At 36.2% G+C, this 57,671-nt stretch carries 67 protein-coding genes and 1 other RNA gene (1 of these 68 only partly in view); 51 read left to right on the forward strand and 17 right to left on the reverse strand.

Annotated features, from left to right (window positions below; all coding sequences use genetic code 11):
* Positions 1-157: 157 nt before the first annotated feature.
* The 10 genes from M948_RS35585 (at position 158) to M948_RS43660 (ending at position 6,941) form a co-directional block, all read left to right on the forward strand.
* Entirely contained in the window at positions 158-1,429 is a 1,272-nt protein-coding gene (locus M948_RS35585; RefSeq protein WP_021291271.1) for a tetratricopeptide repeat protein, read from the forward strand.
* A 37-nt stretch (positions 1,430-1,466) separates the two neighbouring features.
* Positions 1,467-2,042, forward strand: a complete 576-nt coding sequence (locus M948_RS35590) for a ReoY family proteolytic degradation factor (protein WP_021291272.1) — start codon at positions 1,467-1,469, stop codon at positions 2,040-2,042.
* Between the two features lie 93 nt (positions 2,043-2,135).
* Positions 2,136-2,594, forward strand: coding sequence for a DUF2487 family protein (locus M948_RS35595; RefSeq protein ID WP_031335530.1), 459 nt, complete (start codon positions 2,136-2,138; stop codon positions 2,592-2,594).
* Between the two features lie 138 nt (positions 2,595-2,732).
* Entirely contained in the window at positions 2,733-3,245 is a 513-nt protein-coding gene (locus M948_RS35600) for a QcrA and Rieske domain-containing protein (protein ID WP_021291274.1), read from the forward strand.
* A 6-nt stretch (positions 3,246-3,251) separates the two neighbouring features.
* The gene (gene qcrB, locus M948_RS35605) at positions 3,252-3,926 is read left to right on the forward strand and encodes a menaquinol-cytochrome c reductase cytochrome b subunit (RefSeq protein ID WP_021291275.1); all 675 of its coding nucleotides are present in this window, start codon (positions 3,252-3,254) and stop codon (positions 3,924-3,926) included.
* 16 nt (positions 3,927-3,942) lie between these two features.
* On the forward strand, positions 3,943-4,725 hold the full coding sequence (locus M948_RS35610; protein ID WP_021291276.1) for a menaquinol-cytochrome c reductase cytochrome b/c subunit: 783 nt from the start codon (positions 3,943-3,945) through the stop codon (positions 4,723-4,725).
* Positions 4,726-4,814: 89 nt separating this feature from the next.
* Entirely contained in the window at positions 4,815-5,390 is a 576-nt protein-coding gene (locus M948_RS35615) for a DUF1405 domain-containing protein (RefSeq protein WP_021291277.1), read from the forward strand.
* Positions 5,391-5,477: 87 nt separating this feature from the next.
* Positions 5,478-5,759 carry a sporulation protein YpjB gene (locus tag M948_RS35620; RefSeq protein WP_021291278.1) on the forward strand — a complete coding sequence of 94 codons (282 nt, stop codon included), beginning with the start codon at positions 5,478-5,480 and terminating at the stop codon, positions 5,757-5,759.
* A 46-nt stretch (positions 5,760-5,805) separates the two neighbouring features.
* Positions 5,806-6,495: a zinc metallopeptidase gene (locus M948_RS35625; RefSeq protein ID WP_021291279.1), complete on the forward strand. Its 690-nt coding sequence runs from the start codon at positions 5,806-5,808 to the stop codon at positions 6,493-6,495.
* Positions 6,496-6,701: 206 nt separating this feature from the next.
* Positions 6,702-6,941, forward strand: a complete 240-nt coding sequence (locus M948_RS43660) for a hypothetical protein (RefSeq protein ID WP_155974806.1) — start codon at positions 6,702-6,704, stop codon at positions 6,939-6,941.
* Positions 6,942-7,051: 110 nt separating this feature from the next.
* Here the strand turns inward: M948_RS43660 and M948_RS35630 are convergent, their stop codons facing one another.
* The gene (locus M948_RS35630) at positions 7,052-7,924 is read right to left on the reverse strand and encodes a YitT family protein (RefSeq protein WP_021291280.1); all 873 of its coding nucleotides are present in this window, start codon (positions 7,922-7,924) and stop codon (positions 7,052-7,054) included.
* A gap of 163 nt (positions 7,925-8,087) precedes the next feature.
* Here M948_RS35630 and M948_RS35635 point away from each other — a divergent pair, with 163 nt between their 5' ends.
* From M948_RS35635 to nth, 13 genes are all read left to right on the forward strand, one after another.
* On the forward strand, positions 8,088-8,420 hold the full coding sequence (locus M948_RS35635; RefSeq protein ID WP_021291281.1) for a nucleotide pyrophosphohydrolase: 333 nt from the start codon (positions 8,088-8,090) through the stop codon (positions 8,418-8,420).
* Positions 8,421-8,446: 26 nt separating this feature from the next.
* Positions 8,447-9,244, forward strand: coding sequence for a 4-hydroxy-tetrahydrodipicolinate reductase (dapB, locus tag M948_RS35640; RefSeq protein WP_021291282.1), 798 nt, complete (start codon positions 8,447-8,449; stop codon positions 9,242-9,244).
* Between the two features lie 11 nt (positions 9,245-9,255).
* Positions 9,256-9,675: a methylglyoxal synthase gene (gene mgsA / locus M948_RS35645; protein WP_021291283.1), complete on the forward strand. Its 420-nt coding sequence runs from the start codon at positions 9,256-9,258 to the stop codon at positions 9,673-9,675.
* The gene (gene bshA, locus M948_RS35650; protein ID WP_021291284.1) at positions 9,672-10,799 is read left to right on the forward strand and encodes an N-acetyl-alpha-D-glucosaminyl L-malate synthase BshA; all 1,128 of its coding nucleotides are present in this window, start codon (positions 9,672-9,674) and stop codon (positions 10,797-10,799) included. The genes mgsA and bshA overlap by 4 nt, the downstream gene beginning before the upstream one ends.
* A 14-nt stretch (positions 10,800-10,813) precedes the next feature.
* Complete coding sequence (locus M948_RS35655; protein ID WP_021291285.1) at positions 10,814-12,016, forward strand: CCA tRNA nucleotidyltransferase; 1,203 nt, start codon at positions 10,814-10,816, stop codon at positions 12,014-12,016.
* Positions 11,992-12,987, forward strand: coding sequence for a biotin--[acetyl-CoA-carboxylase] ligase (locus tag M948_RS35660; protein WP_021291286.1), 996 nt, complete (start codon positions 11,992-11,994; stop codon positions 12,985-12,987). The genes M948_RS35655 and M948_RS35660 overlap by 25 nt, the downstream gene beginning before the upstream one ends.
* A 97-nt stretch (positions 12,988-13,084) precedes the next feature.
* Positions 13,085-15,886: an ATP-dependent DNA helicase DinG gene (gene dinG, locus M948_RS35665; protein ID WP_021291287.1), complete on the forward strand. Its 2,802-nt coding sequence runs from the start codon at positions 13,085-13,087 to the stop codon at positions 15,884-15,886.
* Positions 15,887-16,106: 220 nt separating this feature from the next.
* The gene (locus M948_RS42870; RefSeq protein ID WP_021291288.1) at positions 16,107-16,277 is read left to right on the forward strand and encodes a YpmA family protein; all 171 of its coding nucleotides are present in this window, start codon (positions 16,107-16,109) and stop codon (positions 16,275-16,277) included.
* Complete coding sequence (locus M948_RS35670; protein WP_031335532.1) at positions 16,240-16,770, forward strand: cell wall elongation regulator TseB-like domain-containing protein; 531 nt, start codon at positions 16,240-16,242, stop codon at positions 16,768-16,770. Before M948_RS42870 ends, M948_RS35670 begins: the two co-directional genes overlap by 38 nt.
* Positions 16,771-16,783: 13 nt before the next feature.
* The gene (locus M948_RS35675) at positions 16,784-17,968 is read left to right on the forward strand and encodes a pyridoxal phosphate-dependent aminotransferase (RefSeq protein ID WP_021291290.1); all 1,185 of its coding nucleotides are present in this window, start codon (positions 16,784-16,786) and stop codon (positions 17,966-17,968) included.
* Positions 17,969-17,990: 22 nt separating this feature from the next.
* Positions 17,991-19,283, forward strand: coding sequence for an asparagine--tRNA ligase (gene asnS / locus M948_RS35680; RefSeq protein ID WP_021291291.1), 1,293 nt, complete (start codon positions 17,991-17,993; stop codon positions 19,281-19,283).
* 79 nt (positions 19,284-19,362) lie between these two features.
* Complete coding sequence (locus M948_RS35685; RefSeq protein ID WP_021291292.1) at positions 19,363-20,061, forward strand: DnaD domain-containing protein; 699 nt, start codon at positions 19,363-19,365, stop codon at positions 20,059-20,061.
* 4 nt (positions 20,062-20,065) lie between these two features.
* On the forward strand, positions 20,066-20,731 hold the full coding sequence (gene nth, locus M948_RS35690) for an endonuclease III (RefSeq protein ID WP_021291293.1): 666 nt from the start codon (positions 20,066-20,068) through the stop codon (positions 20,729-20,731).
* Between the two features lie 37 nt (positions 20,732-20,768).
* On the opposite strand, the gene M948_RS35695 is transcribed toward nth, so the two are convergent.
* On the reverse strand, positions 20,769-23,534 hold the full coding sequence (locus tag M948_RS35695; RefSeq protein ID WP_021291294.1) for a PBP1A family penicillin-binding protein: 2,766 nt from the start codon (positions 23,532-23,534) through the stop codon (positions 20,769-20,771).
* 18 nt (positions 23,535-23,552) lie between these two features.
* Positions 23,553-24,143, reverse strand: a complete 591-nt coding sequence (gene recU / locus M948_RS35700) for a Holliday junction resolvase RecU (RefSeq protein WP_021291295.1) — start codon at positions 24,141-24,143, stop codon at positions 23,553-23,555.
* A gap of 121 nt (positions 24,144-24,264) precedes the next feature.
* Between recU and M948_RS35705 the strand changes: the two genes are divergently transcribed.
* Positions 24,265-25,221 carry a DUF2515 family protein gene (locus M948_RS35705; protein WP_021291296.1) on the forward strand — a complete coding sequence of 319 codons (957 nt, stop codon included), beginning with the start codon at positions 24,265-24,267 and terminating at the stop codon, positions 25,219-25,221.
* 28 nt (positions 25,222-25,249) lie between these two features.
* Here the strand turns inward: M948_RS35705 and M948_RS43240 are convergent, their stop codons facing one another.
* Entirely contained in the window at positions 25,250-25,354 is a 105-nt protein-coding gene (locus M948_RS43240) for a hypothetical protein (protein WP_021291297.1), read from the reverse strand.
* A gap of 164 nt (positions 25,355-25,518) precedes the next feature.
* Here M948_RS43240 and M948_RS35710 point away from each other — a divergent pair, with 164 nt between their 5' ends.
* The 3 genes from M948_RS35710 (at position 25,519) to M948_RS35720 (ending at position 26,628) form a co-directional block, all read left to right on the forward strand.
* Positions 25,519-25,728, forward strand: a complete 210-nt coding sequence (locus M948_RS35710) for a hypothetical protein (protein WP_021291298.1) — start codon at positions 25,519-25,521, stop codon at positions 25,726-25,728.
* 68 nt (positions 25,729-25,796) lie between these two features.
* On the forward strand, positions 25,797-26,159 hold the full coding sequence (locus M948_RS35715) for a DUF1798 family protein (protein ID WP_021291299.1): 363 nt from the start codon (positions 25,797-25,799) through the stop codon (positions 26,157-26,159).
* A gap of 67 nt (positions 26,160-26,226) precedes the next feature.
* Entirely contained in the window at positions 26,227-26,628 is a 402-nt protein-coding gene (locus tag M948_RS35720) for a cytidine deaminase (protein WP_031335534.1), read from the forward strand.
* Positions 26,629-26,739: 111 nt separating this feature from the next.
* Here the strand turns inward: M948_RS35720 and M948_RS35725 are convergent, their stop codons facing one another.
* Together M948_RS35725 and M948_RS35730 are read right to left on the reverse strand one after the other, a co-directional pair.
* Positions 26,740-28,194 (reverse strand): sodium/proline symporter, encoded by a 1,455-nt coding sequence (locus tag M948_RS35725; RefSeq protein ID WP_021291301.1) that lies wholly within the window; start codon positions 28,192-28,194, stop codon positions 26,740-26,742.
* A 60-nt stretch (positions 28,195-28,254) separates the two neighbouring features.
* Positions 28,255-29,418, reverse strand: a complete 1,164-nt coding sequence (locus M948_RS35730; RefSeq protein WP_021291302.1) for an NAD(P)/FAD-dependent oxidoreductase — start codon at positions 29,416-29,418, stop codon at positions 28,255-28,257.
* 171 nt (positions 29,419-29,589) lie between these two features.
* Here M948_RS35730 and M948_RS35735 point away from each other — a divergent pair, with 171 nt between their 5' ends.
* The 7 genes from M948_RS35735 (at position 29,590) to M948_RS35760 (ending at position 36,125) form a co-directional block, all read left to right on the forward strand.
* A complete protein-coding gene (locus tag M948_RS35735) occupies positions 29,590-30,771 on the forward strand; it encodes a CdaR family transcriptional regulator (RefSeq protein ID WP_021291303.1) in 1,182 nt (393 codons plus the stop codon).
* Between the two features lie 162 nt (positions 30,772-30,933).
* On the forward strand, positions 30,934-31,248 hold the full coding sequence (gpsB, locus tag M948_RS35740) for a cell division regulator GpsB (RefSeq protein ID WP_021291304.1): 315 nt from the start codon (positions 30,934-30,936) through the stop codon (positions 31,246-31,248).
* Between the two features lie 70 nt (positions 31,249-31,318).
* Positions 31,319-31,693, forward strand: an RNA gene (gene rnpB / locus M948_RS42875) — RNase P RNA component class B.
* A gap of 160 nt (positions 31,694-31,853) precedes the next feature.
* Positions 31,854-32,993 carry a THUMP domain-containing class I SAM-dependent RNA methyltransferase gene (locus tag M948_RS35745; RefSeq protein ID WP_021291305.1) on the forward strand — a complete coding sequence of 380 codons (1,140 nt, stop codon included), beginning with the start codon at positions 31,854-31,856 and terminating at the stop codon, positions 32,991-32,993.
* Positions 32,993-34,492, forward strand: coding sequence for a carboxypeptidase M32 (locus tag M948_RS35750; protein ID WP_021291306.1), 1,500 nt, complete (start codon positions 32,993-32,995; stop codon positions 34,490-34,492). Before M948_RS35745 ends, M948_RS35750 begins: the two co-directional genes overlap by 1 nt.
* A 32-nt stretch (positions 34,493-34,524) precedes the next feature.
* Positions 34,525-35,613, forward strand: a complete 1,089-nt coding sequence (locus M948_RS35755; RefSeq protein WP_021291307.1) for a type III polyketide synthase — start codon at positions 34,525-34,527, stop codon at positions 35,611-35,613.
* Positions 35,613-36,125, forward strand: a complete 513-nt coding sequence (locus tag M948_RS35760; RefSeq protein ID WP_021291308.1) for an isoprenylcysteine carboxyl methyltransferase family protein — start codon at positions 35,613-35,615, stop codon at positions 36,123-36,125. Before M948_RS35755 ends, M948_RS35760 begins: the two co-directional genes overlap by 1 nt.
* Before the next feature lie 24 nt (positions 36,126-36,149).
* Here M948_RS35760 and M948_RS35765 read toward each other — a convergent pair whose 3' ends face one another.
* Together M948_RS35765 and M948_RS35770 are read right to left on the reverse strand one after the other, a co-directional pair.
* Positions 36,150-36,833 (reverse strand): queuosine precursor transporter, encoded by a 684-nt coding sequence (locus M948_RS35765; RefSeq protein ID WP_021291309.1) that lies wholly within the window; start codon positions 36,831-36,833, stop codon positions 36,150-36,152.
* Between the two features lie 164 nt (positions 36,834-36,997).
* On the reverse strand, positions 36,998-37,198 hold the full coding sequence (locus tag M948_RS35770; RefSeq protein ID WP_021291310.1) for a cold-shock protein: 201 nt from the start codon (positions 37,196-37,198) through the stop codon (positions 36,998-37,000).
* A 334-nt stretch (positions 37,199-37,532) separates the two neighbouring features.
* On the opposite strand from M948_RS35770, the gene M948_RS35775 reads away from it, so the two are divergent.
* Positions 37,533-39,203, forward strand: a complete 1,671-nt coding sequence (locus M948_RS35775) for a formate--tetrahydrofolate ligase (protein WP_021291311.1) — start codon at positions 37,533-37,535, stop codon at positions 39,201-39,203.
* Positions 39,203-39,808 (forward strand): HD domain-containing protein, encoded by a 606-nt coding sequence (locus M948_RS35780; RefSeq protein ID WP_021291312.1) that lies wholly within the window; start codon positions 39,203-39,205, stop codon positions 39,806-39,808. Before M948_RS35775 ends, M948_RS35780 begins: the two co-directional genes overlap by 1 nt.
* 42 nt (positions 39,809-39,850) lie before the next feature.
* Here M948_RS35780 and M948_RS35785 read toward each other — a convergent pair whose 3' ends face one another.
* A complete protein-coding gene (locus M948_RS35785; RefSeq protein WP_021291313.1) occupies positions 39,851-40,888 on the reverse strand; it encodes a C40 family peptidase in 1,038 nt (345 codons plus the stop codon).
* A gap of 148 nt (positions 40,889-41,036) precedes the next feature.
* On the opposite strand from M948_RS35785, the gene M948_RS35790 reads away from it, so the two are divergent.
* The 12 genes from M948_RS35790 to M948_RS35845 all read left to right on the forward strand — a co-directional run bounded on the left by M948_RS35790 (position 41,037) and on the right by M948_RS35845 (position 51,343).
* On the forward strand, positions 41,037-41,993 hold the full coding sequence (locus M948_RS35790; RefSeq protein WP_021291314.1) for a thymidylate synthase: 957 nt from the start codon (positions 41,037-41,039) through the stop codon (positions 41,991-41,993).
* Positions 41,994-42,013: 20 nt separating this feature from the next.
* Positions 42,014-42,502, forward strand: coding sequence for a dihydrofolate reductase (locus M948_RS35795; protein WP_021291315.1), 489 nt, complete (start codon positions 42,014-42,016; stop codon positions 42,500-42,502).
* A 188-nt stretch (positions 42,503-42,690) separates the two neighbouring features.
* Entirely contained in the window at positions 42,691-42,900 is a 210-nt protein-coding gene (gene tatA / locus M948_RS35800; protein ID WP_021291316.1) for a twin-arginine translocase TatA/TatE family subunit, read from the forward strand.
* A 19-nt stretch (positions 42,901-42,919) separates the two neighbouring features.
* A complete protein-coding gene (locus tag M948_RS35805; RefSeq protein ID WP_021291317.1) occupies positions 42,920-43,117 on the forward strand; it encodes a twin-arginine translocase TatA/TatE family subunit in 198 nt (65 codons plus the stop codon).
* A 102-nt stretch (positions 43,118-43,219) separates the two neighbouring features.
* Positions 43,220-43,978, forward strand: a complete 759-nt coding sequence (tatC, locus tag M948_RS35810; protein ID WP_021291318.1) for a twin-arginine translocase subunit TatC — start codon at positions 43,220-43,222, stop codon at positions 43,976-43,978.
* Between the two features lie 17 nt (positions 43,979-43,995).
* Entirely contained in the window at positions 43,996-44,214 is a 219-nt protein-coding gene (locus tag M948_RS35815) for a YozE family protein (RefSeq protein ID WP_021291319.1), read from the forward strand.
* A 140-nt stretch (positions 44,215-44,354) separates the two neighbouring features.
* Complete coding sequence (locus tag M948_RS35820; RefSeq protein WP_021291320.1) at positions 44,355-45,506, forward strand: exonuclease SbcCD subunit D; 1,152 nt, start codon at positions 44,355-44,357, stop codon at positions 45,504-45,506.
* Position 45,507: 1 nt separating this feature from the next.
* Entirely contained in the window at positions 45,508-48,630 is a 3,123-nt protein-coding gene (locus M948_RS35825; protein ID WP_021291321.1) for an AAA family ATPase, read from the forward strand.
* Between the two features lie 159 nt (positions 48,631-48,789).
* Positions 48,790-49,326, forward strand: a complete 537-nt coding sequence (vrrA, locus tag M948_RS42570; protein WP_021291322.1) for a VrrA/YqfQ family protein — start codon at positions 48,790-48,792, stop codon at positions 49,324-49,326.
* Positions 49,327-49,402: 76 nt separating this feature from the next.
* Positions 49,403-50,374: a peptide-methionine (R)-S-oxide reductase MsrB gene (gene msrB / locus M948_RS35835; RefSeq protein WP_021291323.1), complete on the forward strand. Its 972-nt coding sequence runs from the start codon at positions 49,403-49,405 to the stop codon at positions 50,372-50,374.
* A gap of 39 nt (positions 50,375-50,413) precedes the next feature.
* Positions 50,414-50,617 carry a DUF6501 family protein gene (locus tag M948_RS35840; protein ID WP_021291324.1) on the forward strand — a complete coding sequence of 68 codons (204 nt, stop codon included), beginning with the start codon at positions 50,414-50,416 and terminating at the stop codon, positions 50,615-50,617.
* 141 nt (positions 50,618-50,758) lie between these two features.
* A complete protein-coding gene (locus M948_RS35845; RefSeq protein WP_021291325.1) occupies positions 50,759-51,343 on the forward strand; it encodes a histidine phosphatase family protein in 585 nt (194 codons plus the stop codon).
* On the opposite strand, the gene M948_RS35850 is transcribed toward M948_RS35845, so the two are convergent.
* A complete protein-coding gene (locus M948_RS35850) occupies positions 51,334-52,515 on the reverse strand; it encodes a M14 family metallopeptidase (RefSeq protein ID WP_021291326.1) in 1,182 nt (393 codons plus the stop codon). The two genes, M948_RS35845 and M948_RS35850, sit on opposite strands and share 10 nt — an antisense overlap.
* A 194-nt stretch (positions 52,516-52,709) precedes the next feature.
* On the opposite strand from M948_RS35850, the gene M948_RS35855 reads away from it, so the two are divergent.
* A complete protein-coding gene (locus tag M948_RS35855) occupies positions 52,710-52,949 on the forward strand; it encodes an indolepyruvate ferredoxin oxidoreductase subunit alpha (protein ID WP_021291327.1) in 240 nt (79 codons plus the stop codon).
* 51 nt (positions 52,950-53,000) lie between these two features.
* Here the strand turns inward: M948_RS35855 and M948_RS35860 are convergent, their stop codons facing one another.
* Positions 53,001-53,270, reverse strand: a complete 270-nt coding sequence (locus M948_RS35860) for an acylphosphatase (protein WP_021291328.1) — start codon at positions 53,268-53,270, stop codon at positions 53,001-53,003.
* Positions 53,271-53,397: 127 nt separating this feature from the next.
* Here M948_RS35860 and M948_RS35865 point away from each other — a divergent pair, with 127 nt between their 5' ends.
* A complete protein-coding gene (locus M948_RS35865; protein ID WP_021291329.1) occupies positions 53,398-54,936 on the forward strand; it encodes an FAD-dependent oxidoreductase in 1,539 nt (512 codons plus the stop codon).
* Positions 54,937-55,127: 191 nt separating this feature from the next.
* On the opposite strand, the gene M948_RS35870 is transcribed toward M948_RS35865, so the two are convergent.
* From M948_RS35870 to M948_RS43670, 6 genes are all read right to left on the reverse strand, one after another.
* Positions 55,128-55,493 carry a DUF1801 domain-containing protein gene (locus M948_RS35870; RefSeq protein ID WP_021291330.1) on the reverse strand — a complete coding sequence of 122 codons (366 nt, stop codon included), beginning with the start codon at positions 55,491-55,493 and terminating at the stop codon, positions 55,128-55,130.
* A gap of 189 nt (positions 55,494-55,682) precedes the next feature.
* The gene (locus M948_RS35875; RefSeq protein ID WP_021291331.1) at positions 55,683-55,877 is read right to left on the reverse strand and encodes a hypothetical protein; all 195 of its coding nucleotides are present in this window, start codon (positions 55,875-55,877) and stop codon (positions 55,683-55,685) included.
* A 38-nt stretch (positions 55,878-55,915) separates the two neighbouring features.
* Positions 55,916-56,116: a Lar family restriction alleviation protein gene (locus tag M948_RS35880; RefSeq protein WP_021291332.1), complete on the reverse strand. Its 201-nt coding sequence runs from the start codon at positions 56,114-56,116 to the stop codon at positions 55,916-55,918.
* A 200-nt stretch (positions 56,117-56,316) separates the two neighbouring features.
* Complete coding sequence (locus M948_RS42880; RefSeq protein WP_021291333.1) at positions 56,317-56,457, reverse strand: YpzI family protein; 141 nt, start codon at positions 56,455-56,457, stop codon at positions 56,317-56,319.
* A gap of 43 nt (positions 56,458-56,500) precedes the next feature.
* The gene (locus M948_RS43665) at positions 56,501-56,911 is read right to left on the reverse strand and encodes a DMT family transporter (protein WP_231378683.1); all 411 of its coding nucleotides are present in this window, start codon (positions 56,909-56,911) and stop codon (positions 56,501-56,503) included.
* 8 nt (positions 56,912-56,919) lie between these two features.
* Positions 56,920-57,429 carry a DMT family transporter gene (locus tag M948_RS43670; RefSeq protein WP_231378684.1) on the reverse strand — a complete coding sequence of 170 codons (510 nt, stop codon included), beginning with the start codon at positions 57,427-57,429 and terminating at the stop codon, positions 56,920-56,922.
* Positions 57,430-57,582: 153 nt separating this feature from the next.
* Here M948_RS43670 and nagZ point away from each other — a divergent pair, with 153 nt between their 5' ends.
* Positions 57,583-57,671 carry the 5' end (the start) of a beta-N-acetylhexosaminidase gene (gene nagZ, locus M948_RS35890; protein ID WP_021291334.1) on the forward strand. The gene runs 1,153 nt beyond the window's last position, so 89 of the gene's 1,242 nt are visible here — the first part of the coding sequence; it begins with the start codon at positions 57,583-57,585; its stop codon lies beyond the right edge, outside the window.

Raw genomic sequence — 57,671 nt, forward strand, 5'->3', positions numbered from 1 at the left:
AAATGAATAAATGGTTATGAATTGTGGGTATAGTGGTAAGGAGCTGTTTTTAATACAGCTCCTTTATTTGCTATGCCCATGCTTTTATTTTGAACATCATCTTTTTTTTCGTTATGATTAGGTTCATGATGATGTATGTGTAGAAAGGAAGTCAAATGTGGAAACAATAATGGAAGCTGTTCGACTAATGGAAGCAAAGCAAAGTGAGAAGGCGATCGAGCTATTAGAAGATTACCTACCTATGGCAGATGAAGAAGAAAGGTACACCATTGCTGAATTATTTATACAATGGGGATATCTTCATGAAGCCAAAGCGTTAATGGAAGAATTAGTACAACAGTACCCAAATGAAGGAGAATTAAAAGTAACACTGGCAGATATTTATACTGAACTTGAAGAGGATGAAGCTGCCATTCAATTGTTAAATGAAATAAATGATGAAGAGGACCCAGCTTACGTACAGACGCTTATCCAATTAGCCGACCTTTATCAAGCTCAAGGTTTATTTGAAGTCTCTGAACAAAAACTGCTAGCTGCGAAACAAGCGGAACCAAATGAACCAATTATTGATTTTGCATTAGGTGAATTATATTTTTCAACAGGAGATTATTTAAAAGCAACCACCTATTATGAAAAGATTCTCTCAAGAACAAAGGAAATTGCTAATATTTCCATTAACGATCGATTAGCGGAAGCTTATGCCGAATCAGGAGAATTTGAATTAGCCCTTACGTACTATCAAGATGAAGATAGCGAAAACCCTGACTCATTATTTAAATATGGGTTTACTGCTTATCAAGCAGGGCGCAGCGATATTGCAAGAAAAGCATGGGAACATGTAATTGAAATAGACACCTATTATCACACTGTATACTATCAGCTTGCGAGAGTTTATGAAGAAGAAGGGTTATTAGAAAAAGCCTATGATACAGCATTAAAAGGAATAAAAGTCGATGAATTTAATAAAGAGCTCTTTTTCATGGTTGGAACTTTAGCCCATCAATTGGATAAGGATGAAGAAAGTGAGAAATATATTAGGGAAGCAGTAGCAATCGACCCAGATTTTAAAGAAGCAATCTTATTCTTAATTGAATTACTAAAAAATAAATCCGATTTTAAAGGAATTATTGACTTGATTATCGAAATAAAACATACAGGAGCAGATGATCCCCTTTATGAATGGGAACTTGCTCGAGCGTATAATGAAACAGAATCATTCAAAGATGCATTAAAACACTATCATGCTGCATATAATAACCTTAAAGATGATAGCGACTTTTTAAAGGAATATGGTTACTTTTTAACAGAAGAAGGGAGGATACAGGAAGCAATTCCCGTCTTTGAAAAATATCTTGAACAGCAACCAACTGATGATGACATCAGCGAATTTGTACATCGGTTAAAGCAGTCAGATAGAGAAGATTTATAGATAGACTTTACTTGGATTATGAAGGGGGCTAATAAACATGCATACTCCAGTATCCGTAGAAGATAAAAAAAGCTTCATCCAGTGGTTTTTGAATCATTACCAGTTAAAAAAACGTGAGAGTGTATGGATCTTAAATTACTTGGTTAATCATGATGAGTTACTTGCAAATGTTCACTTTGTAAGGGAAGCAAAGTTTTGCCCAAGAGGTATAATTATGACAAGCCATTGTTCAGAAGAAACAGCATTTCGTTTTTATAAAAATCAATTGGTGACGACAGACGCTGAAAAATCATTTCATGATATTCGATTAAATAAGAATGAAGCTTTGTATTTACAATTGAATTTTAGTAAATCGTATCAAAATGAATTATATATCTCTGTACTGGAAGAGAACCCCTTTATCCCAGATGAATATTTTATAACGCAAAAGGATCAAGAATTAGCAAAGCAATTATTAGATATGTCATTGTTTGAATTTAAAAAGAAGAAATTGAATGAACAGATAGACCGTGCACTCGATGATATGGATCAAGTAGAATTCCTAAAACTTTCAGAACAACTGAAGATGCTTGAAGAGAATAACGATAATCAACCGAATTTGCTTCGGCAATAGGTTGATTTTTTTTGCATCTTTAAGATAAGATTTACTCAAGGTGTAATATTTTTGAAAAAGATGTCAAACATTAAGAGAAAGGCTGATTCGTACATGAAATGGAAGAAGGCAGATGTAGCACAATATTTAGAAGCGAAAGAATATATCGACACCATTCTCATTCCATTAATACCTTATCAAATGACTGGGGATACAGAACTTGAAAAAAACGCTTTTCAAAATGAGTTAACCTCGGTGCTAGCAAACGAACTGGAGAAAGAACTAACAGGTCGTATCATGTTAACCCCTACCTACAACTATGTGAAAGCTGCGGATAGGGAAGAGGAAGTAAATCGAATTCATTCGTGGATCGAGGAAATCCAGCAGCAGCCGTTTCCGCATATTTTCTTGTTAACACTTGATTCATCATGGAAAAAACATGAACAAGCTTTGGATGGCACACTGTTATGGTTACCCGGAATGAAGTCAGGTGATTTGCATTCAGCAGAGATGCATCGATTCATCCGAGATCAAGTAGAACAGGTAAGTGAATTAATCCGTTCATATTGGTAAAAATAATTAAAAATCTTTTGTTAACAAATGGCAATATTTATTGACCGGACAAACAGTTTGCGCTATCATGGTTAATGTCCTAGTAATCTGATTAAACTATTATTGTCCGTGATTATTGTAAAAAGAGGGGGGAAAATCATGAGTGAAAAGAAGCAGCAAGTATCCCGTAGACAGTTTTTAAATTATACGCTTACAGGGGTTGGTGGATTCATGGCAGCAGGCATGCTGGCACCAATGTTGCGTATGGCGGTTGACCCAGTTTTGCAGGAATCTGGTCATGGAGACTTGACAAACGTCAGTTTAGCTGTCGAAGATATTACCACGGATCCACAGCGTATTGATTGGAAAGTAAAACAAGTGGATGGTTGGTATGAATCTGAAGTAAATCGATCAGCTTGGGTATTTAAAGATGAAAATGACGAAATTCAAGCCTTTTCCCCAATTTGTAAACACTTAGGTTGTGTCGTATCCTGGGAAGGAAGTGATGAATATCCAGATCAGTTTTACTGCCCATGTCATGATGGACGATATTACAAGGATGGAACAAATGTGCCTGGAACTCCACCCTTACAACCTTTGGATGTTTATGAACAAGAAGTACGAGATGGAATGCTATTCCTAGGCGACGCAGTACCAAGAGAGGGGGCGTAATCAGTTATGCTGCAAAAAATTTATGATTGGATTGACGATCGCATAGACATTACGCCAATCTGGCGCGATATTGCAGACCACGAGGTACCAGAGCATGTTAACCCAGCACATCATTTTTCTGCATTTGTATATTGCTTTGGAGGGTTGACATTCTTTGTAGTAGTCATTCAAATCCTATCTGGAATGTTTTTAACGATGTACTATGTACCTGATATTGAAAATGCATGGAAATCTGTTTACTACTTACAGACAGAAGTAGCACATGCACAAATCGTACGTGGGATGCACCATTGGGGTGCCAGTGTGGTTATCGTAATGCTGTTATTACATACACTGCGAGTGTTTTTCCAAGGAGCTTATAAAAAACCACGTGAACTTAACTGGATGGTTGGAGTTCTAATCTTCTTTATCATGCTTGGTCTTGGATTCACTGGATACTTATTACCATGGGACAACAAAGCATATTTTGCAACCCAAGTCGGACTTGAAATTGCTGAACAAGTTCCTTTTATTGGGGAACAATTGAAAACGCTATTAGCTGGTGATGCAAATATTGTAGGGGCACAAACGTTGACACGTTTCTTTGCCATTCATGTATTCTTCTTGCCAGGAGCATTATTTGCGCTATTGGCAGTACACTTTATCTTAATACGTAGACAAGGAATATCTGGACCGCTATAAAAAGGAGGGGAAAGCATTGCATAAGGGTAAAGGTATGAAGTTTGTCGGAGATTCTCGGATCTCTGCTGAAAGAAAACCAAATGTACCAAAAGATTATTCTGAATATCCTGGTAGAACAGAAGCTTTCTGGCCCAACTTTTTATTAAAAGAATGGTTAGTAGGTGCTGTGTTTCTAGTTGGATTTTTATGTTTAACATTAGCACATCCCTCACCATTAGAAGGAATGGCTGACCCAACAAATTCATCTTACATTCCATTGCCGGACTGGTACTTCTTGTTCCTATATGAATTACTCAAATATGAATTTGCAAGTGGCGATTTCATTATTATGGGAATTCTAGTATTGCCAGGTATTGCTTTTGGTGCGTTATTAATTGCACCATTCTTAGATAATGGGCCTGGAAGAAGACCACATCAGCGTCCTGTCGCTGTTGGTATGATGTTACTTGCACTAGCTTCTGTTATTTGGCTTACGTATGAATCTGCTTCTCACGTGGATTGGGAGTCACGCGCAGAAGCCAATAAACCTATTCCGCCTGGCGAACAGGTGGAAATTGACACGGAAGATCCAGGATATGCAGTTTATGAAAATAGCTGTATGTCCTGTCACGGAGATGACCTGCAGGGTGGTGCAGCAGCTCCATCATTAATCGGAATCGATAAATCTGCTGAAGAGATTGCTCAAATTGCACAAGAAGGGATCGGATCAATGCCTCCTGGACAATTCAGTGGATCAGATGAAGAACTTCAACAGTTAACTGATTTTATTGTATCTGTTAATGAAGAGCAATCAGAATAATTAAAATGAAGAACACCTTTGCCACACTAGTTGGTGAAGGTGTTTTTTAAGCCAATGAACAATTTATGATGTAAGAAAAGAGGGATTTCTTGATCAAGTACATCTTATTAGGTCGCCGTTTTTTAATTCTTTTATTTGTTATTAATTTACTAGGGACGATCTATGGATATATGTGGTACGAAAGTCAATTAAGTGAGACATTACCGATATTTTTCATTTTTGTTCCTGATAGTCCAACAGCGAGTTTATTTTTTACCATATTCCTTTTATTTTTCATTTTTCGCAAGAATGTGCCATACATAGAAGCATTAGCTATGATTACACTATTTAAATATGGTGTATGGGCTGTAATCATGAATCTGCTTACTTTAATAATAGACGGTTCTTTGAGCTGGCAAGGGTATATGTTGATGGCCTCACACGGTGCAATGGCGATACAAGGGTTATTATATGCTCCTTATTATAAGCTAAAATTACGTCATATTGTCGTAGCTGCAATTTGGACATTGCATAATGACGTGATTGATTATGTCTTTGAACAGATGCCCGTGTATGCTTCGTTAACAAACTATATAAATGAAATTGGCTATTTCACATTTTGGCTAAGTATACTTTCCATTGCACTTGCTTATTTTCTAACAAGTGCATCACGGCAGAAAGGATAAAAGTATCAGAACTCCATTATCTCGCTGTTATATAATATAACTCCAGATCATACATTAGTGTTATAAGAAAAATATGAGGTGATCTCTATGAAAAATAATAAACAGCGTTTGGTAATGACATGCCTAATTACGGTCATAGGGATGATTGGTAGTTTTTACATACACCCTGCCTCCACGGAGGCCGGAGTGTTCTTGCAAGCAAGTACATCATCAGAACAAAATAATGATTTGCTTCCGCTAATTTGGACAGTAGTGATTGTCGGGGGTTGTATTGGTGTTACATTAACTTATGTTAGTTGGAGAAAATATAGAGGGGAATCAAAAAAGGAAACAAAAACAAAAACGAAACAAGACAAAACAGTTGACTAATATTCATTTTTTGACTAAAATTGACCTTAAATAAGGAGGAATGCACATGCTAGGTGGCTTTGGTGGTTACCTTATCTATATTGCCTTGTTAATGATTATCCCAATTTGGGCACAGTCCAAGGTTAAAAACACGTATAAAAAATATTCTAAAAAAGCGACATCTTCTTATATGACAGGTGCTCAAGTGGCTCGAAGAATACTTGATGAAAACGGGCTTTACGATGTAAGTATTGAAGAAACGAAAGGGACCCTTTCTGATCACTATGACCCAAGAAAAAAAGTTGTACGACTTTCCACAGGAAACTTTCATGGACAATCAATGGCAGCTTCTGCTGTTGCCGCCCATGAAGTAGGACATGCTATTCAAGATGCTCAAGACTATGCCTTTCTAAGATTTAGAAGTGCCTTAGTACCTGTAGCTAACTTCGGCTCAAATATCTCCTTCTTTCTAATTATAGGCGGCATACTGCTTAACCTATCTGGTTTATTCCTTTTCGGAATTATCTTCATGTCAGCAGCTGTGTTATTCCAGCTTGTAACATTGCCTGTTGAATTTGATGCATCCAATCGAGCGATGGCCCAACTTGTTTCGTCAGGTGTCATACGAAATAACGAAGAAAGAGAAACAAAGAAAGTACTCAATGCAGCAGCGTTAACCTATGTTGCAGCTGCACTTGTAGCTGTTGCTGAATTGGTTCGATTCATTTTGATGTATGTTGCAGCAAACAACGAATAATAAGTAAAATGGGTTAGTCATCCCATCTAGGCTGTCGAGAAAGTAATCCGACAGTCTTTTTTTTCTGAAATTCCACCTTTCTTTTGTTATTCTTAAGATAGAATTTCTAAAGGCGCTGATGTTCCAATCAAGAAAAGATCAACAAATTGAATTGGAGATGTGACGATTGAAGAAACTTGTTCCTGAAGACCACTTACTCCGGAAGATTGACCACAACATCGATTTCTCCTTTATCCATGAAAAACTATGTCCCTTCGGAAAATAAGCCAGAGGGGTTCTTTTATCTTGATCACCGTACCACGGATTTGAAGTACAACAGTATTACGGATGTTCATGTTACACCTGCAAACGTCCATAGAGGTGTTTGTGGCTGCCAGAAATCATCTGGTAACTATAATAATAAGCGATTGGTATTTGTCCGCACTGGCGCACAAAAAAGCTTGTAGAAAAACACGGGTTTTCTCTACAAGCAAAAATGGGGTGGACCTTTAGTCCTGTTTTATGAAGAAGATGGTTGCCTGCTAGTGTTCGGAGTGAAAGGAGCGAATGCAGAAACTTATTCTTCAATCGGATTCTTATTTTCATCTAAAGTAAAACCTTCTCCTAATACATCATGAACGGTACTTACAGCAACAAACGCATGCGGATCTATACTGTGGATAATAGTTTTTAAACGGACAATTTCGTTTCTTGCTACTACACAATACAGTACATCACGTTTGTCGCCAGAAAAACTACCTCTTCCTTCTAATACAGTTACACCACGGTCCATTTCCTTAAGTATCTTGGCAGCTATAGCATCGCTATGACTGGAAATAATAGTGGTACCCTTAGCTGAGTAAGCTCCTTCTTGAATGAAATCAATCACTCGCGCCCCGATGTAAACTGCTACTAACGTATACATTCCTTGTTTCAAATCTAATATAGCAAATACGGATGTCATAATGACGACAAAGTCGAAGAGAAACATGGTTCTTCCCATACTCCATCCCACGTATTTATTAACTAATCGGGCAATGATATCAACGCCACCTGTTGTTCCACCAAATCGAAAGATAATACCTAAACCAATTCCGATAAACACACCTGCAAACAGCGCGACAAGTGTCATATCTGATTCAAGGTGAATAGCAAAAGGTTTCACTTGAAATATACTAAGAAATAATGATACCGCACCAGTGCCAATGATACTGTATATAAATGTATTTCGCCCTAGAAATTTCCATCCAATTAAAAACAATGGGATATTTAATATAATATTCGTTATAGCGGGATCCCACTCCCATAAAAAGTATAGTAATAATGTAATACCGGTAAAACCGCCTTCTCCTAAATTATGTTGCATGTTAAAATGAACGATTCCAAAGGAGAAAATGGCTGATCCAAATAGGATAAATGCTATATTTTTAATTTTTAAGCCAAAAATCAATTAATTACCTCCTATGTTTTTAATGCTATGTCTAGTATTAGTATAGTCAATCTATTTAAAAAGAACAATTTCATTTCATCCTTCAAATAAATGATTTGTCAAAACGGCAGGGATTAGCTAACATTATATTAGCAACTAATATAGATTAAGGGGGGGATGAAGCATGGAAAGTAACATATATACAACGAAGGAGATACAAGAACGGGTAGATACGTATATCTCACAATTTAAAGAGGGCTATTTTTCCCCATTAAGTCTAATGGCTCGACTAACAGAAGAAGTTGGTGAATTAGCTAGAGAGGTAAATCATTACCATGGAGAAAAACCAAAAAAGTCAACCGAGCAAGAAAAGACAGTGGAAGATGAGTTAGGTGATATTATCTTTGTGTTAACTTGTTTTGCGAATTCACTAGAAATAGATCTTTCAGAAGCATTTCATACATCCATATCGAAAATTGAAACACGTGATAAAGATCGTTGGACGAAAAAAGACTAGTTTTACATACAAAGGAGAATGACAAATTGGCAATAAATGTAGTAATTGCTGGACCTAGAGGGAAAATGGGTTCAGAAGCTGTTAAAATGGTTTTAAATGAGGAAGATTTTCGGTTAGTTGCATGTATCGATCGAAAAAATGATGGGAAAACACTGAACTCAATAATATCATCTGTAGATGCAACGGTACCAATTTACGATGATATTGAAACCTGTTTAGATCAACAAAAAGAAGTTGATGTTCTTGTTGAATTATCTGTCCCAGAAGCAGGGTATAAACATACGAAATGTGCGATTAATCATGGAATACGCCCAGTGGTAGGTACAACCGGCTTTACTGAGAATCAACTCGCTGAATTGGACGAGCTTGCTAAGAAGCAAAATATTGGATGTATTATCGCCCCAAACTTTGCTATTGGGGCTGTACTAATGATGAAATTTGCAAAAATGGCCGCTTCTTATTTTCCTGATGTTGATATCATTGAAAAACATCATGATAACAAGTTAGATGCACCATCCGGAACAGCAATTAAAACGGCGGAACTCATTAGTGAAAACAGAACTGTTAAACAACAAGGTCATCCAGAGGAAAAAGAAACGCTTACAGGAGCAAGGGGAGCTGATGTAGATGGAATGAAAGTTCATAGCATCAGATTACCAGGATTAGTTGCACATCAAGAAGTTATTTTTGGTAGTGCGGGCCAAACACTAACAATTAAACATGATTCAATTGACCGCGCATCCTTTATGGATGGAGTTAAATTTTGTATAGAACGCGTCTTAGAATCCAAAGGACTTACGTATGGTTTAGAAAATATATTATAAGGTGGGATACTATGAATATCGCATTAATTGCGCATGACAAAAAGAAACAAGACATTATAAATTTTAGTACGGCTTATCAATATATTTTAACACAACATACGTTATACGCTACTGGAACTACAGGAAGAATGATCTCAGATGCGACAGGACTTCATGTCCATTTATTTCAATCAGGTCCATTAGGCGGTGATCAACAGATTGGGGCAATGATTGCTAATAATGAAATGGATATGGTGATATTCTTTCGTGATCCACTAACGGCACAGCCTCATGAACCAGATGTAAGTGCATTAATGCGACTATGCGATGTATATCAAATCCCACTTGCTACAAACATTGCTGCTTCAGAAATATTTATCAGAGGATTACACAATGGTGATTTTCAATGGAGAGAGATTGTAAAACAGAAAGAGAAGGAAAACAAAGAATGAAGAAGATAGGAATTACGTGCTATCCTAGCGTTGGTGGCTCGGGTATTATCGCTACCGAACTAGGGATGCTTCTAGCGGAAAAAGGAAATGAGGTACATTTTATTACATCCAGCTTACCTTTTCGATTAAATCAAATTAATCCGCGAATTTATTATCATGAGGTGGAGTTAAACCATTACCCTGTATTTCAGTATCCACCATATGATTTAGCGTTAGCAGCTAAGATGGCTGAAGTGATTAATCGTGAAAAGTTAGACATATTACATGTACATTATGCCATGCCTCATGCAATTAGTGCTCTTTTAGCAAGGGATATCGCGGATCATGAAGTTAAGATTGTAACGACATTACATGGTACAGATATTACGGTGTTAGCTATTGATGATATTTTTAAAAACATGATTAAGCATGGAATCGAGCAATCCGATGCAGTTACTGCAGTATCCGAACACTTAGCCGAGCATACATCAAACCTACTGGACGTAAACCGGAATATCCATGTCATTTATAACTTTGTTAATGAACAGGTATATTATCCAAAGTCAATGCCCGCTATTAAACAAGAGTATGGAATTCATCCAGATGAGAAAGTCATTGTTCATATTTCAAACTTTAGAAAGGTGAAACGCCTTAAAGATGTTATCCGGACTTTCTATGAAATACACAAGCAGGTTCAAAGTAAACTACTGTTAATTGGCGATGGGCCTGAATATAGCTCTGCATTTCAATATGTGAAACAGTTAGGAATAGAAGATCGCGTATTATTTTTAGGGAAACAAAAAAATATCAATGATTTATTAAGTATCAGTGATTTAAAATTACTGATGTCAGAAAAAGAAAGCTTCGGCCTCGTATTATTAGAAGCAATGGCTTGTGGTGTACCTTGTATTGGTACAAACATTGGCGGCATCCCTGAAGTAATTGAACATGGAAAAACAGGATACATTGTTGAATTGGGAGAAACGGATCAGGCAGCTAATTACGCGATTGATTTACTATCCAACCAGAAAAAATTGCATGCTTTTTCTGAACATGCAATAAAACATGCAAATAACCATTTTCACTCAGAAAAAATTGTCGCACAGTATGAAAAGTTATACAATGATATTCTAAGTAGTCCATAAAGTTGGTGAATATAATGTTTTCTACACCGTTTAATAAAGCAATTAAAATTCTAGAAACAATTGAAAATCATCAACATCAAGCCTATTTTGTAGGTGGTTGTGTTCGAGATTATTTATTACAGCGACCGATTGGAGACATCGACATTGCTACTTCTGCTAAGCCAGAAGCTTTACAAGAAATGTTCCATTCCATTATTCCTGTTGGAATTGAACATGGAACAGTAATTGTTCGCTATGATAAGGAATCCTATGAGGTTACTACCTTTCGAGTTGATGGAACTTATACGGATCAACGTCATCCAGACGGGGTAACGTATATAAATAATATTGATAAAGACTTAGAGCGGCGTGACTTCACAATTAATGCGTTAGCTATGGACATAAATGGAAATATTATTGACTTATTTAATGGGCAGCAAGACTTAACAAATGGAATTATTCGAACCGTCGGTAATGGAAAAGAACGGTTTAAAGAAGACCCATTGCGAATTATTCGGGCACTACGTTTTAGTAGTCAGCTCGGTTTCACGATTGATCAAGTAACAATTGATCATATGGTACAAGTAAAAAAAGATATAGAGAGTCTTGCGATTGAGCGGATCACGAATGAATTCACCAAATTTTTTGCTAGTAAATACGTTGGCCATGGTTTACATTATTTATTTGAAACGAAAATCTACAAGCACTTACCTGTGTTTAAAGATCATGAGCAATTAATTTACAAATTACCAACAACTATAGAACCGCTATCTTCGTTTGGTGAAGTAATTGCTGTATTTCACCTTTTAGACCCTTCGATATCGGTGGTAAACTGGGTGAAATCTTGGAAGTGTTCGAATAAGTTGAAGAATGAAGCACAGTTGATTGTTCATAACATCGACAGATTTAAAAGCGAAGGACTAAGCCGATGGCTAATTTACCAATTACCTACTTCGTTATTTACTAGCTTTCAAAGAATCATTCATTTATTCTATCCCGAGGAAAATATAACAGTAGAAAAAATGAAAAGGATCAAGCAATTGCTCCCTATTCAATCACGTAAGGAATTAGCGATAAATGGTAATGACATTATACGGTTCTATCCGGATTATTCAAAAGGGCCATGGATGAAGCTATTATTAAATGAAATTGAAAAGCAAGTTGTTACAGGTGGAGTACCTAATAACTATCAAGCGATAAAGGAGTGGATAAAATGGAATCCACCCGAAATAAATTAATTCAACTTTTAGCAGAGAATAAAGAAACTTACATTTCCGGCCAAATGCTTTCTGATCAATTACATATATCGAGAAGTGCGATTTGGAAACATATGAAGGAACTTGAACGAGACGGTTATGAAATTGAAGCAAAATCAAAAAGAGGCTATCGAATCATTAAGTCCCCAGAAAAAATAACAGAAAACACTATTCTATGGGGGCTTAAAACGAATTGGCTAGGGAAAAAAGTAATTCATCGTGAAATGACCAGTTCCACACAAATTTTAGCGCATCAAGCTGCAAAACAGAACGAAGGACATGGTACGATTGTAGTAGCTGATGAACAAACAACTGGCAGAGGACGCATGAGCAGAACGTGGCATTCAAAAAAAGGAAGCGGCATGTGGCTTAGTATGATATTGAAACCTGAATTACCTCCTTACCTTGCGCCACAGTTGACCTTGTTAACAGCTGTAGCTTTGGCAGATACAATTAGTGAGATATCAAATACGAAACCGTTGATTAAATGGCCAAACGATATATTATTTTCAAATCAAAAGAAGTGTGCTGGAATTCTTACAGAACTACAAGCTGAACAAGATAAAATTCAGTATGTTGTTATAGGAATTGGGTTAAATGTAAATCAGGAGTTGTCAGATTGGCCAGATGAGATTCAAGAGCGAGCAACTTCTCTGTCTATTGAAACAAATAAACAATGGGAAATTCAATCAATCATGCAGCATTTTCTTTCTGAATTTGAACAGACATATGATAATTACATGGTGAAAGGTTTCTCAGAAATTAAAAAAAGATGGGAAGCTTATGGTTTTAAATTAGGTGAATTAATTACGATTCAAAACCTACACGAGACAAGAAGAGCCATTTTTAGCGGCATTGCTGAAGATGGGGCTTTACTAATAAAAAATGAAGATGGCAGTTTAGAAAAGTTGTATTCTGGAGAAATAGATTGGTTCAATAAAGGTGATCGATAATTATTAGTTAACATTTATCATTGGTTGACCAAGAGCAAAATCCTGTTATGATGTAAAGGGACCTGAGCAAATGCATGGAGAAGTGAGGTGGTAATTTATGAATAGATATGTAGTTATCGATCTAGAAACAACCGGAAACGCACCTGGTAAAGAGGATAGAATTATTGAAGTAGGAATTGTTGTTATTGAGAATGATTCCATTGTTGATAGTTATTCCACCTTACTCAATCCCAAAAAAGAAATACCATTATTTATTACGAATCTAACAGGAATTTCCGATAGCGATGTCGCATATGCACCATCATTTGAAGATAACGCTGATGAGATCATCCAATTATTTACGGACAGCTATTTAATTGCGCATAATGTGCCATTTGATCTTGGATTTTTAAACGTAGAGCTCGAAAATTGCGGTAAACCCAAATTGATCAATCCAGTACTGGATACGGTTGAACTATCAAGAATTTTATTTCCAACTTCACCAAGTTTCAAATTAAGCCAGCTAACGGAATATTTGGAAATTAACCACAATGAACCTCACCGTGCATTATCGGATGCATTTGTAACGGCAAAGTTATTTCTAAAGCTTAAAGAAAAAATGGAATCATTGCCATATGAAACCATTGTTCAGTTACTACATCTAGAAAAAACATTAAAGTCTGACGTGTATGAATTACTACATAATTGTCAAGAAAAGCTCATGTTTCAAACAGAAGAGGATCCTAACATGGACTCGTATCATGGGATAGCCTATCGACGTTCAAAACAAGATAAAGAAAGTCCAATGACTCCCGATTGTTCTTTTGGAGAGTTATTGGATGAAATTTATGAAGATAACGGTACCATGGAGCAAAAGATTGTAAATTATGAAAAGCGCCCAGGTCAACGAGTGATGTCTGAAACTGTATTTGATGCGTTTCAGGGTCACCAACATGCTTTCATTGAAGCAGAGACAGGAACTGGCAAGTCGCTAGCTTATCTTATTCCTACCATTTATGAAGCGATAACTGAAAATAAACGGATTGTTATTAGTACATTTACTACACAGCTGCAAACGCAATTATTAGAAGATGAGATCCCAATGATAAGACAACTCGTTCGTTTTCCTTTTAAAGCTACCTTACTGAAAGGAAAATCACATTATATTAGTCTAGAGAGACTAGAACAGGAGCTGTCTCATACACAGCATGATAATTATGATATTACCTTAACGAAAGCAATGATCGTTGTATGGCTAACAGATACTGTGACCGGTGATATTGACGAAATCCAGTTACCTTCTAGCGGTTATATGTTTTTCTCACGGATCTCTGCAGATATGGAAGATAATATCGATCCATCGTCGCCATGGTTTTCAAGATCTTATTATCAAAAGGCAAGAAGAAGAGCACAGCAAGCCAATATTGTCATTACAAACCATGCTCTTCTATGTACGGATATGTTTAATGATTATCAGCTATTACCCAGCTACCATAAAGCCATTATAGATGAAGCTCATCATTTAGAAGATACTGCATCACGGCACTATGGGTTAAAGTTGGATTATGTTCATCTGCAATATATGTTAAACCAATTAGGAAAAGTCGAAGATAATAAACTTATTAGTAAAATACTAAGTCATTATAATGGGGCGCGGGAACAATTACCTCTGGAAAATTGGGATATTGTGCTTGAAGAAGCAAAGCATGAAACAGATGATCTGTTTAGACACTTATTCCAGTATGTATTAGATCAGCATAAGTCAGATAAATCATTAAGCGATATCGGAAGAACGCAATATAGATTTGAAGATAGTAAAGAGATACCAGATAAATGGAATGTTATTAAGGAAATGGTAACGCGGCTTACATTTTATCTTCGTGATCTAATTCATGGGCTAGCTTTAATTGAATTCCATTTGGTTAAGCAATTCGATTTTCAGACAGAGGATAAAGAAGAGATTCAAGTTCATACGGAGCATCTTCAAGAATGTATCGACCGTTTAGAGCAACTATTTTTAATCGCACAAACAGATAAACAAATTAAATGGATTGAAATTGAAACCTATGGAGCAAAAAATGCAGTTTATTTATACAGTGAACCGACAGATGTAGCGCGTGTGTTAGCAGATCATTTCTTCCAAGTGAAAGACAGTATTATCTTGACTAGTGCAACGTTAACGATGAAGCAGTCTTTTGATTTTATTCAAGCTCGTTTAGGTGTAAGTTCAGAAAGACTTATTACCCAAAAGATAGCTTCCCCATTTTCGTATCAAGACCAGGTCCAATTAATGGTGCCAAATGATTTTCCCGACATTAAATACGGAAAAATGGATGATTTTATTTATGCAACTTGTGAAGCTATTTTATCATTAGCAGAAATTACAAAAGGAAGAATGCTTGTCCTTTTTACATCGTATGATATGTTGAAAAAATCACATACGATTTTAAAAGAATCTTTGGATATCGGAAAATATGCGCTAATTGCCCAAGGGATATCAAGCGGTAGTAGGACTCGCCTAAAGAAAAACTTTCAAACCTTTGATCAAGCGATACTGCTAGGAACTAGTTCCTTTTGGGAAGGGGTAGATATTCCTGGTGAAGCTCTTTCTTGCTTAATGATTGTTCGTCTACCGTTTCAGCCTCCTGATCATCCAGTCCATGAAGCAAAATCAACCTATTTAAAAGAGCAGGGAAAGAATGCGTTCATGGAATTTTCATTGCCAAATGCAGTTATTCGTTTTAAGCAAGGGTTTGGCAGATTAATCCGTTCAACCAGCGATAGAGGAATTGTATTTGTTTGTGACACGCGGATAATAAAGGCACGATATGGAAAGTACTTTATTGAATCCATACCGAATGTTCCCTTGTCCTATGAGACCACACCATTGCTTATGGAAAAAGCAAAAAAATGGTTTTAAAAAGGCTGATACTCTTTTTTAGAGTATCAGCTAAAAGAAAGTGGAATGGGGTAAGAAAAATTTGCCGAAATAAATAAAAACAAAACAATTTTTCGCTTAACCTTGTTATACTAAGATTATGGTTTTATTTACAACAGCATATATAGCTTTCGCATGTTTCGCATTTGTATGTCTAACAAAATTTGATAAAACAAGAAGTATTTTTACTGGAGGGGAAAAGATGGATAATAATGTTGAGATTTTATCAACCGTAAAGCTCCGCTATTCATCAGAAATATATAAAATTGTTGATACATTAAATAGAACATTAAAAGAACAGGATTTAATGTTCGGATTAGCATTGGATGATAACCATGAAGATCAGGCCATCTTCACTATATACCGGACCTAAATGGTTAACTTGGAGCTTACTAATTATAATAATTTTCCTTATTTCCTGTTTTATTTATATGATTTATTTATACATTGATCTAAAAGATAGTAAAACAGCTGGGTATGAAGAAACCAAACAACAGCTGTTAAAAGCAAATACCTTAACTGACATATCCAAAGTGGAGACATTTCATGGCGATGAAGCATATCATGTGGTGTTTGGGACAGATGATCAACAAGATAAAATTATCTTCTATCCATTAGAAGGAAAAGAGAAGAATCTCACAACCGTTAATCAATCGGAAATCATTAGTAAGGATGCTATTATTAATGAATGGGAACAACAGTGCAGTGATTGTGAACTAGTTAAAGTAACACCTGCACTTGTAGAAGATAATAAATTATGGGAACTTACATATATTGACGCTTCCAATCGTTACGTTCTTGATTATGTATCGATCTATGATGGTTCCCGTTATGAACAATATCGATTAAAAAGTATGTTTAATTAGAAAGGTGATCATAGTGAAATTAGCAAACAGAGTAAAAACATTAACTCCATCATCAACATTAGCAATCACAGCAAAGGCAAAAGAACTCAAGCAACAAGGGTATGACGTCATTGCTTTAGGCGCCGGTGAACCAGATTTCAATACTCCATCATTTATTCTGGAATCTGCTGAAAAGGCAATGAAAGAAGGTATGACTAAATACACTCCATCTGGCGGGATTGTAGAATTAAAGAAAGCAATTGTTAATAAATTTAAATCGGATAATCAGCTTACGTATACCACGGATCAAATAATTGTTACTACAGGAGCAAAACACGCTTTATATACACTATTTCAAGTACTATTAAATGATGGCGATGAAGTAATTGTTCCTGTACCATATTGGGTAAGTTATCCGGAGCAAGTGAAGCTAGCCGGAGGTAAGCCCGTGTTTATTGAAGCAAAAGAAGAGAACGAATTTAAATTGACCCCGAAAGAGCTTGAAGAAGCAATAACAGAAAAAACAAAAGCCATTATCATTAATTCCCCTAGTAACCCTACAGGAATGATGTATAGTAGGGAAGAATTGAAACAATTAGGGGAAGTTTGTCTAAAGCATAATGTTCTTATTGTTTCCGACGAGATCTATGAAAAGTTAATTTATTCAGACGATAATCATGTATCCATTGCAGAGGTATCCGATGAATTAAAAGCACAAACGGTGGTCATCAACGGTGTATCAAAATCCCATTCGATGACCGGATGGCGAATTGGTTATGCTGCTGGGCCTTCAGAGATTATTAAAGCGATGACCAGCTTAGCTTCTCATTCAACTTCAAATCCTACGTCTATCGCGCAGTATGCCGCTTTAGCTGCATACTCGATGAACGACGAGCCAGTTGAAAAAATGAAGCAAGTATTTGCAGAGCGTTTAGACATGCTTTATAATTTATTAATTGATATACCAGGCGTTACTTGCGTGAAACCAAAAGGCGCTTTCTATCTATTCCCTAATGTAGAAGAAGCTGCAAAAAGTAATGGATTTACAACTGTAGATGATTGGGTCCGTGCATTGTTGGAAGAGGAGAAGGTTGCGCTTGTTCCTGGATCTGGTTTTGGCTCACCAAATAATGTACGACTATCCTATGCAACTTCTACTGAGGCATTAAAAGAAGCTGCTCAACGTATCAAGCAATTTATTATAAGGCATCAATCTTAGGCTTTTTTGGGAGGTTATTTTTTTGAAAACAACTATTTCACAGGCACCAATATACAACGAACAATCAGTTACAATCGGAGCATGGCTTGCCAATAAACGCTCTAGTGGAAAAATTGCGTTTTTACAATTACGCGATGGAACTGGATTTATTCAAGGCGTTGTTGTGAAAAACGATGTAAGCGAAGAAACATTTCAATTAGCAAAAAATTTAACGCAAGAATCGTCTGTTTATATAACGGGGAAGATTGTTGAAGATACTCGTTCACCCTTTGGATATGAAATGCAAGTTACGAATATTGAACTGATTCATGAATCAACGGATTATCCAATTACACCAAAGGAGCATGGAACCGAATTTCTAATGGATCATCGTCACTTATGGTTACGCTCCAAAAAACAACATGCCGTAATGAAGATTCGTAACGAGATTATTCGTGCTACGTATCAATTTTTTAATGACAATGACTATGTTAAGATTGATCCGCCAATATTAACGGGTTCCTCAGCAGAAGGAACGACGGAATTATTCCATACCAAATACTTTGATGAGGAAGCTTATTTATCACAAAGTGGACAGTTGTATATGGAAGCTGCTGCAATGGCTTTTGGTAAGGTATTTTCTTTTGGGCCAACATTTCGGGCAGAAAAATCCAAAACACGCAGGCATTTAATTGAATTTTGGATGATTGAACCAGAGATGGCATTTGTCGATCATGACGAAAGTCTCGAAATTCAAGAAAACTATGTTAGCTTTATCGTGCAAAGTGTGCTAGAAAATTGCAAGTTGGAGCTAAACACCTTAGACAGAGATATTTCCAAATTGGAAAAAGTTAACGCACCGTTTCCGAGAATATCTTATGATGCTGCAATCGAATTATTGAAAGAAAAGGGATTTACGGATATTGAATGGGGAGAAGACTTTGGTGCACCTCACGAAACAGCGATAGCTGAAAGTTTTGATAAGCCTGTTTTCATTACGAATTATCCTGCTGAGATCAAGGCTTTCTATATGAAACCTGATCCTGACCGCTCAGATGTTGTATTATGTGCTGATTTAATTGCTCCGGAAGGTTATGGAGAAATTATTGGAGGTTCTCAGCGGATTGATGATTTAGAACTAATGCAGGAACGGTATCAGCAGCATGGATTAACTGGAGATGCATATCAATGGTATTTAGAATTAAGACAATACGGTAGTGTACCTCATTCAGGATTCGGACTTGGATTGGAAAGAACAGTTGCCTGGATCTCTGGAGTGGAACATGTACGTGAAACGATTCCGTTTCCTCGCTTGCTTAATCGGCTATATCCTTAAGTCTTTGTATAAAATCCCTTGCCAAAATAAGCAAGGGATTTTATCATTACGTTTGATACATTAAAAGAGGTGCTTAATCATGTTAAAGCAACAAGTATATATTCAGGACGTATTATTGAATCAATTATCGATTCCTTCAAGGTTACTTACATCATATACATCACTAGATCTTGATGAGAAAGAAGTGATGCTTCTATTACAATTGCAACGCTTTATACAAGATAAAGTTGACTTTCCAACCCCTGACCAGTTAGCCGCCCATGTAACAATGAATGAAAAAGAATGTGCAAATTTACTACGAGGTTTAATCCAAAAAGGAATGCTTACAATTAAACAGCAAGAAATGCAAGGCGAAAAATTAACAGAGGCATATTGTTTAAATCAACTTTGGGAAAAATTATTCCAAGACGAAGAAAACGATCATGCGGTTGAGCATGAAGAAGCTCCTACTGATGGGACCATTTTTATATTATTTGAACAAGAGTTTGGTAGACCGCTTTCTCCATTTGAAATTGAAACAATTAATGCCTGGCTTGATCAGGATCATATCTCTCCAGCATTAATCAAAGCGGGGCTAAGAGAATCTGTATTAATGGGAAAACTCAATTTTAAGTACATTGACCGAATACTGAGAGAGTGGAAGAAAAAGGGGATTCATACGGTGGAGCAAGCAAGAAATTCAAGTAAGCAATTCCATTCAAGACAATCAAGTACACAAGAACCAAGCAAAAAGAGGGATACCTCATTCTATTATAATTGGTTAGAAGGGGAAGAATAGTAGTATGCTGACAAAAAAGGAAATTAGATTTTGTTTAGATGAAATGAAAAAGATGTTCCCAGATGCACAATGTGAATTAGAACATAAGAATCCATTTGAACTCGTAATTGCTGTATTACTGTCTGCACAATGTACGGATACACTTGTAAATAAAGTAACAAAAGAACTATTTAAAAAATATAAAACACCTGAGGATTACTTAGCTGTAACCCTTGAAGAGTTACAGCAAGATATTAGATCAATTGGGCTTTATCGTAACAAAGCAAAAAATATCCGGAAACTTTGTACCATGTTGTTAGAAGAATATGGTGGGATTGTCCCTCAAACAAAAGCGGAGCTGGTCAAATTGGCTGGTGTAGGGAGAAAAACTGCCAATGTTGTAGCCTCTGTAGCTTTTGATGAACCAGCAATCGCTGTAGATACTCATGTAGAACGGGTATCTAAGCGATTAGGAATTTGTAAATGGAAAGATTCTGTAACGGAAGTAGAAGAAACATTAATGCGTAAAGTTCCAAGGGATGAATGGAGTGTAACCCATCATCGTATGATTTTCTTTGGACGCTATCACTGTAAATCAAGAAATCCAAATTGTCCAGAATGTCCTCTTTTAGAAATTTGCAGAGAAGGACAAAAACGGATGCGAAAACGAAAAGAGGTAAATGCGAATTAGCATTTACCTCTTTTTATTAGTATTGGCCATCATAATTTTATTGGTTTTCTTGACCTTGACCGGGTTGACTGTCTGGATTTTCTCCTTCTCCAGGAGATTCTTGTTCTTGCTCTTGCTCACCATCATCAGCTGGCGGCTCCTCTGGATTGTTTTCATCTGGTGGAGGGCTTTGATCGCCACCGCCGCCCTCATCAGGATTTTCTTCATTTGGCACCGTAACGCTGGTGTTTTGACTTTGACCTCTGACACCATCATTATTACCATTTTTTCCAACTGGTGTTACAGTAATCGTATAGCTTTGCCCAGGTGTGGCGCCACTGATTTCAAGGCCATTGGAATCTACCGTTTGTGTCTGCCCATTGACCGAGACTTCAAAGGAAGCAGGGGGACCATTGTAATTCCAATTTACATCAATAATTGAATTACCTTCATTGTATTGGGCGGATAGCCCTTCAACTGGAGGAATATTGCCTTCCTCGTTTTCATCTTCCTCTTCTGTACCAGATTTAACAGTTGCGGTCTTCGGTTCACTTCGTGATGATTCGTCTTCATTATTAACTGCAACTACTTGGATGGTGTAATTAGCTCCTGGTTCTACTTCAGTAATTTCCATTTCGTTTTCCTCTGTAGTAGACAGTGTTTGCATTTCACCATCATTTACCTTCATGCTAACTTCAAATGAAACATCCGCATCTGAATCATATTTCCAATTTACATCAATGGTATTGCTGTCTTCATTAAAGCTTGCTTCTAAGCCACTGACTGGATCTAATTGATCAAACTTCTCAGATGTTTCTTTAGGCTCTGTACCTTTTACAAACAGTTCAGTAATAATCGAAGCTGATGGTGTGTATTCACTTGGTTTTGCTGCAGGATTAGAACCTTTTTCTACTTTAGCTTCAACAACAGAGTCTGGTTTGACAAAATCTTTGGTCTCTATATCGTTGGATAGTTCTGCCATGGTATTTTTAAACAATGCATGCGGTACTTTTGTATCTGGTAATGTGCGTTGGTTATCATTATAACCCGTCCAAACCGATATAGTGTAGTTGGTTGTATATCCACTAAACCACGAATCCGGGCTTCCTTCTTTATCCGAAAGGTTTGTTGTACCTGTCTTACCTGCAACTGGTAAGCTTGGAATATCAGCTAGTTTACCGGTACCTTCAGAAATAGCTGATTTTAACATATCCGTCATCATATAAGCAGTATAATCAGCCATGACCGCTTCTGATTCTGGCTTTGTCTCCACCGTGCGTTCATCTGGGAATTCAACTTTTGTCACGGCGTAAGGTTCATTATAAATCCCTTCATTTCCGAAGGCGCGATAAGCCCCAGCCATCTGAAGCGGATTTACAGTTGTACTTGTACCACCAATTGCGTCACCTATTGTCATTTTATCATCGGCAAATTTAATTCCTAGGCTTTCAGCGAATTTCTTCGCATTCTCATAGCCGACTTCTTCTAACGTTTTAACTGCTGGAACGTTTAATGATTGGTTCAATGCATGTCTGGCAGTCATCCATCCACCATATTGTCTGTTCCAATTTCGAATAGAAGCATCGGTACCTGGAATTGGATATGGCTTATCATCGTTAATTTGATGGTAGGTTGAGATTTTATCATATTCAATAGCCGGTCCATAAGCTGTTATTGGCTTCATTGTAGATCCAGGTTGTCGTTTGGTTTGCAGGGCATAATTAAAGTCTCCTGGATCATTTCCTCTATTTCCACCGATCGCCCTGATCGCTCCGCTTTTCGTATCGAGCACTGCCATTCCTGCTTGCATTTCGTCATCTGGATAGGAAATTGGATTATCTTCCTGATTACTTAGCAAGAATTCAACATGTTCTTGTGCATCGGTATCAAGGGTTGTATGAATGGTTAATCCATCTGTATAAATATCCGCGCCATCCACTTTTTCCTCAACTTCCTTTTGAACTTGCTGTAAGAATGCTTCATATGGAGTGGAATCGGGACTAGATTTTTGTAATAGGGAAGGGATGTCAACTTCTCTTGCTTTATCCGCTTCCTCCTGTGATATCTTTCCATGGCGGACCATGAGCGTTAGCACAGTATTCATTCTTTCTTTTGTTAGTTCTGGATTTTCAAATGGGTTATATGCACTTGGTCGTTGTGGTAACCCAGCCAATATAGCTGATTCCGCTAATGACAATTCACTTAAATCTTTTTTACCAAAATACGTTTCAGCAGCTTTTGCTACACCATATGCACCGCTTCCGTAATAAATCTTATTCAAATACATCTCTAAGATTTCTTCTTTAGAATACTCTCTTTCTAATTGTAGTGCGAGCCATTGCTCTTGTACTTTTAGGCTAATCTTTTTTTCAGGTGTTAAAAATGACTTCTCTACTACTTGCTGAGTAATGGTACTGGCACCCTCTGATCCAAAACCATTAGTGATATTAGCAATAACTGCTGCACCAATCCGCCGCAGATCGATTCCAGAGTGTTCGAAGAATCTTGCATCTTCCGTTGCGGTAACAGCATCAATTAATCCTTGTGGCAATTCATCATAATTGACTTTCGTTCGTTTTTGTTCCCCTAAGACTGCGAATACTTCTCCATCTTTGTCCAGAATTTGGGAGGCTAATGGATCTGATAACTTCGCGTCATTAATATCTGGTGCTGTCGCAATCCAATAGGCTGCGGTCGCTCCAGCTCCAATTCCCATTACGATAAGAATAATTAATAAAGATAATACGATCTTCTTCCATAACGGTTTCTTTTTATTTTTTTTCTGTTTTCTTCTCGCTGAACGAGATTGGCTATTGTCTGCCATCGCTTCATTCCTCCGTCTCTAAAAATAAAGCTTATCGATGATAGCTAAATAATCAACTCTTGCCCTATATTGAAAAGGGATAGGATATCCTTCAGTTTGCAGGCTGTCAAAAGATATCGATTTTTTTCCACCATTTAATTTGACGTTCCAATACGAAAAAAGTTTCTCCGCTGGTAACAAAAATGTTTGGTCATGTGCAGCAAAGCGAATAATGATAAAACAAATTCCCCCGTGTGCATCAATAGCTTTCATATGCTCAATCTGATGATCATGAACATTTGCTAACGGAAAGAGTGTCTTATTTTTTGTTTCTTTTGCTTCAAAGTCAATATATTTGCCCCGATAGATTCCATTATAATCTGTCGTCGAAGCCTGTTTGAAATACGCTTCCGTAATCACAGCTGCACTTCGTTTAGGATAATCCACCTTGACAATTTGGACTGGGGTCGGTTTTTTATGAATAACTGCTTTATTCGATTGTCTATAGTACGTATTTGTACTATTGATATCTTCTTCTAATGTCATTCCTCGATTACTAAATATATTTGTGTTTTGTTTTGCGTTAATTGGTTGATTGGTCTTTACTTTCTTTCCATTTGGGTAATTCATCCTTGGATCCTCCTTGCCTATTACCATATCATAAAAGAAAAGAAAAACCATTTAAAATAACGCATAAATATTACAAAAGTCGTACATGTTAAAACAAAAATTTAAAACTAGGATGGTAGCCATGTACGATGACCAAGTTCTGCAACACTACATCCATTATATAACAAATCTTACCAAGACTCATAATGTAGATAATATTACACGTACTGATGCCTATTTTACATTCTACTTACAATTTCCTGAGATTAAATGGTCGTTCTTAGCAAGTCTTGTATCAAGAAATGCAGGGTATAATATGACCGATTTATATTTACCCCCATTTCAATTGATGCTAGGTGAACAGGAAAGGGAAAGACTATTCATGACATATGAACGTGCCAATTGGCTCATTTTTTCGGATGCTTATCCACAGTTACTCGTCTATCGACTTTCCTTGCAATTAAATCAACCATTATTTCATTTATTACCTTATTTTCACGTTTCTTCCTTTATGGTGAAAGAATGGAATTACTTTTGGAAGACTGCTGATACGAATCGAATAATGATAGCATTAATCATTAATGAACAAAATGTAATCGAGCAGCCAGTAATTAGACAATCCTTTTTCAAAAAACGTGTTTTTCATCAGGCTCCTTATTTTCTACAGAATTTACTCACGATGAATGCAGTATTGCTACCAACAAAATCGGCTCAACTTTATGGAGCGTTTGTACATCAATTCACGAGTTTAACAAAGCGTATTGAACTTGGAAAACAATTAGCATCCATTTTATATTCCCCATCCACTTTTAAACAAATATTTGCCTTTGCAAGACAATGTGAACATACAGGTTCACGCTATGATTATGAACGGTTTCTAAACCTCCCATATCCAGCGTCTCCATTCTTAAGAATGGTATACCCTGTTATCTCACATCAAGATAAAATTCGAAAGGACTGGTACAAATGGGGGGGTATCAAAAAGAAATGGTGGAACTCAGAAGAAAGGAACGGCTGTAATTGGATAGGAAAGGAATTCTATAAAAAGCGCTCGCTGATCTTTGCCTACTACTATGTAAAACGCGTGTTCAAAGGATAAGGAAAGGGATATGAAACTCATATCCCTTTTACGTTGATGGACGATTAGGCCCATCAAGTTTTTTATCTCCCTTTTTTAATGATTTTGAGCGAATGCTTTCCGTTTTTGCGGGTTTTTTCTTGGATTCCTTCATAGGTAACTACCTCCCTTATAGAATAGTTTGTCAAAAATCCTTAAAAAAATGAGCAATTTTATTCGTTTTGTAAGCTTTCTTCTAGTTTTGTCGAACGTGCAGGAGAGAAATTGATCCTCTCGAATAAATATAATAATGAAGTACGAACGAAAGGAGGGGAATTCATGAACAACGCAGCAAAGCAAATGGATGCAAGTGAGCAAGGGGCGGATCGACGAACGGTAGAAGTATCGTTACAGCATCTAGCTGATCAAATCCGTTGGATGGATCAAAAATTAATGATGAAAATAGAAAATGATATTTCTGATCATTACCATGATCAAATGAATGAGATAAATGCATTTAGAACAACATGGAAGAAAGTAAGTATTTAAATCGTTCGCATAGCTGTCTATATGTTAAAATATGCTTAATAACTAATCATAAAAAGGCGGCATTCAACATGAATTTAATTGAACAAACAGAAACGTTAAAACGCTATTTAGATAATTTAAAATACCATTATGAACAGAATGATCCTCCGGAAAACCGAAAAGATCGAGCTTTGTTTCTACAAGTTAAAGAGGAAACGACACCAATATACGACCGCTTACAACAATGGGAAACGTTAGCATTACAATTCGTTAAAGAACGTAAAGTAAATGTTCATCCACAACAAATCGTTTCAACGAAGGAAAATATGGAGCTATTACTTATGCATAGTTATTACATTGATGTCAGAAGAAAACGATATATGGAATTAAACCATTCTGTTATATATATTTTTGATCAACTGATGGACGAATTAAACAAGGTGGATCTGTAATCGCTTTACAAGTAGCGATTTTTTTCTTATAATATCCTTCCACAAGTTGGGAGGAGAAAATGAGATGCTGAATAAACAAGATTTATTAAATGAAGCACATACGATGTTATCGAAAGCTTACGTACCATATTCCAAATTTCCCGTTGGTGCAGCATTGCTTACCAAATCCGGAAAGTTATACACTGGATGTAATATAGAAAATGCAGCGTATCCAGTTTCTTGTTGTGCCGAACGTGTTGCTATTTTTAAAGCAATTGCTGATGGAGAGGACGAATTTATAGAAATGGCTGTTATTGCTGATACGGAACGGCCGGTACCGCCATGTGGTTCATGTCGGCAAGTAATGAGTGAATTTTTCAAAGGTGATATGATTATCCATTTAACGAATTTAAAAAATGAGGTAAAGACAGTCTCAATGAATGAATTATTGCCTTTCTCATTTCAGCCTTCCGATTTAAACAAAAATTAAATTATAATCTAGCAAGAGGTTATAATAAAATCCGAACGATGATCTGTCTATAAATTGGTGTAGTTCGATCGTTCGGATTATTCTTTATTAATATTATTTGACTAGCTCTTTTTAGATTGTTTCTTCTTTAGGAACGTTTGCGTCGTTTTGGTCTGGAAGAACTAAACTAAAGATAACCCCTAAACACCCAGCAATAAGGAAAGTAGTAAATTTAGAAGTAATCATTCCTTCCAATGGTGTACTAATCCATATAATCGTTGAAATCAGACCTGATACCACCGTTGCAACTACTCCAGCACTAGAGTACTTTTTCCAGAAAAACGTTAAGAGGATAGCAGGGGAAAGGGTGCAACCAACACCAGCCCATGCCCAACTTACAACTAAATAAAGCAAAGACTCCGAAACTAATGCGATTATCATTCCTATTACTCCGAATACGACTATAGTGAGCCGAGAAATCCAAACAAATTGTTTCTCTGAAAACTCCATTTTAAAGGTTTTATGGATAATATCCTCACTAATTGAACTCGTTATAACCATTAATTGGGAGTCAGCTGTGGTTATGATAGCAGCTAACACTCCTGCCAAGAGTAATCCAGCTATCCATGGAGAGAAAAGATCTAAAATCATGGTGGGTAATATAATTTCAACATCTTTAAATGAACCTTGGTCATACATAGTAATTGCTGCTAGTCCTATCATAAAGGCACCGCCGTATGCAAGAATTGTCCAAGTAATGGCTACAATGCTACCTTGTTTTGCCTGTTTATTATTTTTCAGTGCCATAAACCGAGCACTCAGTTGTGGCTGACCTCCTAGAAACCCAAAAAACCATGAAAAATTATTAAAGAACAATACTCCGATTGAAAAACCGGTGAGACCACCAAACCAGGAGTTAAAGGTTGGTCCTGCCTGATAAAGTGATTCTGTTATGGACAAACCATGTGATTGAATATAAAAGAATGCCATTATAGGCAGGGCAACTAATGTAATCACCATCATGACGCTTTGTATCATATCTGTCCATACTACCGAAATAAATCCACCAGCAAAAGCTATAATGATAATAACAATGGTTGCTAAGATTATTCCTGCAGCATGCGGGATACCAAATGTAGTGAATAACATTTTACCTGCTCCTGCCATTTGCGCACCTACATAAAACATAAGAAAACTGGCAATTAAAATGCTTGTCAGCCAACGAATCACTTTCGCTTTTTGTCCAAATCGTACAGCTAAATAATCTGGTAAAGTCAGTACATGATACTTATCTGTTTCCTGCATAAATTTCTTCGCTAAAAATAACCAAGCAAATATAATTCCAATAGCAATGCCTACCGCTACCCATATCCCTGATAATCCCGTCATAAATACAAATCCCGTATAACCTAGAAGCAGCCATGCCGATTCCCCTGTAGCCCGTTCCGAAAACGCAAGTGCCCATCCTGGTAACTTCTTTCCACCCAATAAAAATTCAGAATGGGTTTTACTCCGTTTGCTAAAGGCATATCCAATCGTAAGCAGGACAAGACAATAGATAAAAAATTCAACAGCAATAATATTCATAAATCCTCCTCATAATCAGTTCCGTATAGAAACGTCTTTATATACATTATCCAACTGAAGTTAGACAACGGCACCTTCAATTACTAGATCTTTCTCTTTAAAACGCTCAAATCTCAACGGACGAAGATCGAGTGTTTCGTATTGCCCCAATCGAATTAGTTCGGATATTCCTTTACCTATAGCTGGAGCTTGCTGCATTCCATGACCACTAAAACCACATGCAGTAAAGTAACCTTTTAACTGAGGGTGTTCGCCAATAATGGCATTTTGATCCATTGAATTAAAACTGTACATACCAGCCCAGCCGCTAATAATTTTAGCTTGCTCAAAATGAGACATCCTTTCGGCCAATATAGGCCATAGTTGATCTAGAAAAAAAGATCGTTTCCATGAAAAATCAATACCTGGTTCCACTTTTTCAGAATAACCAGTAATGATCTGTTTTCCTTCATGCCGAAAGTAAACACCCGTAGGATCAACTGTTAATGGCAATTCATTCGATAAAGGTTCGGCAGTATCAAATTGAATAATTTGCCGCTTTAAGGGAATAATTGGTAGCGGTAAATCTAACTTTGCACTTAACGCAGCAGCCCAAGGACCAGCACAGTTTATTACGATAGGAGCTTTGTATATATCTCCAGTTGCTAATCGGACCCCAGTTACTCGATGATTTTCTTTCAAAATCGAGTCAACTTCTTTATATACATAAGATGCGCCTAATTGTTTGGCCTTTTTTATATATCCTTGCATTACTGAATAAGGGTCTAGATAACCATCTTCCGAACAATAAAGTCCACCTATTAAATCAGAAATAGTTAATTCTGGAATAAGTGTTTTTAATTCATATGGGGATAGGAAATCGGAAGGAACACCAAAATGTCGTTGTAGAGCACATTGTCTTTGTAATGTTTCGGTATTTTCTGCTTTTGCAAGAAATAAATACCCTCGTTGCTTAAAATCAATTTCTGCTTTTTCTCCACGAATAGCCATATCTGTTGGAAATGTTTTGTATTTTTGTAAGCTATAGCGGCTAATTTGAATATTAATAGTTGTGGTGAAAAGTTGCCTTATTCCTCCTGCGCTTCTTGAAGTTGATGAAAATTCGTTAAGGGAGTCTTTCTCGAAGACAACAATTTCCCCTGTATACCCATCATTCAACAAATTGTAAGCTATACTTGAGCCAATTACTCCGCTACCGACAATAATAATGTCCGATTTGTACATTAGCATTCACCTCATATGTAAATTAGTAACCTATACATTGGTTATAAATTAAAAACAGATTGTAAATCTAGGGATAAATTCAACAAATTTCTGGAGGTAAACTAGATTATTTTAAATAATCTAAATTATGTTAAAATAATAAAAAAGCATGTAATAAGGCAGGGGATTAGGGTGGAACGTTTTGTACAATTTGCACAACAAACAGTGAAAACGGTTTCAAAAATATCTCCATTTCCAATAAGTCTGAGTGATAGACAGGGGTATATAATTGGAGATACCAACTCAGATCGAATTGGTAAAATACATAAACCATCTGTAGAAGTCATCAAATTAAACAAGGCTATTTTATTTGATGACAATACGGTTTCAACGATGGAAAATGTGCTTCCAGGCATTGCTTTACCTCTTTGTTTTGAGCATCAAACGGCTGGTGTACTAGGAATTATAGGTGATCCACATCAGGTAATGCCGTATGCAGAATTAATCAAAAACTATGTTGAAACAATGTGGCATGAAACGATTCATTCCCATATTGAGGAATTAGAATCAAAAATTACAGAATCATTCATACAATATATCCTGTTGGAAAATAAAAGGAATATCGAAAAATTAAAAGAGTACTGTTCTATTTTGCATATGGAATACTTGTTACCGCGCTGCTGCATTGTCATAGATATCGGAAATTCGTTAATCACAACGGTACAGGCAGCTAAAAACCATGCTTTTTCAATGGAATATTTAAGAAGGGAAATTTTATATTGCATACGAAAGGCATACCAAGCTGAAACGGCTGCTTGTGCATTCTTAAATCCGCAAAAGATTGTCCTTTTAAAGGCCATTAATGATATAACTGACTACCATTCATTTATGGCAGATTTTAAAAAGAATAGCTTAAAGTTAATGGAAATGCTTAACGTTTATCATTTGAATGCTTTTACGGTTGCCGTTGGTAATAAATATGAATCGATGGATAAACTATGCTTTTCTTATGAAGAAGCGGAGAATTTAATAAAGTTGGGGAAACAAACGACAATTAATCCTGCAATTTACTCTTTTTATGATTGGAATGTACTTGCTCAACTATTTCCTTTTTATGATACAAATGATATTCACTCAATTATTCAATTACGGTTAAGAAATTTATACCATCAGAAGAATTTCCTTGAATTAAAGCAGAATTTCTTAACCTATTGTGATTGCAACCTAAATCTAAGCAAAGCTGCAAAATTACTATTTATCCATCGAAATACACTAATTTATCGGCTGAATAAAATTGAAGCATTAACTCAAATTGATTTAGGTTGTTTTGCGCAAAGTATGTTATTATATGTACTATTAAAAAGGGAAACTTAATTGAGGGATGGAGGATGAAATGGAGATTCATTTTTCAGGTTGATCATTTAATGCTATAATAAGTGAAAAGAAAAATAGACATAAAAGGAATTAGAATTAATACAATGGTAAATAAAAGTGGTACAAGTATAATGAACCATGTAAACATGACGAGGTGATGAAATGAGTTTAAATCGAGTACAGTTAAGTAGTAAAGATATACTTGAGAAAGATTTTAAAACGGCTATGCGTGGTTATAATCAAGAGGAAGTGGATGAGTTTTTAGATCTAATTATCCAAGATTATGATGTATTTAAACAAGAATTGGAACGATTACAGCAAGAGAATGATCGCTTGAAGAAAACAACGACAGAACAACCTAAAACACGATCTGTTCAACCAAATCCAAACCCTCAAGTGAATTATGATGTATTAAAACGGTTGTCTAATTTGGAAAAAGCAGTATTCGGTAAAAAATTCGCTGAAACAGAAAGTTAATCTATTTTGTTGTAGCTAACACTTGAAAGTTTTAATTGTTTATGGTATTATTTATAAGGTTATTCGTTAAATACTCATGTGATCGCTGTATTTAATACAGAGGAAAGTCCATGCTCACACAGACTGCGATGTCTGTAGTGTTCGTGCTTGACGAAATCATAAGTCAAGGTAACCAGTAGGTTAACGGCAGGTTTATTTCCTAAGTCTTAAAAGATATGGAAATATCCTTGAAAGTGCCACAGTGACGTAGCTGAGAAGGAAACTTCTTGGGTGGAACGAGGTAAACCCCACGAGTGAGCAACCCAAATAATGGTAGGGGCATCCTTTAGTAGGGAAGTTGAACCGAAAAAGGGACAAGTTATTACTTGTAGATAGATGATCGCAACCGACGTACGAGGTTTGACCACCGTTTGTAGTACAATGGTACAGAACATGGCTTATCGAGTATTTAATCGGTCCCATAACAATATTATTTGTATTAAAACCTTTCTGAATCTCATCTGAGGTAGCAGAAAGGTTTTTTAGTGTAACAGAAAGTTCATATTCTAGCACAGGATATGATAAACTAATGGAAAATAATCTACACGGTAGAAAGGAATTATTACATGCGCACAGTAACATTGATTGCAACGGCTGCTATGGGTTTAGAATCGATTGTAGCCAATGAGGTAAGAGAATTAGGATATGAAGCAAAAGTGGAAAATGGAAAAGTACTATTTGATGCACCAATCTCGGCAATTCCACGATGCAATTTATGGCTTCGTACTGCAGATCGAGTCAGACTACTTATAGGTACGTTCCATGCTACGTCCTTTGATGAGTTATTTGAAGGGGTGAAGGAGTTACGATGGGAGGAATATATACCAGAGGATGGCCAAGTTCCAGTAATTGGTAAATCTGTTCATTCCAAATTATATAGTGTACCAGATTGCCAAGCAATTACAAAAAAAGCAATTGTAGAAAGGCTGAAATTAAAACATGGAATTGTATCGAAATTGCCAGAAACAGGACCTGTATATAAGGTAGAAATTGCGTTATTAAAGGATATGGCGACATTGACCATTGATACATCCGGAACAGGCTTACATAAACGAGGATACCGGGTAGGTCAAGGAGAAGCGCCATTAAAAGAAACGCTAGCTGCAGCCTTGGTGAAATTGACGAATTGGAAACCGGATGAGCCGTTAATTGATCCATTTTGCGGTTCGGGAACAATTCCTATTGAAGCGGCACTAATTGGACAGAATATCGCACCAGGATTTAATCGGGAATTCGTTAGTGAGGATTGGGGCCTCATTAGAAGTAAATATTGGGATCAGGCCTTTGAAGAAGTAGAGGATTTGGCAAATTACGATCAAGCATTAACAATCGTGGGTTCAGATATTGACCATAAAATGGTAGAAATATCAAAACAAAATGCAATTGAAGCGGGTTTAGGCGACTTAGTTTCATGGAAACAAATGCAAGTTCGTGATCTGACCATAAAAGATGCTAACGGCTATCTAATTGGTAACCCTCCTTATGGGCAAAGATTAGGTGACAAAGAAATTGCGGCAGCGTTAGCGAAAGACCTTGGTTCAATTATGAAGAATCACCACAGTTGGAGTGTTTATATTTTGACAGCATTTGAACAATTTGAAAAAGAATATGGTCAGAAAGCTACAAAAAAGCGAAAATTATTTAATGGTTTTATACGTACAGATTATTATCAGTACTTCGGAAAAAAAGAGAAAGGGGAATTATAATGGGGGAAATAACACATGTCATAGAAAAATTTAAAAAATATTTGGGTAACATAAGTGCTTATCAAGAAGCACTTATGTTAATTCATTGGGATATGCGTACAAAAATCCCGCAAAAAGGAGTAGAACAAAGGTCAGAAGTAGCTGGATTATTAGGTGAAAAAATACATAAATTAGAAACTTCTGATGAAATGAAGTATTATATTGACGCTGTAAAAGAAAGCTCTACTGACCCTCTCTTATTGAAAATAGCGGAAGTTTGTGAAGAAAATTATGAGCGAAACCGAAAAATTCCTACAGAGGAATATCGATTATTTATAATGGCGCAAACAAGGTCAGAAGCGGTTTGGCAAGAAGCTAGGGAGAAAGCGGACTTCCGTTTATTTCAACCCGATTTAGAAAAATTAATGGACTTTAATCGTAAATTCGCTACGTATTGGGGGTATGAAGATAACATCTACGATGCTCTTTTACATAATTTTGAACCAGGTGTAACAACCAAAACGCTAGACGAGGTATTTCCACGTCTTCGCAAATCGCTACTTAACCTATTAACGAAAATTACAAACAGCTCAAATCAGCCGAACCCAGCATTGCTACAAAACCATTTTCCAAAGAAAGACCAGGAAGCTTTTACAAAGAAAATCTTAGAACAAATGGGCTATGATTTTCAGGCTGGACGTCTAGATGAAACGATTCATCCTTTTGCTATTGCATTGAATAAAAATGACGTTCGAATAACGACTCGGTATGATGAGCAGGACTTTCGAATGGCTGTTTTTGGTACGATTCATGAAGGCGGACATGGGCTATACGAGCAAAATATAGATGATCGTTTGATGAGAACTCCTTTGGCTACTGGAACTTCTATGGGAATACATGAATCACAATCATTATTTTGGGAAAACTTTATAGCAAGGAGTCAATCATTTTGGGAAACAAATTATGATCTTTTTTTACAGTACGCACCAAAAGCTTTTCAACAGGTAGATCGGGATCAATTCTACCATGCTATTAATGAAGTAAAACCATCGTTTATTCGAATTGAAGCAGACGAATTAACGTACTCTCTTCATATTATGATTCGCTATGAATTAGAAAAGTCACTGATAAACAATGACATTCAAGTTAAAGACTTACCTGCTCTATGGAATGAAAAAATGAAAGACTATCTAGGAATTGTACCTCCTTCTGATAAAGAAGGAGTTCTACAGGATATTCATTGGGCTGGTGGAGATTTTGGGTATTTTCCAAGCTATGCGTTGGGCTATATGTATGCTGCACAAATTTATCAAACGATGAATCAACAGTTAGATATTGAATCAATTGTAAAGTCGGCTGATTTTACAAAGATAAAACAGTGGTTAGGAACATCGATTCATCAATATGGTAAGGTGAAAAATCCATTAGAGATCATACATGACGTTACCAAAGAACCATTGAATCCCGATCACTTAATTTGTTACCTACAAGAAAAGTATGCAACCATCTATCAATTTTAGGGATGTGATGTTTACTTGGTAAGGAGGACTAAATGACGTATATTTGTTCAGCAGGTGTCGGTATTCCTAAATATCATATGGAACAAGCAGAAGTGAAACAGATTGTTCAAAAAATCTTTAACCAATCAAAACGTCATGTTTCACGCTTATTACCTGTTTTTGACAATGCGCAGGTTGATGAACGTCAGTTTGTCGTACCTCCAAATTGGTTTTTAGAAGAACATTCCTTTAAAGAAAGAAATGAGTTGTTTATTAAATTGGCCAAATCATATATCATCGAGGCGATGGATGATTGTTTAGATAATTCAGCCTTTCTAACAGAATCTGTTGCCTATGAAGATATTGATATGATTATTTTTGTATCTAGTACTGGAATTGCTACGCCGTCCTTAGATGTACATGTCATGAATGAACGACCTTTCAGACAAGATGTAAAGCGGATGCCTTTATGGGGGCTTGGTTGTGCTGGTGGAGCCATAGGATTAGCTAGAGTACATGATTGGTTAACTGCAAATCCGGATAAGTCTGCATTAATAATTTGCTGTGAACTATGTAGTCTAACCTTCCAAAAAGGGGATATTAAAAAGAGCAATATTATAGGAAGCGCTTTGTTTGGAGACGGGATTAGTGCTGTATTAGCAGTTGGCGAAAAATCAACACTGATTCAAAACAAAAAAGGACCAATTCCACGCCTTTTACATTCTCACTCCTATACAAAGAAAAACAGTATATCAGTCATGGGCTGGGATATTACAGATAGTGGCTTTGAGGTGATTTTTTCCAAAAGTATCCCCGCTTTAGTGGAAACGTTCTGGCGGGAACATCTGGAGAAATTCTTTAGAGAATATCATCTGAGTCCCGAGAACATTGATCATTTCATTGCACATCCAGGTGGAAAAAAAGTGATCGATGCTATGGGCAATGTACTTCAGGTTGATTTAAACAAATTCAAACATTCGATTGGTATTCTACGAAGACATGGGAATATGTCTTCTGGTACCGTTCTTTATGTGTTAAGAGAGTGGATGCAAGAACCTATTCAGGAAAATACGAAAAGTATTATCTCTGCACTGGGACCTGGATTTAGTTCGGAATTACTATTAATGGAGTGGATAACATAATGCCGATTTATATGTGGCTCATTCTTAGTTGTATAGTACTTCAACGCATCATTGAATTAAGAATTGCCAGAAGTAATGAAAAATGGATGAAAGAGCATGGTGGAGTAGAAAAAGGGAGGGACCATTACAAATGGTTTCTAATCGTTCACACATTGTTTTTCGTTTTTTTAATAGCGGAGGCATTATGGAGAAATAATCAGCCGTTCCAATTTAGTTATTCTTTATTTGTATTATTTATCATCACTCAATGTATTCGAATTTGGTGTATTACTACTTTAGGAAAATTCTGGAATACGAAGATTATTATTTCTCCTCAATTTTCGATTGTAAATGAAGGACCCTATAAGTTTGTGAAGCATCCAAACTATATTATCGTTGGGGTTGAATTATTTGTCATTCCCTTGTTATTTCATGCTTATTTTACAGCGATGCTATTTCCACTGTTGCACATCTTTTTGCTATTTGTCCGTATTCCAATAGAAGAAAAAGCATTGAAAGAAACGAAGATATAAAAACGGAGCTGATCTTAGCTCCGTTTACTTTTGCTCATTTGAATGCATTCGTTTTGCAATATACATAAATGGTGTATCAATTACTGCAACTGCAAATTTGATAACATACGTTGTAATTACGATTTCCAACCACACGCTTGTTGGATATTCTCCATAAAAAGCGATTGTACAAAAGACCATTGTATCAACAAGTTGACTTATCATTGTACTTCCGCTGTTTCTTATCCAAAGTTGTCGATCACTTGGAAATAAACTTCTTAATTTATCATAAATCCAAACATCAAAATACTGACTGATCATATACGCGGCCAGACTGCCAAGAACGACCCGAGGGATGATACCAAAAAGTGTAGCAAGTGCCTCATGAGCAATATCGTCGGCGCCAGGCTGGAAGGCTAGAGCAATTTGCATCATAACTGTCATTGATAACAATGTAGCGAAACCAAGCCAGACTGCCTTTTTGGCCTCTTGTTTGCCATGTTTCTCGTTGATGATATCGGTAGCTAAATACGCAGTACCATATAATATATTACCTAAGGTTGCTGTTAAGCCAATAAGTTCTACAGTTTTTAATACTTGGATATTAGCAATGATGGTCGCCATACCGATCCATACGTAAAGACCAGTTCGTCCAAATAATCGATAGAAGATAAGAAGTAATGAGAAATTTACAATTGCAAATAATAACCAAATCAGTTCGTTTGGCATCGAATTCCTCCTTAGTTTTGGTAACGCGGGAGTTCTCGAACCGCGAAAAACACAAATGTTATTATACTTAGGCTGGATGAAAAAAGCAAGAACTTATAGAAGGATATCAAAAAAAGCGGTAATCTGGCAAAACAGATTACCGCTTTATATAATTTTGTTTCTAGTTATTTTTTAACAACATTAGCTGCTTGTGGTCCACGTTCACCTTCAACGATATCAAAAGAAACTTCTTGGCCTTCTTCAAGGGTTTTAAAGCCTTCTTCTTGAATTGCTGAATAGTGTACAAATACGTCGTTTCCTTCTTCTTGCTGAATGAAACCGTATCCTTTTTCAGCGTTAAACCATTTTACTACTCCATTTTCCATGAATTAATCCTCCTAAAAACCTTCACGTTTCTTTTTTGAAAACGTGGTAATACAAAGCAGATAACAGAACATAAAAATAGGCAGTTCCTATAGAAGAGTAGGATCACTAGTGCATCCACTTCTATAGAAGCCGCCTGAGTCATTAATGAATCCGTACATCTTCTTTGCTTGTGTCTAATATAGCTCATTTCACTTTTAGAGTCAAGAATATACGCTGTGGTAATTCGACATTTTTAATAATTCAAGCTATTAATTTAATTCATGAAAAGGTATAATAATAGCTGTTGAATGATCATCCATCTGAAACTTTTTGAAATAGGAAAGGAGCAGCATCATGAAGAAAGACATTCAAATTGCACAAGAGGCAATAGTAGAACCTATACATAAGATTGCAGAGAAATTGAAACTAAGCTCCGATGATTGGGAGCCTTATGGACGTAATAAGGCAAAGCTATCCGATCAACTATTAACCAAACTAGAAAATAAGAAGAACGGGAAAATTATTCTAGTCACTTCTATAAATCCAACTCCTGCTGGAGAAGGGAAGTCTACGGTCACTGTTGGACTTGGACAAGCATTTAATAAACTAGGGAAAAATGCAATTGTCGCTTTACGGGAACCATCTTTAGGACCAGTGATGGGCCTTAAAGGCGGAGCAACAGGTGGAGGCTATGCTCAAGTATTGCCGATGGAAGATATTAATCTTCATTTTACAGGAGACATTCATGCGATAACATCAGCTAATAATGCATTATCCGCTATTATCGATAACCATATTCATCAAGGCAATGAATTAAATATAGATACTAGACGGGTGGAGTGGAAGCGTGTTATCGATATGAATGATCGGTCCTTAAGAGAAATTGTAATTGGCCTCGGCGGTACAAAACAAGGCATACTAAGGGAAGATGGATTTGCGATATCTGTAGCTTCAGAGATCATGGCCATTTTATGTCTTGCTACTAATATTGATGACTTAAAAGCGAGATTGGCTAAAATTGTAATAGGATATACATATAGCGGTAGACCTGTAACGGCCAAGCATCTTCAAGCAGAAGGAGCACTGACATTGCTTTTAAGAGACGCGATGAAGCCAAATCTGGTACAAACAATTGAAAATACGCCTGCAATTATTCATGGGGGACCATTTGCTAATATTGCCCACGGTTGCAATAGCATTATTGCTACAAAAACCGCGGCAAAACTAGGGGATTATGTAGTTACTGAAGCTGGTTTTGGCGCAGATCTAGGTGCTGAGAAGTATTTTAATATTAAATCACGGATTGGCACTATCGACACGGCTGCCGTCGTCGTTGTAGTTACCATTCGTGCTTTAAAAATGCATGGCGGAGTACAAAAAGGTCATCTTGATACGGAAAACTTAGCTGGATTAGCGGACGGTATGGCAAACTTAGAAAAACATATAAATACCATTAAAGCTTTTCAAGTTCCTTATATTGTAACCATTAATCAATTTCCAACCGATACGATAAAAGAAACGGAATTTGTTCAACTATGGTGCGAAGAAAGAGATATTGATGTTGCCGTAACTACTGTACATGCAGATGGGGGAGAAGGCGGGGTACAATTAGCCGATAAATTAATAGCAAAAGTGGAAGGTTCAACGAAATCCTATCAGCCATTATACGATCTAGACGACCCTCTGGAACAAAAGATGAAAATAATCGCTCAGACAGTGTATGGTGCTAAAGATATTGAGCTGACAAAAACGGCACGTGAGCAAGCTGCATTCTTTACAGAACAAGGGTGGGGGAACCTTCCAATTTGTATGGCTAAAACACAGTATTCTTTGTCAGATGACCCAACATTATTAGGTCGTCCAAATGGTTTTACAATAACCATTCGTGAATTACGTGCATCTATCGGTGCTGGTTTTATCATCGCTTTGACTGGGGATGTCTTAACCATGCCTGGATTACCAAGTTCACCAGCGGCATTAGAAATGGATGTTACGTCAGATGGAAAGGCGGTTGGTTTATTCTAATGGAAGAATTAAGTCAATTAATTGAAATCCAGAAATTAATTCGTAATTTATTCAGCGATGATTACACTGGCCATGATTTTTTTCATATGGAGAGGGTAGCAACAACTGCGGGTGAGATTGCTAAAATAGAAGATGCAGACTTGTTTATCTGTGAAGCAGCTGCATGGTTGCATGACGTTGGCGATGCGAAACTATTTACAGATCCAGAGGAAACCATTAAAGAATTAGATCTATTTTTACAACGTATTGCTATGAACGAATATCAAATTAACAAAGTGAAAGAAGCTATTCAAGACGTGTCATTTAGTAAGGGTGGCAATCCCACAACGCTCGAAGGTAAAATTGTGCAAGACGCTGATCGGTTAGATGCTATTGGAGCTATTGGAATAGCACGAGCATTTGCCTATGGTGGAGCAAATCGGAATTATATTAATCATGATACAAATAAAAATAATACAATACAGCATTTTTATGATAAACTTTTGAAAATCAAAGAGCTGTTGCATACGGAGGCAGCTAAGAAAATCGCTGATGAACGTCATCGGTTTATGGAGGTCTATCTCCTACAATTTGAAAAAGAATGGTCAAAGACAAAGAGTTGCTAATGTAGCAACTCTTTTCAGTTACTAATCGTATCATAAAGAACACTATTGCTGCATTACTCGTTTTGCACCAATGTAACGTTCTTCCCAATAAGGATTAGTTAATTTGCTTATTTCCACACCTCTTGATTCACCAGCGTGAATAAACTTTCCATCTCCGACATAAATTCCCATGTGAGACGGTCCAGGTTTATAGGTCTCAAAAAAAACGAAATCCCCGATAGAAGGATCAGAAATAGGGGAGGAAAAATTCCAAATTTCATTAACGGTACGAGGAATTTGGATCCCTTGTTCTGTAAACACATGTTGAATAAAACCGCTGCAATCGAAACCTCCTGGATCTTCTCCTCCCCATTTATAGGGAGTTCCAAGCTGCGCTCGAGCCTCTTCTACAATTGATGCTGCAGTATTGCCTTGTACAGTAACTTTTTTCACTTCATTTGATTCAACGTCCTTATTGGGTTGTTCTTTTACAGAAGCCGGGGAGGTATCCTTAGCTTTTACTTGTTCTGACTTCGTTTGTTCGGTTGGAGCAGGAGAAACTGCTTGTTGATGGTCATCAATTAATTCCATGTGATGCTCTTCTTCGGCAATTTCTAATGCTTTTTTGGTTAATGGTCCATAAATACCATCTAGTTCTCCCTCATAATAACCAAAATATTGCAGTGCTTTTTGGACAATTTTCACTTTAGCATTATACATACCGGGTTCTATTTCATCAGAAAAGTTTTCTAATTGCTCTTTATATGCTTTTTTCTCATCTTTTACCATGGCACGTAATGTATCTTTGTTTACTTTTCCATTAATGGTTAAATTATGTTCAGCTTGAAAATTTTTAATTGCCTGTTCGGTTAAGACCCCAAACCTTCCATCTATTTCTTTGTCAAAATAGGATAGCGTATGTAATTTTTGCTGCATATGCCTAACAGCTTCTCCATGTTTTCCAAATTCAAGCTGATCCGACTCAAACAATAGCTTATTTTGCAGTTCAGGATGTGCATCGACATAGTTAACCAATGGTTGACTTAGCACATAACCATAAAGTAATGAACGCTTTGCCATATGTTCGACAGTCTGATTCATCAAGCTATCCCCTTTCTTTTTCTGACTCTTTATCAGGTTTATGTCGGATTTAGGTGTTTATGAGTTACGATTATGTTACAAATTTAGAGCCAAGCTATGGATTGTGGTACAATAAATAGAATGGAAGAAGAAATCTGGAGGGATACATATGGTTACTGGAGAAAAGGCTTATTTAAACCTTTGTAATCAAATTTTAAACAATGGTGTGAACAAACATGATCGGACGAATACGGGAACTTATTCCATTTTTGGTCATCAAATGCGCTTTAATTTGGAAGATGGTTTCCCATTACTTACAACGAAAAAAGTCCCTTTTCGATTAATTGCGAGTGAACTGCTTTGGTTTATAAAAGGCGATACAAATATTCGTTATCTGCTACAACATAATAATAATATTTGGAACGAATGGGCATTCGAAAACTGGGTGAAGAGCAATGAATACACAGGACCAGATATGATGGATTTTGGGCATCGCTCGCAGATAGACGAAGAATTTAATGAACAATACCAGCAACAAATGGAACGATTTAAAGAAAAAATTCTGAGTGACGATACTTTTGCTGACAAGTTTGGCACACTTGGGGATGTTTATGGAAAACAATGGCGACAATGGAAGACTTCTCAAAATAATACGATTGATCAATTAAAGAATGTCATTGATTCGATCAGAAACAAACCAGATTCTAGAAGGCATATTGTATCTGCTTGGAATCCTGAAGATGTTCCAACAATGGCCTTACCACCTTGTCATACATTATTCCAATTTTACGTTGCTGATGGTAAACTTTCATGTCAATTATATCAACGTAGTGCAGATGTGTTTTTAGGCGTTCCGTTTAATATAGCAAGCTACGCATTGTTAACGTTACTGATTGCACATGAATGTAACTTGAAACCTGGGGAGTTCATTCACACTCTTGGGGATGCACATATTTATTCCAACCATGTCAATCAAATAAAGACGCAGCTTTCTAGAGAAATAAGAGAAATGCCTCAATTACAAATAAACAAATCAAAGTCCTCTATTTTTGATTTTGAGCTTTCTGATTTTGAAATAATCGGTTATTATCCGCATCCTTCCATTAAAGCGCCTATTGCTGTTTAATTAAGAGAGGAGTGTAGCAATTGATTTCTTTATTACTAGCGATGGATAAAAATCATGTAATTGGATCAAACAATGATCTTCCGTGGCGTTTGCCAAAAGACTTACGATTTTTCAAAGAAAAAACAACGGGTCAAACCATTATTATGGGAAGAAAAACATTTGATTCAATGAACGGACCTTTACCTAACCGAAGAAATGTCATACTTACAAAAAGTGAACTACCTACTTCAGATAATCTAGAAGTTATCAAAGACATTCATACCATCTATGAATGGAATGAGGAACATCCGGATATCGAATATTTTGTGATTGGTGGCGGGAACATATTTGAGCAAGTCATACATCATGCAGATCGAATGTATATTACATGGATCGATCATCGTTTTCAAGGAGATACTTACTTCCCAAGTTTTTCAACGGAAGATTGGATACTATCTTCAAAAGTAAAAGGAGAAAGAAATGAGACCAATCCCTATGAATACTATTTCCTTCAATATGATAGAAAGTAATTACTTCATGAATAAGGGGAAATAAATGGAACAGGCTATAGAAAGAGGCTTGTTTCTAGAAAAGGAAACATGTTACACTATAAGCGCTTCATTAATAATTGGATGTTCTATGAATTTTAAATGAAATAAATTTATGTTTTGGTAAAAGTTGCTTATAATAAAATTATTAATTCAAAGAAGGTGCTACCATGTTATCTAGTATTGGTTTTCCAGGATTGATATTAATTTTAATCATTGCCTTAGTGATATTTGGTCCTAAGAAATTACCGGAAATCGGAAAAGCTGCTGGACAAACATTAAAGGAATTTAAAACGTCTGCTAATGAACTAACGAGTGATGTTAAAGATGAGATTAACGAAACAAAAGATATGATTACGGATGAAAAAAGCAGTAAATAATCATAGGGAGTGAAGGGGAATGTTTTCAAGTATAGGTGTTCCTGGATTAATCCTAATTCTAATTATTGCACTAGTTGTCTTTGGACCTTCGAAACTTCCGGAAATCGGAAAAGCATTTGGGAGTTCGTTAAAAGAATTTAAAAATGCTACAAAAGGTATCGTATCGGATGAAGATTCTTCTGACAAAACAGAAAAGAAATCGTCTAATAAAAACTGATAAGCGAAGGTGTAAGGTACAACCCTTGCATCTTCTTTTGTGTTAAAGCTGTTATAAGATGTTAACAGAATGTACATGCTTTGGTAGTAGGAGAGTGACAGAATGACTGACAAATCTTTTGAAGATAAGGAAATGAATCTAACGGACCACCTATCTGAATTAAGGAATCGAATTATTATTACGGCGGTTTTCTTTATCGTTTTTTTTATTGTTGGGTTTATTTATTCGAAAGAGATTTATGCTTTTTTTCAACATGACATTGGGATGAAGCTGACTGTAATTAGTCCGGGTGAAATCATCTGGATTTATTTCACGCTTGCTGGGATTGTAGCTATTGCATGTACAATTCCGATTTTTGCATTACAAGTATGGTTATTTGTAAAACCAGGATTAACAAATACAGAGAGAAAAGCAACATTGGCATATATACCTGCTGTATTTATATTATTTATTGGTGGGCTTGTGTTTGGTTATTATATGTTCATTGAACTAATTCTACCTTTTTTATTATCGTTAAATGATGGTATGTTTAATGAAATGTTTACCGTGGACAGATATTTCAAATTCTTAATACGTGTAACGTTGCCATTTGCTGTATTATTTGAAATTCCAATCATTGCCATGTTTTTAACAGCCATTGGCATCTTAACTCCTGATTACATGCGGAAAACTCGAAAATATGCCTATCTTATCCTAGTCATAATTGGTACGATTGTGACACCACCAGATTTTATACTTCAACTCGTTGTAGCAATACCTTTAATTCTACTTTACGAAATAAGTATCTATCTGGCTGCTATTGTTTATCGAAAGAAACAGCGTAAGCATAAGGAGTTTATGGAAAGTGATACCTTTGATTAATCGGGAGGAGAAGAGGATTGCGATCATTTTATCATTTTTTAATGACTTATCGTGGAAGTAAACAAGTAGATGATGCAAGTCGCTTAGCAGAATGGGCTTTTGCAGATCATTATTTTCCAAAGCAATCAAAAGATTATGACGAGCTTAGTAATTACTTAGAGTGGAATAGTCCATTTCCAACCGCCTTAATGGTGTTTGATGATCTTTGGGATACATATACAATGCACGAAGATTAAAAGACGCTTCTGAGAGTATCTCTGGCGTCTTTTTTATATAAAAAGAACCATTTGTATGGTGACTTGAATACAAAAGGATATCTGATTTATAGCTATTCCAGCAAATGATTTGTTAAACTATGTGTTATAGGAGGAAAACGATGAAATTCATACACACTGCCGACTGGCATTTAGGAAAAATAGTTAACAATATTCATATGACCGAAGAGCAAGCTTATGTATTAGAACAATTTCTTGATATTGTTCGAAGGGAGGAACCAGATGCTATTATTATTGCAGGTGATCTTTACGACCGAGCGATCCCTCCTAAAGAAGCAGTCGAACTATTAAACCGAATATTTACAACAATAATTACAGAACTCCACATCCCCATCTTAGCAATATCAGGTAATCATGATAGTCCCGATCGACTTGAATTTGGGAGTGATCTGTTTCGTAAACAGCATCTTTATTTAGAAGCTAAGTTTAAAGGGAATTCTTCGCCAGTAGTTCTTCATGATGCACATGGACCTGTTTATTTTCATTTAGTTCCTTATACGGAACCTGCTGAAGTACGTAGTGTATTTGAAGATGATTCTATTCAATCGCATCAGCAAGCCTTGGAAGCAATTATCGAAAAAATGAACAGAAAATACGACTTGAGTGAACGTCATATATTTATTGGACATGCCTTTTTAGCTGGGGGAATGGAGACAGAATCTGAAGAACGATTATCTATGATTGGAGGTACTCCATATGTTGATGCTAGGCTATTCGAGCCTTTTTCATATGTAGCAATGGGGCATTTGCATCAACCGCAGCGAATACATCGTAAGACGATAAGATATAGTGGCTCCATCTTAAAGTATTCTTTCTCTGAGTCTAATCAACAAAAATCAATAACCGTCGTTGAATTAGATCAGGAAGGTGTCTGCCAAATTAATCGAATTCCTTTAATTCCTAAACATGATATGCGGATCGTAGAGGGCTATTTTCATGCGTTACTTGAAGATCCTTTAGAAAATAAGGAAGATTTCTTACATATTCAGTTGTTAGACGAAGGTCAAATTATTGATCCAATGAATAAATTAAGAAAAATTTACCCAAATATTTTACGGCTAGAACGAAAAGTACAAACTTCACGAAATAGTTTACTAGATCTACAAAAAATACGCGAGAAACAGTCTCGCTCTCATACCGAATTATTCGCTTCTTTCTATGAAGAAATTAAAGGAGTACCAATACCTGAAAGCAGTATGAAACATATCGATAAAGTGGTTGCAACAATCATAGATAAGGAGAGGAGGTCATAATATGCGAGCAATTTCACTAAGTTTTAAAGCATTTGGACCATACTTAGAGAAGCAGACGATCGATTTTAGACAGCTAGGGGACGAATCTATCTTTTTGATAACCGGTCCAACTGGTTCTGGAAAGACTACGATTTTCGATGCCATTTGTTATGCCCTATACGGAAAAGCAAGTGGTTCCGATAGGGATCAGGATACATTACGTAGTCATTTCGCTGGGATGTCGGATACAACGGAAGTAGAGTTTTGTTTTTCACTTAACGAACGCATGTACGTAGTACAAAGAAATCCCAAGCAAGTTAAACCAAAAGAACGTGGCGAGGGATTTACGGATGAACCTGCTAGAGCAGAACTATACGAGATGATTAACAACACAAAATCATTAATTACTTCTCGTATTAAAGACGTAAATGAAGCTATTGAAAATCGCCTCGGATTTGATTATGAACAATTTCGAAAGATGGTGCTCATCCCCCAAGGTGAATTTCGTAAGCTGATTTCAGAGAACAGTAAAGAGCGGGAAAACATCCTTCAAAAAATCTTTCATACTCATCTTTATGAGCAAATGACAGAACAACTCAAAGCAGATGCGAAAGATATGAAAGAAGAAATCGGTAAGCATGAACAGTTGATAGAATTTGAATTAAATAAAATAGAATGGACACATCATGCACCAGGGGAAGAAATCCATCGGTTTCGTGATCATCTGCTATATCTAGAAAATGAAATCAACCAAAACCTTAGAGTAATTGAACAACAAACCCAAAACAAAACGATCAAGCAAAAAGAGTTAATAGAGGCTCAAGAAAGATTGGATGCAGCAAAAAGATTGGAAGAAAAGTTTATTGAGTTAGAAAAACGTAAACAGGAAAAAGAAGAATTAAACCAACGTGTGGAAGCAATAGAAACAAACAAAGAAATACTTTCTGAGGCAAAGACAGCACAACATATTATCCCTTTTGAGGAACAAAAACAGGCTAGAGAGGCAGAATGGAACAAACAGAAGGAAGAATTGAAGAAACAACAGGAGAGAATCAATCATATTCAAGCTGAGTTTGAACAAGTAAAATCGAAATATAATCAAGAAAAACAAAATGAAACGCAACGAGAGACGCTAAAGGAAGAGGTTAATCAGACAAAAAAATATCGTGATCAAGTTACGCATTTAATTCAGTTGAAGCAGGAAGCCTCTCAAATGAAGCAAGAACGAATGAACAAAGAGAAAAAACTCGCTTCTTATAATGATCAACTAAAACAAATATCAACAAACATCAACCGTGCAGAAGTATCCCTAAAGGAAGATGAAAACATCACGGAAGCCTATTATAAAAAGAAAGCAGAAACGGAAAGTATAGCAGATCACTTGTTTAAATTAGAAAAGCTTCAAATCGAGTATGAAAAATTAGTGAATTTAAGACAAGAATACCAAAAATTGAAAGATATTTATCGGTCAAAGCACAATCAATTAACGGCAATTAGAAATAAATTAGAGAAAATGGAACAAGAACAGCATGAGCATTATGCATCCATACTGGTCCATCAGCTAGAACCAGGTCAACCATGTCCTGTTTGTGGTTCTGAAGCACATCCGCATAAGGTAGAAACTGTATGGGCGAAGGAAGATCCAACTACTGAAATAGATCAATTAAAACAGGAAGTAAAAAGAAAGGAAGCAGATTTCCAACAAGAACAACAACGCTTTATTGCTTGTCAATCAAATGGCAAATATCAAAAAGAGCTTGTAGATAAACTGTATGAAGAGATAAAAGAATGGATCCCAACATTAAACATACAACAATTAAAACAAGCGTATCTAGAACAGACGGAACTTCATAAAACACAATCAAAAGAACTTGCTGTCATAGAGAATAAATTATTGAAGAATAAGCAATTAAAAGAAAAAAGGGATCAGTTAAAACGGCAATATGAAGAATTCAAACAAACGTTTGATCAAATTTCTTCAACCGTGCAACAGACGGTTGAAAAGGATGTGAAGCTATCAACAAGTATTGATGAGTTATCCAAGCTTTTACCTTCAACCATGAGCGACCCAGAATCGGTTGAAAAAGAATTACAGAATAAAGAAGCGATTCTTTCTCAGTTAATGGAGACATGGTTACAAGTAGAGCAGCATTACCAAAAGGTATCTGAGCAATTACAACGAGAGAATACAATTATGGAACAGCGGATTCAATTTGAAAAAAACACAAAAGAAAATTTCGATTATTATCACCGCCAATTCCTAACAACGATCGAAGATAATGGGTTCGTATCTATAGAAGCTTATCATAAAGCGAAACGTGCACCCGATGAAATAAAAGAATTAGAAAACGAGATAACTACTTTTGAAAACCAAGTGATGCAACTAAATTATCGTATCGATGAATTAAACAATGAAATTAAAGGAAAAGACCGTCCTAATTCTACGTATCTAGAGAATGTGGTTTCAACCTTACAAGAGGAAATTCAAGCGTTAAATGACCATATATATGCGCTTCACATGAAAAGAAAAAATGATTTAGCAATAAAAGAGCAGCTTGATGAACATTTACAAGCGAAAGAAGCATTAGAAAAGGAATACTACACTATCGGTGAATTGGCAGAATTAGCAAATGGAAATAATCAATTAAAGCTTTCTTTTGAAAGGTACGTACTTGCATCCTTTTTAGATGAGATCTTGCTACAATCCAATTTACGTTTAGATCGTATGACAAATCATCGATATCAGCTAATTCGGAGTGGCCAAGTTGCTAAACGTGGAGCTCAAAGTGGATTAGACCTTGAGGTACTAGACCACCATACAGGACAGCAGCGATCTGTTAGGACATTATCAGGTGGGGAAGGTTTTAAAGCCGCACTCAGCTTAGCATTAGGATTAGCAGATGTTGTTCAAGCACATACAGGCGGGGTGAAACTTGATACGCTGTTTATTGATGAAGGCTTTGGAACACTCGATGAGGTATCCTTACAACAAGCGATTGATTGTCTGAAAGATTTGCAAGATAGTAATCGGTTGTTAGGGATCATTTCCCACGTCCCACAATTAAAAAATGAAATACATGCAAAACTTCAGATTACACCAACGCCGCAAGGATCGAAATTAGGCTTTCGTTTTGACACACTTTAGCAATTTTTTGCCATTACATTGTTTGAATTTAAGGGATTCTGTTGGTTCTTGCGGTTGCCCGGGAAATAATCAATTTATTTTCATATATGCCTACACTTTTTGGATGGGTTTACGTACACTATTTACAGATGATTTGTTATAAGAAGGGGGTAAATCGGGATGGTATTTCCACCAAATCAACAAGGGCAATTCCCATTTGATACGCCGCCTCAGGGGAACCCGGGTAACTTCATGCGTCCATTTAGTAATCAATCATTTTCTAATACTCCATTTCCTAATCGGCCATTTTCAGGGATGATACCACAACAACCTCAGACTAGAGGAGGTAATTTACGAAATCTTTTAAGCTTTCTACAGCCTCAATCTGGTTCCGGAACTGGATTTCTGAGCAAAGGAGTGGGTGGTCTCTCTGGAACATTAGATAATGTTCAACAAGTGATTAAAGTAGTTCAAAACGCAGCTCCTATTGTACAGGAATATGGACCAATGGTAAAAAACCTGCCAGCAATGTATCGTATGATGAAGGCCTTTAATTCAATGGAGAGTACGAATGATGAACAAAAAGATGAAATAGAGGAAAGTCTAGATGCAAAGGAAGAAGAAAGCAGCTCGGAATGGATAGAGTCATCAGATAGTGAACCTTCTGATATCGCAGAACAAAAAAAAGGGCAATCCGTACCGAAACTGTTTATTTAACTTTTAAGACGCCTAGCTTGATTTTTTCTTCTATAAAGGGAAAAATAGAAGAAAATGCTCAGGAGGGATGTATAGCATGAGTGAAACAACAAAAGAATTCGCAACTTTCGCTGGAGGTTGTTTCTGGTGTATGGTTGAACCTTTTGATGAACGACCAGGTATTATTCGGGTGACTTCGGGATATACAGGAGGAACAGTAGAAAATCCAACTTATCAACAAGTCTGCTCGAATACTACCGGCCACGTGGAAGCAGTACAAATTGAATTTGATCCAACCATCATGCCATATAAGAAGCTGGTAGAAACGTTTTGGCAGCAAATCGATCCAACTGATCCGCATGGTCAATTTAATGACAGAGGAGAGTCCTACCAAACAGCGATCTTCTATCATAATCCGCAACAGAAACAAATTGCGGAACAATCAAAGCAAGACTTAGAGAATAGCGGTAAATTTTCCAAGCCAATTGTTACTGAAATTCTTCCTGCAAAGCCTTTTTATCCAGCGGAGGAAGAACATCAAGATTACTACAAAAAACAGTCCTTCCACTACCGCTTATATAAAAAGGGATCTGGAAGGGAAGATTTTATTAATCAGAATTGGAAGAACGCAAAAGATAACACAGATTTAAAACAAAAATTATCGCCAATCCAATATCAAGTAACACAAGAAAATGGTACGGAGCGACCTTTTTATAATGAATACTGGGATAATGAGCAAGAAGGTATTTATGTAGATATCGTCTCTGGAGAACCGCTGTTTTCATCCAAAGATAAGTATGACGCCGGCTGTGGTTGGCCAAGCTTTACAAAACCAATTGATAAGTATCAATTAAAAGAAAACACAGATACTTCCCATGGGATGGTTCGTACAGAAGTAAGAAGTAAGGATGCAGACTCTCATTTAGGACATGTATTTGATGATGGCCCTAAAGATGAGGGAGGACTCCGTTATTGTATAAATTCCGCTGCTATGCGATTTATCCCAAAAGATAAATTAAAGGATGCAGGCTATGGCGAGTATCAACGATTATTTGGCGGAAACAAGTAAACGATAATCATATTATGTAAACTATAGAGGAGAAGTGAAATGATTCATTTAGACTGGGAAAATAGAGAAACCATCAAACAATTAAAATGTGTACATGCTGATGCAAAGAAATTCGTAGTAAATAATAAATTGACACCAGGTAAAATTTACGACGTAAAAAATGAAACAGAAGAATTTTACTTTATTATTGACAATAGTGATCGAATCGGTGGATTTCATAAAGACTATTTTGAAGTAGTATAAAAATTACTTGTTGAATGGAAATACCAGGGGATAAACTACCCTGGTTTTTTTATGCATCGTACTATTTCTTTACTAAAAATGGTATACTAAACATGTATTAGTCAATTCGTATTATTCTGTTTTAAGAATGGAGGTTGGGTAATGGATTATTCCGTGCAAGTACAGAAACAAATCTATTTCGTAAGGCATTGTCATGCTCATGGTCAACATCGAGACTCTCCTTTAACAACAAATGGCTTAAAACAGGCAGAACAATTAGCGTATTATTTCAGCAAATTGGACAAACGAATTGATTGTATTATCTCTAGTCCTTATTTAAGGGCAATCGACAGTATTAAACCGTTTGCGATGAAGCAAGATCTATCTATACATATTGATGAGCGACTTCAAGAACGTATGTTGAGTGTGCAGCCAATTGATGACTGGTTAGAGGTGTTGGAGCATTCTTTTCAAGAACCTGATTTTGCTTTACCTGGTGGGGAATCATCAAATGATGCATTTAAAAGAGCGTATCCAATACTAGATGAAATAGTGCAGCAAAATGATTACCAAAATATTATTATCGTCAGTCATGGGAACTTAATTGCGTTATTACTAAATCATTTTGATCATACGTTTGGTTTTGAACAATGGAAGACGATGCGAAATCCAGATATTTACGCATTACAGTTTTGCGAGGAATTGGAATCGCCTCAACACATAATTTGGCAAGATCTTTATAAATAAAGACTTGCCAATAAAATTCCTCGTGTCTTTTGATAAATAATTGGATACTGTTCAAAAGGTAGAGGATTTACTCCCAACCCTAATTCCAACGTAAAACCAGGTCTTTGGAATTCTTGAATAAACCAATCTTTATAACCAGCAAAGCTATCGAGATAACGAACCGGTTGATAACCACTAACCTGCGCATATTCATTAACTATTTTTTGGGAAATGGCTGGTTCAAATCCCTCGAAACCCCAGTATATTTCTTCTCCTTGCGTATGTAGAGCAAGAAGCCGCATAAAATGACGTTGCTTCGCTAAATTCGCCATCGCAATCGCTTCTGACTCTGTTAATGCCATGTAGCCAGGGAAGTCTCTGGGCTGAGGTGAAGTTGGCTTTCTGTTCGCTTCCACATTCCAACATGCAGGGAATTGCTTATTCAAATCCACCCCTCGAATATTTGCTTTCCAATTAGAAAAATCATCCTGATTATGATTTATATCTAATACATTCGCTTCATATTTTGCTGCAGATGCAGAACCTTTTATAACAAGATTGACTCCGTCAGGATTAACCATAGGAACAATCGATAGGCGAGCTGCTTGATAAAGAGGTAATGTGGCAATGGCTTGCATTGGTAACTGATTCGTCAAGGATATGGCATATTCATTAATAAATTTTAGAATAACCGATGTCGTAATCCACTCTGTTCCATGAAAAGAACCATTTAAATGAACCTGTTTTGAACCATTTCCAATTTGTACCTCAATCAAATCTTTGCCCATTACGGATGAGCCAATGGATTGCAGCGTAATAAATGGATAGAGTTTTGCAATTTTATGTAGATCTTGTTGCATTTTTTCATAGGTGTAATCATTAAGGTCTGTTACGATTAGCTCTGTTACTTTTTTAGGAAGACATATGCTATGCCCAACAGTTAAACTGTTGTCAATGCTGGTTTGATTAAGTAAGGCAATCCGGTCGACAGGGATATTTCTGTTCGTAGCAATTGTTTGAAATGAATCATCGGATTGAATTATATAAGGAATGGATTGATACCCTGGTATATACACCGTCTCTTCAGCAAAAACTTGTGACCTTTGATTGGCATCTTCTATTAATGGTAACGGAATATCAAAAAGCTGACTATAATAGTGTAATGTGTCTCCTTGCCGTACAGTTATTTCCATTGTATTTCTCTCCCTATATTACGAATACTAAATTATATGGCTATTTTCATGAAAAATGTGTAGAATGATGGAATTAACAAGTGCTATTTCAGCAAAATGGCTTTTATTTTTCATTGTAAATGCGTTATAATTACAATTAAATTATTATATACACTTAACATAATTTAACAGAACGGTAAAAGGAGGAGAACCACTTGGCATTTATTATTACATCACCTTGTAAAGATGAAAAAGCAGGAGAATGCGTTGAAGTATGTCCTGTTGATTGTATAGAAGAAGGAAAAGATATGTTTTTCATTGACCCTGACATTTGTATCGATTGCGGGGCGTGTGAAGCTGTATGTCCGGTAGAAGCAATTTATATGGAAGATGAAGTACCAGAGGAAGAAAATGAATATATCGCTCTTAACCGTAAGTTCTTTGAAGAGCAATAAGAAGAGCAATAAATAGAAAGGATCGTTGGATCAACCAACGATCCTTTCTATTTAGCTTATTTTAAAGGAATTAAAATTCGTTGAACTTTCAAATTTGCTTTGATCTACCTCTTGAACCTTTATAGCTGGATTTAATCCTTTTGATAAGTCTTTTAAGAATTGATCTAATTGCTTATTCTCTCCTTGAGCTTCCAATTCAACCGTTCCATCCGGATTATTTCGAATCCAGCCAGTTATTCCTATTTCATCTGCTTTCTGCTTAGCAGAAAAACGGAAGCCAACTCCTTGAACTTTTCCACTTATCTTAGCATGTACGTTCATTGCATATCACCTCATTTAACACAATATCCGATTTATTTGAAAGGTAAACCTGATTTAATCGGTTAAAATAACGAGGAGTGTTTATACTACTAATAATAGTATAGTTAATAAAAGGAGTGGCCATCCATTGGATAAATCACAAATCCCTTCTGAATCAACCTCGTTTTGGAGAGATACGTTATCATTACCCAAATTCCGGCCTTTAGATACCTCCATTAAAACAGATGTCGGTATTGTTGGAGGGGGAATAGTTGGAATTACAGCAGCATACTTACTTTCGAAGCAAAATATTAAAGTAACTTTAATTGATGCAGATGAATTATTAAACGGAACAACTGGACATACAACAGCAAAAATCACCGCTCAACATGGTTTAATTTATGATGAATTGATTAGGCATATGGGCATTGAAAACGCCGGTCTTTATTTAAAGGCTGCCGATGAAGCTAAACAACTTATTGAAGAGATTATCAAAACACACCACATTGATTGTAATTATAAAAAAGAAGATGCATTTATTTATACCAACTCCGATAAATGGTTAGATAACTTAGAAAATGAGTATAACGCCTACAGGCAACTAAATATTAATAGTACTTTAAGTGAAACAATGCCTTTAGATATTCCAGTGAAATCTGTACTACAAATGAAGGATCAAGCACAATTCCATCCGTTAAAATATCTATTAACATTAATTGAAGAAAGTTGCAACCAGGATGCAGCCTATTACGAACACACAACTGCAATTGATATCGAATATAACAAATATCCTTCAATTGTAACCAAAGAGGGACATCGCATAACTTGCAAATATGTTATCTGTGCAACTCATTTTCCTTTCTATGACCGAGATAGTTATTATTTTGCAAGAATGTATGCCGAAAGAGCCTACGTTCTTGGAATCCAATCTCGAAAGCCTTATCCTGGTGGTATGTATATTAATGCGGAAACCCCAACCAGATCAATTCGGTCAACGAAGTGGGGAGGGAGTGACTTATGGTTAATTGGTGGAGAGAATCATAAAACCGGCCAAGGAAAATCCACATTGCATCATTACAAAGCACTTCAACAATTTGCTGAGCAAAATTTTGACATGAAATCTTGTGATTATCGATGGTCAGCACAAGATTTAACTACGCTTGATAAATTGCCGTATATTGGACCAATTAAAAAATCAGAAGATGCAGTTTTGGTTGCAACCGGTTTCCGTAAATGGGGAATGACAAATGGTACAGTCGCTGCTAAAATTATTTCTTCGCAAATTGTTGAACAACATAGTGACTATACAGCATTGTTTACACCAACACGATTCCAAGCCGATCCATCGATTCGAAAGTTCGCTCAAACAAATATGGATGTAGCGAAACACATGATTCAAGGAAAATTGGATAACACGGAAAATCAGCTTAATCAATTAGCGCCAGATCAAGCAACAGTCACTAGGATTAATGGTAATCGAACAGGTGTTTATAAAGATAAAGAAAATCAGCTTCATGTTGTTGATACGACCTGTACACATTTAGGTTGTGAAGTTGAATGGAATTCAGGTGAACGCAGTTGGGATTGCCCATGTCATGGTTCACGTTTTTCTTATACAGGTGAAGTTATCGAAGGACCAGCAAATAAATCATTAAAGCAAATTGATCCAGCTAAATTAAATAAATAGATCGCAAAAATCACTATATTGATCAAATCATATAGTGATTTTTTTTATTCCGTCTCACTATCAAGAGTATACTTTTATTTTGAGATAAAATTCACCTCTTTGCTTTAACTTCCTATAATATATATTATGTAAACTAGGAAATATAAAACAATCGGAACCATCCATTCACTTTATCCCATTCCCCTTTTCTATTATGATTCATTTAATGTGATGGCTGCTTTAATAATTGAAGTGAATTCCTCTGATTGAATGTCTTCGAGCTTTCGGATTTTAATACTCCTCATGGTTTTTCCTGTACCTTGTAACAAATGGTACTTGTCCTGAAGTTCATTTCCTTTATGAAAACCAAGATTAACATGTTCTTTTGCGGTTTGTATATAGCAAACCAATCCATTATACATATAATTTGGCATCGACCATTTCCATACTTCCACAAGTTTCGGTGAAGCTTCTAAAATCATTTTCCTTAACGTAATCGTAATCGTAATCGTTTGAATATTATCTGGCAAATCATCTATTAACTGATCGACTTCCTTCATCGTTCTTTGCTTATCCATCATTAACTCCTTTTAACTCCGTCTTTTTGTAAAAGTTTGCATTGAAATTTATTTAAATAACAAAAAATTCGTACTGTTTTGTGTAAATTATCGAGATTTTTCCTGGAACGCAGCTAAGGTTGAGATTATGGAAAGATTAAGATGGACAATCTACACTCTCCCCTGCTTCATTTACCACTCCGTACAAGTTTAGATTAAGTCAACTATATTCCCAATAAGTCTTCCGATTCCCTTTATTAGCCAATAGATTAATCGTAAAGGGAAAAATAGCAGCTCAGGTATCCAGAACAGTACATCTAGTACGAAGTCCCAAAAAGTATAATGATCATTATCTTTCTTCCTCTTTCTTGTTTTTCCTTTCTTTTTCTTCCACCATTCTTTCATTTATATACACCTCTAAATTGAATACGGATTTTTCATTACTATAATGTACCTTTGAATCGATTTGGTTTTTTGACATATCCTTCGATAATATAGCCGCATTCTGTGCAAACAATGTACTCAATTGCTGATCCTAAAACCTTTCCTTTCGGAGTAATATCGGAATATCCTCGTTGATGGCCAATCCCTATTTCTCTTTCACCACACTTAGGGCACTCTTTTATTTTTGTAAAATTCCCCATTGCTTCTCTTCCTCTCATCTGAATATATCATCGACCCAATTCAATGATTATAATACGTATATATATGTTATCGATGGCCTTTATAGATATACGATTAAATCTGGAATTTGTTTCAGGTGTACGGTATAAAATTATATCGTTGCTAATTCCTCAACGTAAAAAACAAAAGCGACTCTCTTTTCTCAAGAGCCGCTTTTGTATTATTTTTCACCATCGTTTAATTTCCTTGCTTCTTCTGGACTCGACATTTTCGTAGAACCTTTATAGCGAAGGCCAACATCTCGATCAGACTCAACACGTCCACTTTCTTTTAATTTCTTTTCTTGACGATCTTTACCCATTTTATACACCTCCTAATTATAAAATGGGTTAATTTAAAAAATTCTATTCTCCCCTGCTTTTATAAGCGTAATATCCATGCATTCGTTTCTTAACCTTTCTCCTTTTCTGAAAAACAGTTATAAATGCAGAAAATAAAACAAGTATAATTCCAATTATTTGTAATAAGCTTAATGAATCACTATAGATGAATACACCTACTAAGATAGCTACAATCGGTTCCAAAACACCTAATATCGCTGCTTTACTTGATTCGATATACGTTAGTCCGAAGGTGTAGAGTGTATAGGCGCATATGGTAGAAATGATAGAAATACCAATAATACTTAACCAAACTTCAGATGATTGGAAATGCTCAGCTTTTTTCCACAAGCTACTTGTCGGAGCGATAAATAGGCTTCCCATGAATAATGAGTAAACCGTAATTGTAATAAAATTATAATGTGCACTAACCATTTTCCCTATCACACTATAAAGCGCACAGAAAAAAGCGGAAAGTATTCCCAATAACATACTATGAAACGACATATGAAAATCGCCAAGTGGTATAGTTGGACCGCAAACGAACACCCTACAATTGTAAGAACGATTGACAGCAGTTTTTGAATGGTGAATTTTTCTTTAAAGATTATCTTTGATAGAATAGCAACAAATACAGGTGATGTGTATAGGAGAACGACAGCTATAGAAATAGAGGTTTGTTCCATTACTTTAAAATAAAACCAATTAAATAATACAATTCCAAACACACCTAACCCGATAAAGTGCGGAATATGTTTCCACTCGATTTTTAAATAGGATCTAGAGAACAAAGCTAAAATGGCAAGTAGAATCATGGAAGAACTTAAAAGTCTAATGGTTACGATTTCCCAAGCAGTAAAGCCATAACTATATAATGTCTCCACAAATAAGCCTGTTAATCCCCAGAAACTTGCTCCGATCATTGTAAGAAGATATGCAATAGAATGCTTCATACTTTCACCTTCTCTCTCTTTTTTAAAGGTTTCCGTATTAAACGAAACATTGCGATGATATAATAAGCTTTTTAACAATCTTGTAGTATGGGTATTGTAACACATACATCATTAAAGTAAACCATGTATGAAAGAAAGGAGAATACGAATAGAATGACGATCTTCTTTAAAACGTTATTAAGCAGCTTGCTCATTTGTTTCATTTTAAGTGCTTGTAATGGCACAAATGTAGAGATCGAGGA

Source organism: Virgibacillus sp. CM-4 (assembly GCF_000445495.1).
Taxonomy (GTDB): domain Bacteria; phylum Bacillota; class Bacilli; order Bacillales; family Amphibacillaceae; genus Virgibacillus; species Virgibacillus salexigens.

Excerpts from the sequence above, each read along its gene's own strand:
- M948_RS35590 (WP_021291272.1), top strand. The coding sequence starts at position 1,467 with ATGCATACTCCAGTATCCGTAGAAGATAAAAAAAGCTTCATCCAGTGG.
- M948_RS35595 (WP_031335530.1), top strand. The coding sequence starts at position 2,136 with ATGAAATGGAAGAAGGCAGATGTAGCACAATATTTAGAAGCGAAAGAA.
- M948_RS35600 (WP_021291274.1), top strand. The coding sequence starts at position 2,733 with ATGAGTGAAAAGAAGCAGCAAGTATCCCGTAGACAGTTTTTAAATTAT.
- qcrB (WP_021291275.1), top strand. The coding sequence starts at position 3,252 with ATGCTGCAAAAAATTTATGATTGGATTGACGATCGCATAGACATTACG.
- M948_RS35620 (WP_021291278.1), top strand. The coding sequence starts at position 5,478 with ATGAAAAATAATAAACAGCGTTTGGTAATGACATGCCTAATTACGGTC.
- M948_RS35625 (WP_021291279.1), top strand. The coding sequence starts at position 5,806 with ATGCTAGGTGGCTTTGGTGGTTACCTTATCTATATTGCCTTGTTAATG.
- M948_RS35635 (WP_021291281.1), top strand. The coding sequence starts at position 8,088 with ATGGAAAGTAACATATATACAACGAAGGAGATACAAGAACGGGTAGAT.
- mgsA (WP_021291283.1), top strand. The coding sequence starts at position 9,256 with ATGAATATCGCATTAATTGCGCATGACAAAAAGAAACAAGACATTATA.
- bshA (WP_021291284.1), top strand. The coding sequence starts at position 9,672 with ATGAAGAAGATAGGAATTACGTGCTATCCTAGCGTTGGTGGCTCGGGT.
- M948_RS35655 (WP_021291285.1), top strand. The coding sequence starts at position 10,814 with ATGTTTTCTACACCGTTTAATAAAGCAATTAAAATTCTAGAAACAATT.
- M948_RS35660 (WP_021291286.1), top strand. The coding sequence starts at position 11,992 with ATGGAATCCACCCGAAATAAATTAATTCAACTTTTAGCAGAGAATAAA.
- dinG (WP_021291287.1), top strand. The coding sequence starts at position 13,085 with ATGAATAGATATGTAGTTATCGATCTAGAAACAACCGGAAACGCACCT.
- M948_RS42870 (WP_021291288.1), top strand. The coding sequence starts at position 16,107 with ATGGATAATAATGTTGAGATTTTATCAACCGTAAAGCTCCGCTATTCA.
- M948_RS35670 (WP_031335532.1), top strand. The coding sequence starts at position 16,240 with ATGAAGATCAGGCCATCTTCACTATATACCGGACCTAAATGGTTAACT.
- M948_RS35685 (WP_021291292.1), top strand. The coding sequence starts at position 19,363 with ATGTTAAAGCAACAAGTATATATTCAGGACGTATTATTGAATCAATTA.
- nth (WP_021291293.1), top strand. The coding sequence starts at position 20,066 with ATGCTGACAAAAAAGGAAATTAGATTTTGTTTAGATGAAATGAAAAAG.
- M948_RS35695 (WP_021291294.1), bottom strand. The coding sequence starts at position 23,534 with ATGGCAGACAATAGCCAATCTCGTTCAGCGAGAAGAAAACAGAAAAAA.
- recU (WP_021291295.1), bottom strand. The coding sequence starts at position 24,143 with ATGAATTACCCAAATGGAAAGAAAGTAAAGACCAATCAACCAATTAAC.
- M948_RS35705 (WP_021291296.1), top strand. The coding sequence starts at position 24,265 with ATGTACGATGACCAAGTTCTGCAACACTACATCCATTATATAACAAAT.
- M948_RS43240 (WP_021291297.1), bottom strand. The coding sequence starts at position 25,354 with ATGAAGGAATCCAAGAAAAAACCCGCAAAAACGGAAAGCATTCGCTCA.
- M948_RS35710 (WP_021291298.1), top strand. The coding sequence starts at position 25,519 with ATGAACAACGCAGCAAAGCAAATGGATGCAAGTGAGCAAGGGGCGGAT.
- M948_RS35715 (WP_021291299.1), top strand. The coding sequence starts at position 25,797 with ATGAATTTAATTGAACAAACAGAAACGTTAAAACGCTATTTAGATAAT.
- M948_RS35725 (WP_021291301.1), bottom strand. The coding sequence starts at position 28,194 with ATGAATATTATTGCTGTTGAATTTTTTATCTATTGTCTTGTCCTGCTT.
- M948_RS35730 (WP_021291302.1), bottom strand. The coding sequence starts at position 29,418 with ATGTACAAATCGGACATTATTATTGTCGGTAGCGGAGTAATTGGCTCA.
- gpsB (WP_021291304.1), top strand. The coding sequence starts at position 30,934 with ATGAGTTTAAATCGAGTACAGTTAAGTAGTAAAGATATACTTGAGAAA.
- M948_RS35745 (WP_021291305.1), top strand. The coding sequence starts at position 31,854 with ATGCGCACAGTAACATTGATTGCAACGGCTGCTATGGGTTTAGAATCG.
- M948_RS35750 (WP_021291306.1), top strand. The coding sequence starts at position 32,993 with ATGGGGGAAATAACACATGTCATAGAAAAATTTAAAAAATATTTGGGT.
- M948_RS35755 (WP_021291307.1), top strand. The coding sequence starts at position 34,525 with ATGACGTATATTTGTTCAGCAGGTGTCGGTATTCCTAAATATCATATG.
- M948_RS35760 (WP_021291308.1), top strand. The coding sequence starts at position 35,613 with ATGCCGATTTATATGTGGCTCATTCTTAGTTGTATAGTACTTCAACGC.
- M948_RS35765 (WP_021291309.1), bottom strand. The coding sequence starts at position 36,833 with ATGCCAAACGAACTGATTTGGTTATTATTTGCAATTGTAAATTTCTCA.
- M948_RS35770 (WP_021291310.1), bottom strand. The coding sequence starts at position 37,198 with ATGGAAAATGGAGTAGTAAAATGGTTTAACGCTGAAAAAGGATACGGT.
- M948_RS35775 (WP_021291311.1), top strand. The coding sequence starts at position 37,533 with ATGAAGAAAGACATTCAAATTGCACAAGAGGCAATAGTAGAACCTATA.
- M948_RS35780 (WP_021291312.1), top strand. The coding sequence starts at position 39,203 with ATGGAAGAATTAAGTCAATTAATTGAAATCCAGAAATTAATTCGTAAT.
- M948_RS35785 (WP_021291313.1), bottom strand. The coding sequence starts at position 40,888 with ATGAATCAGACTGTCGAACATATGGCAAAGCGTTCATTACTTTATGGT.
- M948_RS35790 (WP_021291314.1), top strand. The coding sequence starts at position 41,037 with ATGGTTACTGGAGAAAAGGCTTATTTAAACCTTTGTAATCAAATTTTA.
- tatA (WP_021291316.1), top strand. The coding sequence starts at position 42,691 with ATGTTATCTAGTATTGGTTTTCCAGGATTGATATTAATTTTAATCATT.
- M948_RS35805 (WP_021291317.1), top strand. The coding sequence starts at position 42,920 with ATGTTTTCAAGTATAGGTGTTCCTGGATTAATCCTAATTCTAATTATT.
- tatC (WP_021291318.1), top strand. The coding sequence starts at position 43,220 with ATGACTGACAAATCTTTTGAAGATAAGGAAATGAATCTAACGGACCAC.
- M948_RS35820 (WP_021291320.1), top strand. The coding sequence starts at position 44,355 with ATGAAATTCATACACACTGCCGACTGGCATTTAGGAAAAATAGTTAAC.
- M948_RS35825 (WP_021291321.1), top strand. The coding sequence starts at position 45,508 with ATGCGAGCAATTTCACTAAGTTTTAAAGCATTTGGACCATACTTAGAG.
- vrrA (WP_021291322.1), top strand. The coding sequence starts at position 48,790 with ATGGTATTTCCACCAAATCAACAAGGGCAATTCCCATTTGATACGCCG.
- msrB (WP_021291323.1), top strand. The coding sequence starts at position 49,403 with ATGAGTGAAACAACAAAAGAATTCGCAACTTTCGCTGGAGGTTGTTTC.
- M948_RS35840 (WP_021291324.1), top strand. The coding sequence starts at position 50,414 with ATGATTCATTTAGACTGGGAAAATAGAGAAACCATCAAACAATTAAAA.
- M948_RS35845 (WP_021291325.1), top strand. The coding sequence starts at position 50,759 with ATGGATTATTCCGTGCAAGTACAGAAACAAATCTATTTCGTAAGGCAT.
- M948_RS35850 (WP_021291326.1), bottom strand. The coding sequence starts at position 52,515 with ATGGAAATAACTGTACGGCAAGGAGACACATTACACTATTATAGTCAG.
- M948_RS35860 (WP_021291328.1), bottom strand. The coding sequence starts at position 53,270 with ATGAACGTACATGCTAAGATAAGTGGAAAAGTTCAAGGAGTTGGCTTC.
- M948_RS35870 (WP_021291330.1), bottom strand. The coding sequence starts at position 55,493 with ATGGATAAGCAAAGAACGATGAAGGAAGTCGATCAGTTAATAGATGAT.
- M948_RS35875 (WP_021291331.1), bottom strand. The coding sequence starts at position 55,877 with ATGAAAGAATGGTGGAAGAAAAAGAAAGGAAAAACAAGAAAGAGGAAG.
- M948_RS35880 (WP_021291332.1), bottom strand. The coding sequence starts at position 56,116 with ATGGGGAATTTTACAAAAATAAAAGAGTGCCCTAAGTGTGGTGAAAGA.
- M948_RS42880 (WP_021291333.1), bottom strand. The coding sequence starts at position 56,457 with ATGGGTAAAGATCGTCAAGAAAAGAAATTAAAAGAAAGTGGACGTGTT.
- M948_RS43665 (WP_231378683.1), bottom strand. The coding sequence starts at position 56,911 with ATGGTTAGTGCACATTATAATTTTATTACAATTACGGTTTACTCATTA.
- M948_RS43670 (WP_231378684.1), bottom strand. The coding sequence starts at position 57,429 with ATGAAGCATTCTATTGCATATCTTCTTACAATGATCGGAGCAAGTTTC.